Consider the following 53,655-nt stretch of genomic DNA (forward strand, 5'->3'; position numbering starts at 1 on the left):
TGTGATCGCGCAGGCGCCGTAGCGGGTGGGAAATAGAGAGATGGCGGGGTCGCGCGAGCCATCCTGCCAGCGTGTATTGGTTCGGCGGCGTTGAGACGGGGATTGGAGGGGGGATCAGCCGGTTTTTGGGCTTCGTTGGGTGACAATCGATGCGAACTCGTGACTCGAGTGGGGTTGGATGACCAACTCTGACGCCGACCAGACCGATGCCTACAGAAGACTCCCCGTCCGGTTTTTTTAGCGGGCCTTGAACGAGGTGGCGCGGGATCGGGAGTGGGAGCGTGACTACGCGGCGGCGCGGGCGGCTCTACTCGCGGGTGAGCCGGCGGTGTTTCCAGCGGGGACTTATTGGATGCGGCGCTTCGCGGGTGTTGATGTGATCGCGCAGGCGCCGTAGCGGGTGGGAAATAGAGAGATGGCGGGGTCGCGCGAGCCATCCTGCCAGCGTGTATTGGTTCGGCGGCGTTGAGACGGGGATTGGAGGGGGGATCAGCCGGTTTTTCGGCTTCGTTGGGTGACAATCGATGCGAACTCGTGACTCGAGTGGGGTTGGAGGACCAACTCTGACGCCGACCAGACCGATGCCTACAGAAGACTCCCCGTCCGGTTTTTTGGTGACAATCGATGCGAACTCGTGACTCGAGTGGGGTTGGAGGACCAACTCTGACGCCGACCAGACCGATGCCTACAGAAGACTCCCCGTCCGGTTTTTTACACTGACGCCATCGATGCGAACTCGTGACTCGAGTGGGGTTGGATGACCAACTCTGACGCCGACCAGACCGATGCCTACAGAAGACTCCCCGTCCGGTTTTTTTTCCCCGCGACACGATCAGCGGTTCCGCAGCAACAACGACTGCAACAGCCCCCCCCCGCCCTCGAAGCCCACGAGCGAATCGTCAACCGCATCAGTCGCAGCCGCCCGCGCCGAGGTCATATACGCCCCCACAAACATCCGCAGCCCCGGCGACTCCCTCGCCATTGCCGCATGCCACGTGCACTGCTCGAAGATCACCGTAGACCCCGCCGGAAAGTGCAACTTCGCGTGCCCCTCCCAGTCAGGATTCATCTGATCATAGGGCGGCTCACTCGGATCCCCAATCGCCCGCGGATACGCCCGCAGCTCCCCCCCTCGCGCGTCAATATCGTGCAGATACAGCACCACGATCACCCGCTGCGACTCGCAAAAGCGCGGCCAGCTGCTACGCGCCCGATAGTCCTCGACGTCGATCCCACCAATATGGTTATGCCAAGAAAAAAACGGCCGCTGCGCGTCACAGATGACCGCCCCCGTCAGCTCCAGGTGCATGTCCCGACCGAGCACGCGGCGCACGACCTCCACCACCCGAGGCGAGAGCAGCTCGTCAGCGAACTCGGGAAACAGCGCGAGCAGCCGCGTGACCACGAAGCCGGTCGGCGCAAGCTGCACGTCGGGCCCGAGCTGCTCCCCCTTGGCCGAGAACGGCGGCGGCGCCCCGTAGCGTTGATACAGGCCCTCGAGCCCAGCCCGGAACTTTGCCACGGTCTCGCGCGAATGGCTGCGCTCGACGACCGTGAACCCGCGCTCGCGCAGGGCTCGCGCGTGGGCCTCGAGTTCGTCGTCGTGCTCCGTCACGGCAGACAGTTTAGCAGCCCGTGAACAAACAGCCCGCGGGTCGAGCCGCACGGTCCCCGGGGAGCCCGCAGGTCAAAGACGGCCCGAGGAGCTCCCCGCCCCCGCAGCTCCCAGACAGACAGACTAACTCAGCGCGTCGCGGAGCTCGTCGAGCTCGGTCTCACCGAGCACCGTAGCGATCCCCCGCAGGGTCTCGAGCAGCGCAGGCGGGGCCTCACGGCCGCGATACGACAACCCAACCCTCCCCGCCTCGATGAAGTGCCGCGACCCATCGAGCGGCGCGACGCGGATCTCCTGGGGCGCGAACGCGGGATGCTCGATCTCGACCCGCAACACCCCCTGCTCGAACGAGGCCATGTTGGCCCGCGCGCGCTCGAGCTCCGCGTCGGGTGGCGCCAGCCCCAACAGCGTGGCGAGCTTGGCCGGGACCGGGCGCTTGGGCATCGGGATCTCGACAGGCCGCGCCCGCAACCGGTGATCGTCGCCCCGGCGCTCAGCCGCGAGTTGCACGAGCTGCCCCTGCAGCGCGCCGAGCTCGAGGAAGGTCTCCGAGCGCTCGGTCGCGTCGACGAGCGGCGGCGTGCGGGTGTGGACCTCGTCGTAGTCGTCAAAGGTCTCGCGCGCGGGCGTCGGCCAGCGCGCGACGGCGGCGTCGCCGAGCACGGTCCCGGGCAGCGGGTGGTAGGTCGACCACATGAACGAGTCCGGCCGGAGGCGGTGGAGCAGATCGGTGGTCGAGCGGGTGTGCGTGCGGGTCTCGCCGGGCAGCATCGTCATCAGCGACGCGCTGGTCTCGAGCCCGAGCTCGCGGCAGTCGTCAAACACCTGCTGGAGCTTGGCGTCGGGCGTGCGGCGGTTGAGCACGTCGCGGCGAAAGTCCTCGTTGCCGGCCTCGATCCCGCAGTGGAACAGCACGCAGCCGGCCTCGGCGAGGAGCGCGAGCCGCTCGCGGCTGGCCGCGCTCGGGTGCATCTCGACCTTGAAGGGCAGGCCGACGCGGGCCGGGTAGTGCTCGGCGAGCTCGCGCAGCCACTCGATCTGGAGCGGAAAGTGCTCGTCCCAGAATTCAAAGCCCTCGGGCGTGTAGCGATCGCGCAAGCTCGCGAGCTCCGCGCACAGATCCGCGACCGGGCGGGTGTTGCGTTTGCCGCGATCGGCGAAGTTTTGCAGCTTGCCCCAGCGCGGCGCCGAGCAGTAGGCGCAGGTGAAGGGGCAGCCCCGCCCGGCCCGGGTCGGCAGGTAGCCGTCGGCGAGCGGGCCGAAGGTGTTGATGCCCGCGTCGATGATCTGCGTGACCTCGCCGAAGACCTCGTAGTCCCACCACGGCAAGCTCGCGATGTCGGGCACGGGATCGGCGGGCGGCACGGGGTCGGTCCAACCTTCGGACTGACGCACCCACAGGCCTGGCCGCGTCGCCAGGTCCCGCGCGCCTCCGTCGAGCTCGGCGAGCAGCGATCGCAGCGGTCGCTCGCCCTCGCCGATGCAGATCGCGTCCACGGTCGCGCAGGTCGCGACGTCTTGGGGCGCGAGGCTCGCGTGGTAGCCCCCCACGACGATGTAGGGATCGCAGCCCAGCCGAGCCAAGAGCGCGCTGGCGCCAGGCCAGTCCCGAGTCATCGACGAGACCCCGACGACGTCCGGCTGCAGGTCGTCGATGTGCCGGGCGACGTGGTCGATCCGATACTTGCGAAACACCTCGAGCGCGAGCGGCTCGTGGCCAGCCTCGCGCACGATGGCCGAGAGCGCCGCGACCGACGAGCTGAACGCCCGCTGCGGATCCGTGAAGAACAAGAACAGGATCTTCACGCTGGGCCCCCGTAGGCGCCACGCAGCGCCGGGTTGGCCGCGAGCGCGGCGACCGTGCCGGGGTCGCTGCGTCGCATCGGCGGCAGCCCTGCTCGACGCACGAAGAAGCCAAAGAAGAAGCGCTGGCCGCTGCGGGCCATGGGCGTGACCGCGTGCCAGGTGCCCTGGTCAAACACGATGACCGACCCGGCGCCGGCCCGGACCTCGGTCGCGCCGGGCCACGGCTCGCGGCCCGGGGGAAAAGGCGGCGCGGTCGAATCGTCGACCCGCCGCGGCCACACGAGCATCACGCCCTGCTCGGCGTCGAGCGGGGTCACGTAGAGGGTGCAGCCGAGACGCTCGGCCCGCTCGAAGCGCGGGTAGGCGCGACCGCGGACGTCCTCGGCGTCGATGCCCCCGACGTGGTGATGCCAGAAGAAGAACCCGCGGGTCTCGTCGGACACGACCCCAGCCGAGAACTCGAGCTCGAAGCCGGGCCCGAGCAGGTCCGTGAACAGGGCCAGCAGCTCCGGACGCAGCAGGACCTTGGCGAGCTCGGGCACGCGCTCGAGGATGCCCGCGACCGTCATGCCGACGGGGCTCACGTGGACCCCGGGCCCGAGGATCACGTCCTCTTGCGAGACCAGGTCGGGCTCGCCGAGGCGCCGCCACTGCTGCTCGAGCGCGGCCCCGTAGCCCGCGGCCTCGTCCGCGGGGATCAGGCCCTCGAGCAGCGTGAAGCCGCGCTCGCGCAGCTCGGCGGCGTGCTCGCTCACGCGTCCCCCGGGCGAGGCAGCAGCGACTGCAAGAGTGGATCGGGCGAGTCGATCTCGAACAGCGACTCGTCGACGCGCTCGGTCTTGGCCACGCACGAGGCCGCGAACCACAGGCCAAAGAAGAAGCGCAGCTCGTGATCGATCGTCCGCGGGAGCGCGGCGTGCCAGGTGGTCTGGTCGATCATGACCACGGTCCCCGGCGGCCCGACGACCTCGAACTGCCCGTCCCAGCGCAGCTTGTCGACGGGCTCGGGCGGACCCGCGGCCCCGCTCACGCGCTCGGGGTGGATCAGCAGCTGCCCGGTCTCGGGCCCCATCTCGTCGAGGTACACGATCATTGCGACGCGCTCGGGCTTCTCGATCGCCGGGCGGAGGCCGAGCCGACGGTAGCGCTCATCGTCGATCCCGCCGACGTGGTTGTGCCACTTGAAGAAGGGCCGGGTGTAGTTGGTGACGACCGCGCCCGCGAACTCGAGGTGCATGTCGGGGCCGAGGGCGCCGCGGATGATCTCGATGACGTCGGGCTCGAGGATGTCGCGGTGGAGCTCGGGGTCGAAGCTCAGGAGCTTGTGGATGACCACGCCCGTGCCCGAGACCTCGAGGTCGTCGTTGAGCCAGCGCGGCTCGTTCGACCACAGCGGCGGGTCGTCGAGGCGATGGTAGATGCGCTCGAGCGCCGCGCGGATGCGGCCGACCTTGGCCGGCCCGTAGTGACCCGGGAGCACGGCGAAGCTGCGCTCGACGAGCTGACGCGAGAGCGCCTCGAGCTGGCTCGGCTGCAGGCTCGGCTGGACCTCCTCGCTCATCGCTTGGCTCCCCTTTTCATGCGAACTCACAGGGCCGGCACGAGCTTCTTCGCGTCCGCATGGACCACGTCGATGACCTGCTGGAGGCCGCCCGAGCTGGCCCGATCGACCGGGCCGCGGTGCGAGTAGGCGAGGCCCTCGCGCGCGGCGAAGTAGCGGGCGCCCTGCTCGAGGCGCACGACCTCGAGCACGACCGCGCCGTCGGGCCCGTGGAGATCGAAGAACAGCCCGTCGGGCTCGCCGCGCACGGCCTCGAGGCCCCAGCCCGCGGCGAGCTCGGCGACCGCGTCGCGGAGGCGGCCGAGGGCGTGAGCTTCGAGGAGCGGGCGCGCGACCAGCTCCTGAACCCGGCCCCCCTCGCCCGACTCGTGCGCGTCGTCCGGGCTCTCGTCCGCGCTCTCGTCCGCGCTCTCGTCCGCGCTCGTGATCGCGAAGCCGACCCAGTCGTCGTTGAGGATCGGGCGCTCGGACTGCTCGGCGAGGCCGTAGAGCCAGTCCCACTCGCGCTCGAGATCCTCGGCGGTCCAGCCCTCGCACGAGAGGATCTCAAAGGTGACCGGGTCGTACTCGATCGAGAGCTCGGCGGCGCGCTCGAGCAGCGCGTCGGGCAGGATCAGGCACTTGAAGGCCTTGACCGTGTCGCCGAGCTCGAGCGAGCGCTCGACGGTGCGCCGAAACGAGCTCGGGTTGTCGCCCGGGAGCCCGAACATCAGCTCGATGTCGAAGCCGAGGCGCCCGCGGATCTTTTTGAGCACGCGCTCGAAGCGGGCGACGTCGAAGGGCCGCCCGAGGCGATCGAGCACGTCCGCGTCGAAGCTCTGGATCCCGATGCTGGCCTGGACCTGCTTGATCTGATCGAAGAACTCGAGGTGGTACTCCTCCAAGAAGGTTGGGTAGAGGTGGCCGTGGACGACCGAGTCTTTCAAGACGCCGACCTTGGCCTCGGCCGCGACCAGGGCCCGAAACGCGCGCGGGCTAAGGTTGAAGGCGGCGTCGAGGAAGAACACGTTGGGCACGTCGGCCTGGCGCAGGCCCTCGAGGTGGGCCTCGAGGTACGCGGCGTCGTGGACACGATCGGACTTCTGCTCGCCCCACTGGCAAAAGGCGCAGTGGATCGGGCAGCCGCGAAAGGTCTCGACGTAGCCGGTCTTGTGCAGGGGCGCGACGCCGAGCTGATAGGGCGAGGGGTACTCGTTGATCGCCGGCCGCTCGGCGGCCTCGGTGCTGCGCCACAGACCGCGGGTCGGGAGCATGAGCCCGGGGATCCGGGTCCGCCAGTCGGGCTCGAGGTGATGGCGCACGAGCTGGCGCAGCACCTCTTCGCCCTCGCCCGGGATCACGGCGTCGAGGCGATCGCGCAGCGGATGATACTGGGGCAGATCCAGGACCGAGCGCCGGGCCGAGGGCCCGCCCGCGACGATCACGAGCTCGGGCCGGTGCTTGCGCAGGCGCTCGGTCAGCCCGGCGAAGATGCTCAGCGACCACACGTAGGTCGAGAGCCCGACCATCGTCGGTTGAAACTCGCGGACCCTCTCGAAGAAGTCCTCGGGGTCGCCGCTGGGCAGGTCGAGCAGCAGGATCTCGGTGCCGGCGAGGTCCGGGGCGCTGTCGAGCGACGCGCGCAACTTCTCGATCCCATAGGAGAAGGAGAAGAAAGTCCCGTTCGGATCGCGCCACTGCGCATCCACCGCGACGAGTGCGATTCGCCGTTGCACGCCCGACGCGACTCTAGCACCTGTCGAGGAACTCCAACCATGGGCTGACTCGGGCCAACCGAGGGTGGGTCGTAGCCCGCCCACGCAGAGCCCGGGGCCGCGGCCAGCGCCAGCGCTGAGACTCAAGGACGACCGGGCGCGCGCTCGTCGAGCCAGCTGATCATCCGCGGGAACACGTCGAGGGCCGCGGCCCGACCGATGAAGATGTCTTGGTGACCGTAGCCGGGGATCTCGATCAGGGTCACGTCGATGTCCGGGTGTCGATCCGCGAGGTAGCCGTGGCACAGCGCCAGCGACCCCGTCCACACCCGGTTGAGCACGCCGTTGACGAAGAGCAGCGGGGTGTCCCAGTCGTCGAGGGTATCGAGGGCGCTCCGGGGCAGGCGATCGTAGCGGGCGTCGGCGACGTCGCAGCGAACAACCGCGCGCTCGCTCGCCATCTTGCGCAGGTGCGGATAGAAGCTCAGCGGCGCCGGGCCAAACAGCTCCCGCAGCCGGGCGTGGGTGGCGGGGTGCAAGTTGCGATGCTCGTACAGGGCCGAGCCCCCCGCGTCGGCCCCGACCCCCAGCGTCGACCCCCACGCGAACGAGATCATCTGGCAGGTCGGGTCCTTGCAGCTCGAGCCGGCCGCCGCCAACGCAAACAGGGCGCCGCGCCGAGACAAGAGCCCGACCTGGGCCAGGTCCATGGGGATGTAGCCCTCGGGCAAGATCCGATCGAGGACCGCGGGCAGCAAGGACAGCTTCAGCCGCGACTGCTCCGACAAGTTGGGGGTCAAGAAGGTCGAGTTGGCGACGACGCCCGCGAGCGGGCCGGCGAGCTTGGCCGCGATCGTCATGCTCAAGGCCAGCGCGCCGACGCAGTGGGCGATCACGGCGACCGGCCGCCCGCCGTTGTGACGGCGCACGGCCGCGAGCGCGGCGGGCAGATCGTAGAGCGCGACGTCGTCGACGTTGAAGCCGCGCGCGTCGGTGTTGTAGGGCAGGCGAAAGCTGCCGCGCCAGTCGACGGACCACACGTCGCCCCAGCCCGCGTCGAGCAGCGACTCGACCAGGTTGTCGTGCTCGGGCATCACGAACATGTCGGTCGAGGTCGTGAGGCCGTGGACGAGCAAAACGCTGCGATCGCTGGGGCCCCGACGAAAGCGGGTCAGCCCGAGCGCGACGCCGTCGTCGGCGACGAGCGGGACCTCGCGCAGCTCGGCGTCGACGTCGGCGATCAGGGGTCGCAGCAAGGTCATTTGCACCCCACGGGTCTGCGACGATAGCCCAAGACCCGTGCGGGACCGAGGCCCACCCGCGACGACCGCGCGCACATCGCGCCTCGTGCCTCACGCCTCGCGGCTCACGCTCACGCTCACGCTCACGCTCACGGTGCTGGCCACCTCGCCTCCGAGGGTCAATCGAGGGACAGGAGCGGCCGCACACCGAGGCGCTCGCGCAGCTCATCGAGGGGCTCGTCCCAGTGGCGCTCCCAATAGACACACAGCAGCGGACGCGCGGCCCGACCCCGACGAAGGGCCGCGGGCACGTTGCGCGTGAGCGCGCTGAAGCGGCCCTCGCCGACGAGGTGCTTGACCGCACCAACGACCAAGATCAAGGCCGAGAAGGGCCGGCGCAGCTGCGGCCACTGAAACGCGTGGAGCAGGACCTCTTCGTGGGCCTGCGTGCCGACGCCGAGGACCACGTGCCAGAGGTCATGGGTCTGCATCGTCCGCTCGAGCACGTAGTTGGCCTCGGGGCTCCGGCCGTGGGTCATCGCCTTGGTCAACAGATCCGGGTCGATGCCCTCGCGCTCGATGTACTCGGCGAACATCCGACCGAGGGACGCTTCGGGCAGCTCGCGGAGCGCGGCGAAGTCGACCGTGGATGTGCTGATCCGCGGGCGCTCTGCCAGCATCGCCCGGCCTTCCTCGCTGCGCCGCAGCAGCGCGAGCGCTCGCTCGACGCTGCGGATCGACGAGATCTCTTCGACGATCATGAGCTCGGCGGTCTCGTCAGAGTCGAGCATCGAGCGCCACATGGCGCGAGCCAGACGAACCGCGAGCTCCACCGTCGAGAGTTTAAGGTGACGGCGCTCGTGGTGGAGCGCCGGTCACCATCCGCAGCCCTCCTGGCCCGAACCGGTGTTTGCAAGCTCGGGCCCCGCGCGGCGCCACCTGCGCGCGATCCTCCCCTCGAGCTCGGGCCGCGGCGGGACCGCTCCGTGAACAGACGCCCCCTCTTTGTCCGCGCGCACAGATCTGGGATCCTGGGCCGTGGCCGTTCGCGTGCATGAGCCCGGTCAACTCGTAACAGCCTCGGCGAGTCGCGTGCACGTGACCCGCTACATCAATCCGGTCACCCTCGAGCTCGCCCAACAGGCCGAGGCCGACTACCTCGACTTTTGTCGAGAGGCCGGCGGCCAGGTCCCCGTGATGATGATCGTCGAGCGGGTGACGCCAATGCCCGCGGTCGAGGTTCGCCGCTTCTGGCGGGAGGCCGCCGGCAAGGAGCCGGGCTACGAAGCGGTCGCGCTGCTGATGACCGGCGTGGTCGGGCTGATGGCCGCGGCCGCGACCCACCTCGGAGAGCAGCTGGTCGAAGTCCTTGGGGTCCGCTTTCGCAGCTTCAAACACGGGGCCACCGCAGCCCACTGGCTGTGCGGTGCGGCGAATTGCGGGGTCGACCCCGATGAGCTGGCCGACCTCATCGGCGAGGTCAAGACCCTCTGAGCTCGACGGGCGAAGGAGCTCGGCCGAGCTCGCCCGCTACTTGCCCGACGCGAGCGAGATCCCCAGGCGCAGCGCGAGATCGTAGAAGGTTCGTCCCAAGGTCCCACCGAGCCACGCGAGGTAGACGAGCCGCGCGCGGCGACGCTCGCCCTCGGGCACGTCCTCGCGGAATTCGACGCCGTAGACTTGATCCTCGACCCAGGTCTTGCCCTCGACCGTCGCGCTGCCCGACATCAAGGTGCCCGAGGCGTCACCGAGCTCGAGCTCGAAGGTCCGACTCTGGCGCCACAGATCGAGGCGCGGGCGGGCGACCTTCTGGCCCTCGAGCCACAGCTCGCGGCCGTCCTCATCGAGGAGCGCGACGCGGATCCGCATGAGCAGGGCTTCGCTCGACTCGCGGCGGCCGAGCCCGGCGTGGGGCCGAGCCCACCAGTGCCCCTCGCGGACGTGCAAGGGCGCGGGGTGCAAGGCGGGGCAGCGCACGGTCCCGGCCAGGTCGATGCGCTTGTCGTCGATCAGCTGGCGCAAGCTACTGACCGAGGCGACGAGATCGAGCTCGAGCGGGGTCCGGCCGCCGTCCGCGAGCGTGGCGCCGCCGACGAGGTGCTCGCGAAACCACATGTAACGCAGCGGCCGCCCGAAGTCGTCGCGGGGCTCGTCGATGAGCCCGTCGGCGCGCAGGCGTCGGTCCCAGCGCAGCAGCTGCTTGGGGCCGAGCGTCGGGCAGCGCAGCTCGAGCTTGGCGGCCAGCTGCGTGGCGCGGCGGCACTCGGTCCGCGGCGAGGTGTTGACGAGCCGACAAAACTCGCGCCCGCGCTCGCTGTCGAGGATCGGGCGCAGGGCCGCGAGCGGGTGCTCGCGATCCTCACCGAGATCGGCGCGCACGGCCTCGAGCCAGGCGTCGAAGCCGAGCACGCGCATCGCCGCGCCGCTGAGCTCGTACCACTGGCGCATGCGGCTGACCGGGACCGGATCGGGGTTGACGAGGTGGACGACGCGGCCGCGAGCCTCGCCCGTGCGCGACAGCGCCGTGATCATCGCGACGATCCAGTCGACGGGCGCGACGTCGAGGTCGCGAACCTCCGGGAGGCAGCGCAGGCGGTCGCTCGCGCGCAGCAGGAGCACGAACAGGTCATCGGGGTTGTGGCTGCCGGTCGTCGAGTGCGGGCCGATCGTCCCGGGTCGGTAGACGCTGACCGGGAGGCCACGCGCGCCAGCCTCGAGCACCAGGCGCTCGGCGACCCACTTGCTCTGCTGGTAACCGATCGGCAGCGCGGCCCCCGGCCCGGGCAGCGCGTCCTCGTCGAGGGCGTCGAGCTCGACGCAGCCGGGCCCGATGAGCACGCCGATGGTCGAGACGTGGTGCAGCGGGGTCGGCCGCTGGGCGCAGGCGAGCTTGATCAGCGTGCGCGTGCCCTCGACGTTGGGCCCGCGCTGGAGCTCGTAGGGCTGGGCGAAATTGACGGCCGCGCCGCAGTGGTAGATCGCGTCGAGCTCCTCGGCCTCGCGCCGCCAGCTGTCCGCGCTGAGCCCGAGCTGGGGCGCGCACAGATCCCCCGGGAGGATCTCGACCCGTCGGCGCAGGGCCCTCGACCAGGTCAGCTCGACGCGCTCGATCGCGGCCCGCAGCCGCTCCCAGCCGTGCTCGACGTCGCGGGCCCGGATCAGGCACACGACCGTGGCGTCGGTCCGGCGCAGCAGCTCGAACAACAGGTGCGCGCCGACGAAGCCGGTCACGCCCGTGAGCAGGACCCGGCGGGGCTCGAGCAAGGCCGACGAGCTCGACGCCGCGGGCGAGGCCAGCGGCGAGCTCGCGGGGAAGATCGCTGGATCGAGCTGCGCGTCGCTCGCGATCCGCTCGGCGAGGGGCAGCTCCCGCGCCGGGCTCGAGCTCGCGCGCGTGCCCGCGGCGACGCCAGCGAGCGCGCGGGCCGTCGGCGCGACGACGAGGTCGTCGAGGGTCAGCCCGAGCCCGAGCTCGCGGCGAAGATCCGCGAGCAGCTCGACCGCCGTCAACGAGCTCGCCCCGGCCATCAGGAACTCGGCGTCGGGATCGAACTCGGGCAGGTGCAGCAGCGCGGCCATCCGCGCGGCGATCTTGTCGGCCAGCGCGGCCTTGCCCGCGCCGCCCTCGACCGGGGCCTCGGCGCCCGGCCGCAGCCACCGGACACCGAAGGCGCGCAGGACCGCCTCGCCGCTGTCGAGCTCGCGCGCGATCCAGGCCAGCCGCTGGGCCTCGAGCCGACGATCGATGTCGAGGCGCCGCGTGTTCGAGTCGACCCGCGGCGTGTCGACGCGCTCGAGCAGCTCGGGCAGGCCGAGCGCGCGGAGGCCCGCGATCGCCACGCGGAGCTCGAGCGCGCCGCCCGAGCCCTCGACGAGCTCGCCCGAGCTCGCGTCCCCGATCCGCCGGACGAAGCGACGCGCAGGAGTGTTGCGCGGCGACGGCTCGGCCAACAAGCGCACGGCCTCGGCGCCGAGCTCCTCGGCCTCCTCGGCCAGCCAGCGCAGGAGCTCGAGCTCGACCCCGCGACCGAGCACCCGACAGCTCAGCAGCAGGGTCTCGACGACCAGCTCGAGGCCTCGGAGCCGGGCGACGACGAGGCCGACGATGCCGTAGTCGCCGAAGCGATCGTGGACCTCGAACACGCTCGCGCGGACGTCCTGCTCGGCGAGCTCGTCGGCGAGCTCGTCGGCCGAGCGCGGCCGCTTGCGCAGGTTGAACTGGTTGGTCCGGGCGCTGAGCTGGGCGGCGCGCTCGAGGTGGCGCTCGGGCGAGCGCGGGACCACGACGAGCTCGAGGCTGCGGACGAAGTCGAGGTGGGCCTGGCCCGGGCGACGCGACGAGCGACGCGCGAGCTCCTCGGCGACCCGGCGGGGCCGCTCGCGATCGGCCTCGGTCCGCGCGTCGACGTCGAGGGCCCACAGGCGCTGGATGAAGCCCGCGTCCGCCCTGCCCCCGCTGGGCTTGGGCACGACGAAGGCGAGGACCTCCGGGCACGCGTCGCGCATCGCCGCGACCTCGACCTCGTTGTCGTCGAGGAAGCAGAAGCTGTCGACGCCGAGCGACAGGCGCTCGCCCAGGTTGATCACCCGCACGGCCTTGCTGTCCCAGCCGCCCTCGATCGCCACGAATTCCTCGGCGTCGGGCAGGTCCGCGCGCTCGAGCGCCGCGCGGACGAGATCGGGATCATTGTTGCTGACGATCGCGAGCAGCACGCCCGCCGCCCGACAGCGACGCAGGCGCGCGTGCAAGGGCGCGAAGGGGGCCGGGTCGACGCCCGCCGGTCCGTCCTCGCCGACGACGCCCGCCCACAGGGTGTTGTCGGCGTCGACGGCCACGAGCTTGAGCGGCTGGCGATCGTAGCGCCACAGCTCACGGACGATCGCGGTCGCGAAGGCCGCCGACGCCGGGGCGGTGAAGGGCACGTGCGCGAGGGCGTCGGCCTGCGGATCGAACACGCTGTCGACCTCCAGGTTGGCGAACATCGCCTCGGGCCCGAGCAGGCGCACGTTCGGGATCGCCGCCAGCCCCTCACCGAGCTCGCGCTCGAGCGCGAGCAGCTCGTCGGAGCCGTCTGAAGGCAGCAACCCGATGATCGTCAGCCCGGCGCTCGCGGCCTCGCGCACGGCGTCGAGCAGGTCGGCGCACCAGTCGCGATAGTCGTCGAGCGAGGGCGACGCCAGCCGCGCTCGGAACACGTCGACAAGACGCACGAGCAGCACGCGCGCGGCCACGTCCTCGGACCGCAGCGCGCTGGCCGGGTCGAGCAGCGGCCCGATGACCTGGGCGTAGGGCTCGGGCTCGACCACGAACGGGCACTCGAACAGCCGGCCCCAGCCGATGATGATCGGGATCATCGACTCGGCCGTGAAGGTTGCCGCGAGCGCGATCCGGCGGCGGGCCGGCGCCGGCGGGCAGCTGCTCGGCCACTCGTGGTGCGACAGCGGCGTGTCGATGTCGCGGGCGAGGGTCGAGAGCAGCTCGATGTAGGCGTCGACGAGCTGGCGCGCGGCTGCGCGATCGAGGACCTCGACGCGATGGTGAAGCTCGAGCGCGCCGCCTTGCGGCCCGCGGATCAGGGCCAGCGACAGATCCACGCCCATCGAGACCGGGCCCAGCGGCAGGCGCTGGAGGGTCGGCCCGCGACCGCGGCCGGCCTCGCCCGCCGGGAGCACGTTGAACAGGACCTGCAGCAGCGGCACGCCCGGGCACCGGCCGAGCGCCCGCTCGAGCGAGGCCGACAGCGAGGCGGGCAGCCCCGGCGCGTCCATGACCCGCCGGAGCTGGCCCTGGACTCGACGGGCGAGGACCCGCGGGGTGTCGCTGGCCTGGACCTCGCAAGCGACCGGCGCGGGGACCCCAAAGTAGCCGACGGCGTCGGGGGTGCCGAGCGCGATCCGCTGATCGACCGGGACCCCGACGACGAAGCGCTGGACCCCGCAGATGCGGTGCAAGAGCAGCTGCAAGACCGCGAAGCCGAGCGCCGCCGGGAGCAGCCCGAGCGAGCGCGCGAGCGCGTCGATGCCCGCGTGGGTCGCCGCGTCGAGTTCGACGAACAGCGACGCGGCCTCGTGACCCGGGTCCGGCGAGCGCCCGGTGAGGGCCGTGAACGACAGCGGCTCGATGCCCGTGAACGACTCCGCGGCGTGGGTCTCGGGCCTGGTCTCGCCCCGGTCCCCCTGGGTTGCGAGGCGCACGAGCGCCGAGTCATCCGGCGAGCCCGGGGGCATCGCGGCGCCGCCGAGTTCGGCCTCGAGTTCGACGATCAGGGTCCGAAACGACGCGTGGTCCGAGACCAGGTGATGGGCGACCACGCACAGCACCGGATCGACGCCCGGGGGCTCGAGCAGCTCGAAGCGCCACAGCGGCGCGGTCTCGAGGGCGAAGGGTCGACGCACGAGCTGGGCGTGGGCGGCCTCGATCTCGTCGGCGTCGACCAGCCACCGCCGCCCGAGCTCGACCTCGACGCGCGGGTGGATGCGCTGGGTCATGACCCCGCCCGCGTCGAGCTCGAACGAGGTCCGCAGCGCGGCGTGGCGGGCGACGAAGTTCTGAACCGCGGCCGCGAGGCGCTCGGGCCCGCGGGCCCCGCCCGCGCGCAGCGAGAACGCGGCCGCGAGGTGGAGCGCGTCGACCGGGAGCTCGGCGCCGCTCGCAACCCGCAGCAGGCGCTGCATGTCGGGCGTGAGCGGGAGCTCGCGCGCGCGCAGCCGGGTCGTGTCGTAGCCGTCTTCGCGCAGCCACGCCACGAGCCCGGCGACCGAGGGCGCGTCGAACACCGCGCCGAGCGAGAGCTCGCGGCCGAGGACCGCCTCGAGCTTGGCCGTCATCGACGCGATCGCGACCGAGTCGGCGCCGAGCCGGAAGAAGTCGTCATCACGGCTGAGCTCGGGCTGCTCGAGGATCTCGGCGCAGATCTCGAGGACTCGGGCCTCGACGACGTCGCGCGGCGGCTCGACCTCGACCCGGACGGCGCCGCGATCGCTGTGGGCGAGGCGCTCGAGCCGACCGGCTCGCCAGGCGTCCCGGGTCGCGCTGCGCCGAAGCTTGCCCGACGAGGTCTTGGGCAGGGAGCGCGCGCTGACCAGCGCGACCTCGAGGGGCTTGACGCCGAAGCCGTCGGCGAGGACCTCGCGGACCGTGGCGACGAGGCCGTCGAGGCGCTCTTGCGGCGTCGAGTCCCGGACCTCGGCGATGACCACGATCTCCTCGACGTCCGCGTGGTCCGTGGCGAACGCGACCACGCAGCCGGAGCGCACGAGCACAGACGCCTCGCTGATCGCCCGCTCGAGATCGTGGGGGTGAAGGTTGCGGCCGCGAACGATGAGCAGGTCCTTGCGACGCCCGCACACGAACAGCTCGCCGCCGCACATGAACCCGAGGTCGCCGGTCCGCAGCCACCGACCCTCGTCGTCGCCGTCGAGCTCGAGCTCGAGGTTGAAGGTCTCCCGCGACAGCTCCGGGCGGCCCCAGTAGCCCCCCGCGACGTGAGCTCCGCGAACACAGATCTCGCCGACCTCGCCGTCGGCGACCACCCTCAGCCGCGCGGGATCGACGATCGCCAGCTGGCACCCGACCAGCGGCTGCCCGGAGCTGACGAGCACGACGCCCGCGCTGTCGGCGTGGGTCGGAGCCTGCTCGACCTCGGCCTCGGCCCCGGGCTCGGGCCGCGGCTTGGACGGCGAGCGCGCGGGCTCGAAGCGGCCGGCCTCGAGCGCGGCCGCGTCGGCGACCACGATGGTGGGCAGCGAGCTGACCCCGGCCCCGGTCACGCCGAGCGTCGCCTCGGCCAGCCCGTAGCAGGGGTACAGCGCGCGCTCGTTGAAGCCCGCGGGCGCGAAGGTCTCGGCGAAGCGGCGCAGCGTGGCCGCGCGGATCGGCTCGGCGCCGTTGAAGGCCACGGTCCACGACGAGAGGTCGAGGCGCTCGAGCGCCTCGGGCTCGAGCCGATCGACGCACAGGTCGTAGGCGAAATTGGGCCCGCCGCTGGTGCTCGCGCTGAAGCTCGAGATGGCCTCGAGCCAGATCATCGGTCGCTTGATGAACGCGACCGGAGACAGCAACAACACGCTGCCCCCGACCCACAGCGGGTTGAGCACGTTCCCGATCAGGCCCATGTCGTGATACAGCGGCAGCCACCCGACCACCCGCGCGTCTGGGCCCTGGCCGAAGCCGGCCTCGAGCATGGCCTCGTTGTGAAGCAAGTTGGCGTGGCTGAGCATCACGCCCTTGGGCTCGCCCGTGCTGCCCGAGGTGTACTGCAAGAACGCGAGCTGCTCGGGGCCGAGGGCGGGCGGCTGCCAGCCCGACGCGTCGCCACCGTCCGCGGTCGACAGCCACTCGAGCTTGGCGAGGCCCTCGGACAGCTCGGCGACGGCGCCGGTCATCGCGAGCAAGTCGGGGCTCGTCAGCGCAAACCGAGCGCCCGCGTCGGTCGCGATCGCCTCGAGCAGGGGCAGCGTCTTGTACAGCCGCGAAGGATTGGGCGGGTAGACCGGGACCGCGACCGCGCCGACGAGCAAGCAGCCAAACAACCCGACGATGAACTCGAGGCCAGGCGCGAACACGAGCACGACCCGCTCACCGCGAGCCCCCGCGGCGTCGAGCATCGCAGCGACCTCGCGCGCGCGCGCAAACAGCTGGGCGAAGCTCAGCTCCGCTCGCGGGCCGTCAACGTCGCCGCTGAGCAAAAAAGAGTAGCCCCCGCTCGGGTGCGTGGTGGCCCGTCGCTCCAGCAACTCAGCCAGGCTCTTGGGCGTGCGGCCCAGGGCCGGCTCTCGCGCGCTCGACCACACGGAATCAGCACTCTATCAGTATGGGTGTCAATCTCGGTAGCGAACCCGCAAAAATGTGTGCATTTCCCGGTCAACCGAGCTGAATCCGCTCAGTGTCCGCGGGGACCGCGGGACGACGGCCCCGGAACCGGCAGCAGCCACTGCGGGGTCTCGAGGCCAGCCACGAACGCCCGCCATTGCTCGCGCCGGGAGCGACTCCCGAGCAGCCGGGTCGGCGCCATCGCGCGTGGAATCAGCTGGGTGCAGACCAGCTCGAAGGTCGCGGCGTTGAGCGCATCGAGCACGTAGATGGTCTCGCGCCACAGCTCCTTCGTGCAGCGCGGCGCCCAGTGCCCGAAGTAATTGCGCGCGAGCGCGCGCTCACGCTCGGCGTGGCGCCGGAGCTCGGGCAGGCCAAACAGCCCGGCGGCGTAGTCCGAGTAGCAGCATTGCTGAACCTCGTTGAGGCCCACCGCCAGCTGCCAGCGCGCGCGCGAGTCATCGAGGGTCCCCCACTCGATGAACTCGGCGAACACCCCAGGGAACTCGAAGCTCGGGGTCTCGCCCTCGGGCACGTGCTCGTGGCGACGCTCGAGGTAGGGGAACTCGACGCGCAGGGCCGCCTGAACCTCGGCCGACAGTCCCTCACGAAAGCGCTCCCCGGCCCGGAGCACCGCGCGCAGGGACTCGAGGAAGAGCGACGCGTTGACGACGCGCGGACCCATCCCGGCCCGCGCGTAGGCCCAGGCCATCATCGGCGGCAGCGTGGCGCGGCTCGGCTCGGCGACCCGCGCCCACTCGCGGATCAGGCCCTCGATGTCGCCCGCCGCGTAGGCCGTGAACGAGGCGTCGATCTCTTCGGCAGTCGCGACCCGAAAATAGGGCATCGCGCGGAGCTCGACGAGCAGCCGCGCGTCGAGATCCGGCACCGCCTCGAAGACCTGATCCTCGTCGACCATGACCCCGCCCTCCCCCGCGGCTCAGGACCCTCGCTCGACGGCGCCCTCGACCTCAGGCTCTGCCTGGGCCGCGGCCGACCGGCGCGGACCCGCCATCAGCTTCAAGAAGTCCGGCCACAGGCGCAGGCGCTGCGTGAGGCGCTCCATGTAGCCCCAGGCCCGCGTGATGATGAAGAAGTAGGGTCGCGCCTTGGGCAGGTGCCACAGCGGCCAGGTGAAGGTGTAGACCAGCCGCCCGGGCAGCAGCGCCTTGGCCAGGAGGCGGCCGTCCTCGCGGGCGCCGTCCGGCGCCGCGGTGGTCATGAAGCGCACGAGCTTGCGCCGCCGGGCCTCGCTGCTCCACTGGAGCCGATAGTGGCGCTCGAGGTTGGCGCGGGTCCAGTGCTTGGCCGCTTGCAGGTGGTACAGCTCGGCGATCTCGGCGAGATCGTAGAGCGCGGTCTGCATCAGGACGTGGGGTTGGTGCCACGCGTGCTCGTACTTGAACTTGTTGAGCAGCCGGACCGAGTCCTGCATCAGCTCGTGCTCGCGGTTGAGCTGCGCGATGGTCTTGGCGCAGGGCTGCGCGTCGGCGCACGCGGCCTCGATCAGCGGGGTCACGGCGACCAGCTGACGACAGGCCATCTCGATCCCGACCGAGTAGAGCGCGTCGACGAACGCCGAGGCGTCGCCGATCAGCGCGTAGCCCCGGGTCGAGACCCAGTGCTCGGTCGCGTGGGGCAAGTTGGCCAGGTAGGAGAAGGGCTCGACCGGCTCGGCCCCCGCGAGCGCCGCGACGAGGGCCGGGAACTTCTCCGCCATCGCCCAAAAGCCGCGGTCGTCAGCCTTGACGTCGGGCTGGTGCTGGCTCTTGTCAAACGAGACGCCGACCGAGGTCGTGTCGTCGTCGATGTGGATCCACCAAAACCAGTACCCGGGGCCGCTGAAGTGGATCGTGTGGCGGCGGCGATCGATCCCGCGGAAGGTCGACCAAAACGCGTCGTCGCGGCGGACCTTGGTGAAGCGCGTCCAGATCGCGGCGGTCTCGAGCCCTTCGACCGGGCGGGTGATGCCGAGCTGCCTGGCGAGCATGCGTCGGCGGCCGCTGGCGTCGAGCACCCACTTGCAAGTCAGCGAGGCCTCGGCCCCGTCCTCAGGGTCTGGTTCGCCGTGAACGACCCGGTGCAGGCCGTCACCGAGCTCGACGCGGCGGACTGGCGCGCCGTACATGAGCTCGGCCCCCGCGGCCTCGGCCCGACGCGCGAGCTCGGCGTCGAGCGGCGGACGGTTGACGTGGTAGGTCGGGATCAGACGCGGGAACGCGCCCGAGATCCGCTCGAGCGGGGTCAGCGAGAGCAGCAGCTCGTGGCACCCGTCGAGGACCTGCGGAGCCGGGCGCCCGCGAGGCTGGGTGACGAAGTCGAAGCCGAACTTGCGAAAGCCGTGCTCGGCCAGCCAGTCGGTCAGCCCGATCTCGTGGTGGAGAAACACGCTGGTGCCCTCGGTCAGGGCCTCACCGACGACGGCCTTGAGCCCCTGCCCGCGCGCGCGCGACTCGAGCACCGCGACCCGGAGCCCGCGCTTGCGCAGCATGATCGCCGCCATGCTGCCGACGAGGCCTCCGCCGATCACGGCGACGTCGTAGTCCGGCACGGGCGCTCCGCTCATGCCGTTTTGCATAGTCGACTCCCGTCAGGATGAAAAGCGTTGGCTGATCTCGTCCACGGATCGGGAGCCGCGCCACATGCGCGACTCTCCGTTCCCGAGTCGCGTAGGAAGGATGAGCTCGGCCCCGACGGCTCGATCTCCACATCGCCCTGCTCGGTCGACGGCTGGACAGGGCCCGTGGCGGCGCTCGTTCGGGGCGCGGTGAGCTGGTAGAGTCCGCTCCTATCCCGAGCTTGCGATGCATCGATTTTCGAGCCTGACCGCCCTCGCCTGTGCCTGCCTACTCCTGACCGCGTGCGCGGATGATGGTACCGCCGAGCCGGACTCCGAGAGCTCGGGAAGCGGTGACAGCGACGATTCGGGCGACACCGGGGCCACGGGCGACGCGGGCGACGGCGACGGCGACGGCGACCCGGGCGATGGCGACGGCGACGGTGATCCGGTCGAGCCTCCGGCCCTGCCGCTATGCGGGACCGAGCCGCCGCCCGGGGCCACGCTCGCGCCCGAGCTCCCGAGCTACGGCGGGCCCGGGAGCTGCCCGACCCTCGAGACCGGGGGCGACACCCTCAACGTCATGCAGACCGAGCACGGCGAGCGCGAGTTCTTCCTGGTCACGCCGAGCGACGCGCAGGACGGCGAGGTGTTCCCGATCGTGTTCATGTATCACTGGCTCGGCGGTGACGCGGTCGACTTCTACGACCGCGCCGAGGCCCAGTACGCGGCCGACTACTACCGCTTCATCGCGATCATCCCCGACGGCCGCGACGGCGACGACGGGGTCCCGTTCCGCTGGCCCTTCTCGATCGCCGACGACGACGCGCGGATGGACGAGGAATTCGCGTTCCACGACGACATGCTCGCGTGCGTGGCCGAGCAATTCAGCGTCGACAAGGAGTGCGTCTCGGCCATGGGCGTCAGCGCCGGGGCGATGTTCTCGGCCATGCTCGCCAGCCGCCACGGCGAGCACCTCGCGAGCTTCATGTCGCTGTCGGGCGGGACCGGCGGCAGCCTCGTCAAGCCGTGGGTCCCGGCCACCAACCGCATGCCCGCGCTGATCTTGTGGGGTGGGCCCGAGGACCTCTGCCTCGGCGTGGACTTCGACGCAAACTCGATGGAGCTCGAGGCCGAGCTCGAGGCCGACAACCATTTCTTGGTCGAGTGCGTGCACAACTGCACCCACGGGACCCCGCCCTTCGAACCCAACGACCCCAAGCTCCCGACCTTCGCCCCGACCTGGGAGTTCTTCCTCGATCATCCCTTCTGGCTCGAGGACGGCGACTCGCCCTACATCGAGTACGTCGGGGCGACCGGCGCCCTCCCGCCCGCGTGGCCCGAGTGGTGCGCGGTCGGGGCTGGCAACGCCGAGATCCGCGAGGGCATGTGCGGCGGCTCCGAGTGCTGAGCGTGCGTGCGATGACCCCCCCCGGGGCGTCTTAGACTTTGCGTGGCCCCCTAAAGGGGGCTCTAACGCAAAACGCAGTCTCCTGTGTCCAGGGGGACGCGTGGGAAAATCTTGTGCTGCGTGACCGAAGTTCCTGGCGGTACAGCAGCCTGCTAGCAGCCCGGGGTGCTAGCAGCCCGGGCTGCTAGATGCAGCTGCCGTCGATCACCCCGGAGCAGTCGCCGCTGAGGCACTGGTTGTCGGACGAGCAGGGATCCCCGAGGCTGCCGTCGTAGCACTTGAACCAGTGGCAGTAGAGCCCGTCGTCGGGGCACGCGTCGAAGACACCGCAGCCGTCGCCCTCGCCCTCGAGCCCGCAGGCCGAGAGATCCAACATGCAGCCCGGCGTGCAGGACACGGTGCCTGGGCCCTCACCGAGTGAGAGGCAGTCGGCGTCGCCGAGGTCCAGACCGTCGCAGCTCTCGCCCTCGTCGATCACGCCGTTGCCGCACTGGTCGACCATGCACGCGGAGGTGTCAAAGCCGCAGCTCCCGGAGCACGCGAGTTCGCCGCCAACGAAGCCCTCGCTCAGGCAGTCGGCGCCCCCGAGCTCGGCGCCGTCACAATCCTCACCGTCCTCGATCACGCCGTTGCCGCAGACACCGTCGCCCGTGTCTCCGTCTCCGTCGCCCGTGTCTCCGTCCCCGTCGCCCGGGTCTCCGTCCCCGTCGCCCGGGTCACCGTCTCCGTCGCCCGTGTCTCCATCTCCGTCGCCCATGTCTCCGTCTCCGTCGCCCGTGTCACCGGCGTCCTCGCTGCCGGCCTCCCCGCCCTCGCCGCCCTCGGTCGCCGTGTCCTCGGTCGCCCAGGTCTCGCTGCCATCGTCGCCATCGCCGATCCCGAGTCCCTCGGTCGCTGCGGTGCAACCCAGCAAAGCCATCAGACCGACGAGCGAGAGCGAGCGCGCGTACTGCATGGGCCCCATCGAACCGCAAGCGCGGCCCCACGTCCACGTTGGCGAGCTCGCGCCATATCCGCGGAACCAAATTTGCTCTCAGGGGGTCGCGGACGCATCCTTGCCGCCCGAGCCGTCTCGGCTTCCGCGACCGACCCACCATGGATCTCGCGTACTTCTTTCAAAAAGGCGGCCCACTCATGTGGGCCATCCTCGCCGCGGCGGTCATCGGCCTGTTCGTGTTCTTCGAGCGGCTCTACTCGCTCCAGCGCTCGCGCGTGGTCCCGCGCGCCTTCGTCGATCGGATCCGAGCGATGGTCGCCAAGGGCCGGACCAGCGAGGCCCAGCTGCTGTGCGAGGAGAACGACTCGAGCATCGCCCGGATGATGGTCGCGAGCCTTCAGGCCTTCGCCGACGGCAAGTCCCGGGCCGAGATCAAAGAAGCGGTCGAAGAGGTCGGCGGGCGCGAGGTCGCCCACCTCGACAAGAACGTCGAGATCATCGGGACCGTGGCCTCGGTCTCGCCCCTGCTCGGCCTGCTCGGCACCGTCGTCGGGATGATCCAGGTGTTCCAGCGCTTCGTCGACGCCTACGCCCAGGGCCAGGCCACACCCGACGTGTTCGCCGAGGGCATCTGGACCGCGCTGATCACCACGGCCTACGGCCTCATGGTCGCGATCCCAATGCTGGTGCTCTACAAGTTCCTCCAGGGCCGCAACGATCGGCTGATCGTCGAGATGGAGGAAGACGCGCTCGGCATCGTCGGGCTCCTCGACGAGAACCTCGGCCGCCAGCGCGAGGCCGAGCGCCAGGCCAAGAACAACGACGACAAGCCCGACAACGGCGACAGGGCCAAGCGGTGAGCATCGCCAGCCGCGAGGCCGGCCACCTGCGCCACCGACGACGCCGCAACCAGGGCACCGTCGTCGATCTCACCCCGCTGATCGACATCGTGTTTCAGCTGCTGATCTTCTTCTTGCTGACCGCGACCTTCCAGGAGAGCTCGTCGCTCGACGTCGAGCTCGCCCGGGCCAAGAACCAAGAAAAAGCCCAGAAGGCCGAGGCCGTCGTCGTGTCGATCAGCGCCAACGGGACCTTCGAGGTCGATCAGATCCTCGTCGATCCCGGCGCGCTCGAGAGCTACCTGTGCGCCCAGACCAAAAACGGCAAGGGCACGCTCCACATCCGCGCCGACAAGGACAGCAAGCACGAAGACCTCGTGTTCGCGATGGACCTGGCCAAGACCTGCGGCTTCGAGAGCCTCGGCATCCTGCATCAGAATTAGACCCCGCAGGCGTCAGCCCCGCGACCGCTTCGCGGCCGGTCGCCCGTCACGGCGGACGACGACCCAGCCCCGGGCAGCGGCGGACACGATGCGCTGGAGACGGGGATCCATGAGCCGCCCGGCGGCAGCCCGAGCCTCGGGCCACGGATCTTCCGAACCGAACTGGACCGAGTCTTCGAGCAGCTCGCCCGTGGTCCCGAGATCGAGGAACTCGATCTCGTAGACCCGGGCTGAACGCCGCCGGACACGCCGTCGGAACGCAGCGACGAAGCTGTCGGGTTCGGGGATCGCTTCGGGCTCGGTGTCAGGGTGGCGTGACCTGCTCATGCTTCATCTCCCTCACTGCATCATCATGAAGTCGACCATCGCGCTCAGCGGACGAAGCTGGAGCGCGTTGGTCAGGTAGCTGTTGGCTCCGAGCGCGGACGCGCGATCTCGATCAGCCTCAAAATGGTGGGCACCGAGCGCCAAAACGGAGGTGTCCGCGTGAACCGGATCACAGCGGATCTGGCGAAGCAGCCACGAGCCGTCACCGACGGTCGAGACCTGCGCATGCTGATCCGTCCTGAGCGCCTGCGCTCCGGGCGAGACCCCCGCGACCGAAACCGGCGCACAGCGGGCCTGACAGGCGATTGGAGCTGGAACCGGGCTGAGCATCTCCACCGTAGATGGAGTGTCGAAGCCGCACTCTATTGGGTCATGTAAATTACGTAATGAAATAGGATAAAAAAACCATGAGCTCCAGCGCGGCGCGCGGGACACTGTGCCCCAGACGCCCTGCTAGGCGCCTTCCAGCCCTCTCCTCCTGCCTCCCGCTGCCACTCCTGCCTCCCGCTGCCATGCAGTGCCAAACCTTCCACGAGTCACTGACGACTCAGCCGATCGATCCCGACGGTGCCACGACCTGCACCGAGGCCACCGTGGGTGGTTGGACACGGCAGGTCACGATGGTACTGGGCCTGGGCTCCAGCGGCGCCGCGGGCGCGGTTTCCGCGGATGGCCATGACACGTCGCGGGGGGTGTGGGACACTAGCCGCCCAGGCGTCGACATGAGCTCACGCCCATTTCCGGTCGAAACAACGACGGGACCGGATGACCCGCCGGCCTCATCAGAAGTGATCGAGACACCGAGTGACAACGTACTCGCCGATGCCCTGCGGGCCGGCGACGGCATGGCGGTCGCGCGGCTGTTCGATCTGTATGGGCGTCACGTCGAGCGTGTCCTGATCCGCACGGTCGGGCGCGACGGCGAGATGGAAGACATGGTCCAGGACGTGTTCCTCGGCGCGTACCGAAGCGGCCACAACTACCAAGGCAACGACGCCCAGCTCAAGGCCTGGATCAGCCGCATCGCGGTGTTCACAGCCCGCGGCTACCTGCGCAAGCGCAAGCGTCGTTGGTGGCTGCGGTCCGCCGACCCCGGCCAGATGCCGGAGCAGAACTCCAAAGAGCCGAGCCCACACACCTCGGAGGTCCTGCGCCGCACTCACCTTGCGCTCGACCAGATGGACGCAGACCTCCGCATCCCGTTCGCCCTGCGGGAGCTCGAGTCGATGGAGCTGGCCGAGATCGCCCAGGCCTGCGAGTGCTCGGTGTCGACGGTCAAGCGTCGGCTCGCGCGCGCCCGCAAGGCCTTCGATCGGCTCGCGAAGAAAGATCCAATCCTGAGCGATTGGCTGGGGGACCAAAACTAATGGCCAACGCGAATCATAATTCGAGTTTGCGATTGCTGGACGCTGTCCGTGAAGAGCAAGTCCAGGCCCTGCGCCTCGACGACGCCAACGAGCACGCCCGCGCTCGCGCCCGGCTCCTCCAGGCCATCGATCAGATCGATCGGGGCGGCCGGGCCGACCGGGTCGGCGCCGAGGGGCGAGCGGCCCAGCCCGCCAAGCCCTCACGCGCCGGCTGGCGCTGGGGCCTCGGCGCCGTGGCTGCGGCCGCGTGCGCGCTCGCTGTCGTGTTCGCGTGGCCGAGCGAGCGTCCGCTCGAGTTCCAGGTCGACGGGGTCGAGCTCGCCGCCAATCAACAAACCCAGGTGATCCACGCGGGCGCGCGCAGCCGCGCGCTGGCCTTCTCCGACAGCACGACGATCGAGCTTTCGCCGGGCGGGCGCATGTACATCGACGAGCTGCGCAGCCACGGCGCGAGCGTGGTGCTCGAGACCGGCGAGATCGCCCTCGCGGTTCACCACGAAGACGACACCAGCTGGCAGGTCGCCGCGGGTCCGTGGACGGTCCACGTGACCGGCACCCGCTTCAGCGTCGCGTGGGAGCCGAGCGCCCAGAGCTTCCGCGTCGCGGTTGTCGAGGGCTCGGTCCGCGTCGAGGGTCCCGAAGGCGAGACCGCGGATCTCCGCGCTGGCGACACCCTGATCCGCGAGCGCGGCGAGGCCACGAGCGAGCCCGAGGACCTCGGGGCCGACGACACCAACCTCGGCCCGCGCCCGATCGACAGCGAGCCGGTCGCCGTCCGAACCGAGCCGCAGACCGGGACCGGCGACGGCGCGGCCGCGAGCGAGACCGAGACCAAGCCCAAGCAAGCGGCGCCAAAGCCCCCGCGCTGGGACGAGTACTTCGCCAACAGCGAGTACGCCAAAGCCTGGGACGCGCTCGCCGAGCTCCCCGGCGGCATCGAGGGCGAGGCCGAGCAGGCGAGCGCCGACACGCTGCTCGACCTCGCCGACGTCGCCCACTACACCCGGCACAGCCACGACGCGCGCAAGCTGCTCGAGCAGCTCCGCGAGCGCTTCCCCGGCAGCGACGAAGCCGGCGAGGCCGCGTTCGCGCTCGGGCGCCTCGCCGCCAACGGTGGGTCGCAGGCCAAGGCCGCGACCTGGTTCGAGCTCTACCTCGACGAGCGCCCCCAAGGTTCGCTCGCCGGCGACGCGCTCGCGCGGCTGATGGACAGCTACGACGCGCTCGGGCGCTCGGCCGACGCCAGCGCGACGGCCACGCGCTACCTCGACCGCTTCCCCAGCGGCCCCCACGCCGGCAAGGCCCAGAAGATCGTCGCGCGGTGAGACCAACGCGCCCGTCGAAGCCGCGCGCCCCTGCGATCGTCGTCGCGGGGGCGTTGGCGATCGCGCTGGTCGGCGTGGCCCCCGTGGCCTGGGCTGGACCGCCCGAACACCCCGACTCCGTCCCCGCGCGCGACGAGCTCGTGCTGACCCGGATCGTCCCGGCCGACGACAGCGTCGCCGCTCGCTTGCGCGCCGAGCTCGGGGTCATTGGGCTCGAGACCGAGGACCTCGACATCTCAGCCGAGGCGCCGACCCTCGGCCCCGAGCTGCTCGATCGCCTCGCGCCAGCCGGTGCCAGCGCGGCGATCGAGATCGCCTTCGGGTCCGGTCATGTCGACGTCTGGGTCGCCGACGGCAGCACGGGCAAGACCCTCACGCGCCGCTTCGATCTCGACCAGGCCGAGCCGCGCACCCTCGCGATCGCGGCGGTCGAGCTGCTTCGGGCCTCGCGCCTGGAGTTCGCGCCCCCGCCAGCCGCCCAACACTCGACGGACGACTCCAGCGAGCAGGCGACCGAGCGCGAGCGACCGCCCGGCGACGAGGGCCCGAACCCGCCCGATCGAGCGATGCGCGGCTCGCTGAGCCTCGCGCCCATGATCGGCGGCAGCCCCGGCGGGCTCGGGCTCTCGACTCACACCGAGATCGCGGGTCGCTGGGCACCGCGCGAGCGCTTCGCCCTGCGGATCGCGCTGTGGGTTCCGACCCTCGGCAACCGCGTGGCCAACGAGCAAGGCGGTGCGCGCGTGTTCGTTGGCATGGCCTTCGTCGAGCCGCAGCTGCGCCTGCCCGGCGGCGCGCCCTGGTTTCACCCGGAGCTCGGCCTCGGCCTCGGCGCGGCCGTGACCGGCATCGTCGGCGAGGCGAGCGAGGGCCTGCGCAGCAACACCACCGCGCTCGGCAGCTTCGCGGCGCACACCCACGTCGGGCTCGGCTTCGAGATCGTTCCGCGGCTTTGGGTCCGGGCCGATGGCTACGTCGGCATCTTGCAGCCGCAACCTCGCGTGATCTTCATCGATGAGGTGGTCGCGCGGCTGGGCATGCCCTTCGCGTCTGGATCTCTCGGCGTCGAGATTTGGATCTGAGCGCGGTTAACTGTCGAGGGCGTAGTCAGGCATACAACCAAAACGTGCTATCGGGCTAACCTGCTCCGTCTGTGCTTTATACCGCCGCAAAAACAGCGGATCAAAGTAGTTTTGCGACCTGTCACGCGGTGGTCTATCGATCTTATACTCGTAAAGTGAATTGCGGCACCAGGTCGCAATTAACCTGCTCGATGAACGCCCCCCTCGCACGTGGCTCGCTGCTGCTGACCTCGCTCTTGGGCCTCGGGGCGGGCTGCACCGTCGACGGCTACGCGATCCTCGAAGGCGACGTGAGTGAGGACACGGGTGAGAGCTCGACCACGGGCGCAGACACGGACCCGGGCGAAGACGAGAGCGACGAGGGCTCGAACCCGGGCGGGCTGCTCGACCTGCCCGAGGACGAGCTCCCGATGCAAGCGGGGGTCTGCATCGTCGCGCCCGATCAGGTCGACGGCGCGCTGCCGTGTGAGCTCGAGCCCCCGAGCGAAGTGATCGCGCCGGTCACCGCGTGGACCTGGACCGGGCCCGGTGGTGAAGACAGCGTGCTCGTGACCCCCCTCGTCGCCAACCTCGACGACGACAACGACGACGGCTTCGTCGACCTCTGCGACCACCCCGACATCGTCGTCGCCGCGGTCGATCTTCCCCCGGGCAAGACCGACGTCTGGCCCGCGGGTCACCTCCACGTGATCGACGGGGCGTCCGGCGCGACCTCGAGGGTCATCCCCACGCCGATCGACGCCGCCGTGAACCCTGCACTCGGTGACCTCGACGGTGACGGTGTCCCCGAGATCGTCGCGCTCCAGGCTCAGGGACCCAACAGCCCCCACAACATCTCCGAGCGCCGCCTGATGGCTTTTCGGGCCAACGGCGAGCTGCTGTGGGCCGGCCAGCACTGGTCCGCGTCGCGCGGCGGCGGGGCCCTCGCAATCGCCGATCTCGACAACGACGGCAGCCCCGAGATCCTCGCGCCCGAGTACGTCGCGTCCGCCAGCGGCGAGCTGTTGTGGGCCCCCAGCAACCCCGCGCGGGCCTACTCGATGCCGATCGCCGTCGACCTCGATCTCGACGGCGACCTCGAGGTCATGTTCGGCGGCACGGCCTACGAGCACGACGGGGTCAAATTGTTCGACACGCCGACGGTCCCCCAAGATCGCGGCAGCGTCGCGGTCGCCAATTTCGACGACGACGAGTTCCCCGAATTTTATGTCCAGTACGGCGGCGACCATGCGATCTTCGAGCACGACGGCGCCTTCAAGACCCTGTGCCCGACCGGGACCGCCGAGATCGCCGGCGCGGGCGGCTACCCCGTCGCCATCCACGACCTCGACGGCGACGACCAGGCCGAGCTGCTGTTCGGCTACGAAGACAGGTTCTACGTGCTCACGGTCGAGGCCGACAGCTGCTTCGTCAAGTGGTCAAAGAAGACCGACGCGCTCAACGGCCTGTCGAGCGGCACCTTGTTCGACCTGCTCGGCGACGGCCACGCGGAGGCCATCTACGCCGACCGCTCCCACATCAGGCTGTATTCGTCGACCGGTGAGCTGTTGTTCCAGGCCGACCACAGCGCGCGCGAGAGCATCGCCAACCCCATCATCGCCGACGTCGACGGCGACGGCGCCGCCGAGATCCTGGTCGTGTCGAGCGAGCCCGTCGCCGGCGACGATCCAATCGACGCGAACCCAACTTTGGTCCTGCTGGAGAACGCCGACGACCGCTTCGTACCGACCCGTCGGATCTGGAATCAGCACACCTATCACCAGAGCAACGTTACCGAGGACGGACGCATACCCGCGTTCGAGACGCCACACTGGAAGTCCGACAATGGCTTCCGCGCCAACCGCCGCGCCTACCCGAGCGATCAATGCATCCCCACGCCGCTCGAGTCGAGCGGACCGTGATCCTGGCAAGATCCATGACGACCCCGTCGGGAAGTGGCCAATTGTACCCCACTATCCCACTGTCCCACTATCCCACTGTCCCACTATCACTGTCCGTGAATTAATCGCGACCGAGGTCGAGCTCGAGCCGTCGCGTGCGGGCCCGTTGAGCGCTATCATTCAAAGCTGCTGATGTCTGGCCCTCGAACCGCGTCGTCGCTGATCGCCATCATCGGCTGCGCGTGGGTGAGCGGCATCGCGGGCTGCACCGTCGACGGCGTCGCGATCTTGCCGGGCCAGGCAGAGGGCGCCGAGAGCGAGACCGAGGGCAGCGGCGGCGAGGGCACGGGCATCAGCAACGACGACACCGCAGACAGCGGCGACTCGGCTGGCGACGGCGCAGCTCCCGATCTCCCCGAAGGTGGCACCGAGTCCCACGAAGCGTGCGGGCTCGTCGACGCCGGCATCGACGCCCCGCTCCCCTGTGACCTGCCCCCGGTCAGCCTCAGCTTGGATCCCGTCATCACCTGGACCTGGACCGGGCCCAACGGCGAAGACAGCGTCATCGCCACGCCCCTGGTCGCCAACCTCGACGACGACGACGGCAACGGCGTCACCGACCTGTGTGACAAGCCCGAGCTCGTGGTCCTCGCCGTCGACCTGCCCGCCAACAAAATTGACCCGCTCCCCGCCGGCCACCTCTACGTGCTCGACACCGCGACCGGCGAGACCGAATTCGTGATCGATCACCCCCTCGACGCCACCGCCACGCCCGCGCTCGCCGACCTCGACGGCGACGGCGTCGTCGAGCTGCTCGCGTTCGAGCGCAGCGAAGAGGTGCTCGGACAGCCCGGCGAGCGCCGCGTGGTCGCGTTCGAGGCCGACGGCTCGCTGCTGTGGACCAGCGAGACCTGGGTCTGGTCCGAGGGCGGCGGCGGCCTCGCGATCGCCGACCTCGACGCCGACGGCAGCCCCGAGCTCCTCGCCCCGGAGCACGTGCTCCACGCCGACGGCACCTTGTGGTGGGCGCCCCAAGACCCGCCGATGTCGGACTCGCTGCCCGCCGCCGCCGACCTCGACCTCGACGGCACGCTCGAGGTCTTGTTTGGCCGCAGCGTCTACGCGGCCGACGGCACCGAGCTGTTCGAGCTCGCGGTCCCGGGCAACAAGAACACGGGCGTCGTCGCGGTCGCCAATTTCGACGACGACGAGTACCCCGAGATCTACATCCAGAGCTTCACCCATCGGGTGTTCGAGCACGACGGTGAGCCCAAGGCCAACTGTGGTGTCGGCGGCGGCAACAAGGGCTTGCCCGTCGCGATCGCCGACACCAACGGCGACGGTCGAGCCGAGGTCCTCACCAAGCAAGGCCCCTGGTACCGAGCCAAGACCCTCGACGGCAACTCCTGTCAGACCCTGTGGTCGGTCAAGATCGCCGACGCGCCCGCGTCCGCGGGCACGGCCTTCGACTTCCTCGCCGACGGCGGCGCCGAGGCGATCTACGCCGACCGCGAGTGGGTGCGGATCTTTGACAGTCAAGGCTTCGCCCTCGCCGAGTTCGAGCGTGACGCACGACCCTCGATGGCCAACCCGATCGTCGCCGACGCCGACAACGACGGCGCCGCCGAGCTGATCATCGCCGCCAGCGAACCCGAGGACGGCGACGACGATCTCGGCGCCCGCGTGAGCATCATCTACGTCGAGAACGCCGACGATCGCTTCGCCCCGACCCGACGGATCTGGAACCAGCACGCCTACCACGCGACCAACATCCGCGAAGACGCCACGGTCCCGGCCGAGCAGTCGCCTCACTGGCAGCAAGCACAGAGCAACAGCTTCCGGACCAACACCGCGCCGAGCTTCTCCGGTTCGCTGTGCCAGCCGCCCGCTTTCGATTGAGCCCGCTCGCGTAACGAGGACCGCGAGCCGATGGTGCGAAGCCTCGTGCACATCCGCGCGCAACCACTGCCGGCCCCCGAGCGAAGAACGAGCGAAGGGCCGCGCAGCGACCGTGCGTGGCAGAGTGCACAAAGGCTGCAGGGGGCATATAACTTCGGTCCCCCCAACGGACGCTTTCGTGACTAACGCCTACATCTCGGGAACCGGGTTTTACGTGCCGCCGCGCGTCGTGACCAACGACGACCTCGTGCGCGAGTACAACATGGAGACGAGCGACGAGTGGATCCAGCAGCGCACGGGCATCCGCGAGCGTCGCTTCGCCGCCGACGGGGTCGGGTCCGCCGACCTCGGCGTCGAGGCCAGCAAGATGGCACTCGAGGCCGCTGGCGTCGACCCATGGGACCTCGACATGATCGTGTTTGCGACGCTCTCGCCGGAGCACTGCTTCCCCGGCTCGGGCGTCTACATGCAGGAGAAGCTCGGCCTGTGCGCCGGGCCCAAGCTCGCCTACGTGCCCTGCCTCGACATCCGCAACCAGTGCTCGGGCTTCCTCTACGGGACCAAGGTCGCGAGCGCGCTGATCCAGTCGGGTCAGTGTCGGCGCGTGCTGCTGGTCGGGGCCGAGACCCACTCCCACGCCCTCGACCTCTCGACCCGCGGTCGGACCGTAGCCTCGCTCTTTGGTGACGGCGCCGGGGCGGCCGTGTTCGAGGCCACCGATGAGGACAAGGGCGTGCGCGGGGTCTGGCTCGGCGCCGACGGCTCCAACGCCGACGTGCTCGCCCAGCACATCTGGGACATCCGCAAGTCCCCCTTCGTCGAGCTCGACGACGAGGGCTACGGCCACGTCCCCCCCCTGACTCTGTTCGCCCAGATGGACGGCAAGACCGTGTTCAAGCACGCCGTCACCAAGCTCGCGGGCGCGCTGATGCAGGCCCTCGGCGAGACCAAGACCGAGATCGAGGACATCGATCTCTTCGTGCTCCACCAGGCCAACAAGCGCATCAACGAGTACGTCGCCAACAAGCTGCTGAAGGTGCCCGAGCACAAGGTCGTGCACAACATCGAGCGCTACGGCAACACCACCGCCGCGACGATCCCGATCTTGCTGGCCGAGTCGGTCCGCGACGGAACCCTGAAGCCCGGCATGAAGATCGCCCTCGCGGCCTTCGGCTCGGGCTTCACCTGGGGCTCGGCGATCCTCGACTGGTGAGGGACTGGTGAGGGACTGGTGAGGCACCGGTGAGGCACCGGTGAGGCCTCAGGGGCGTACGCCGCGGATGCGGGGGCCGAAGCGGGGCGCGTGGACGCCCGCGGCCCACAACAGGTGGATCACGCGGAAGCGTTGGCCGCGGTAGGGCTCGAGCAGCTCGACCATGCGCGCGTCGTCGCCACGGGGCTCGCGGGCGAAAAACCACGAGATCATCGACGGCAGGACGTAGTCACCGAGCGGGACCGCGTCGTGGTGTTGGAGGCCGTGGCCCTGGACCATCGCCCGGGTCCACGGGCCGACGCCGGGGAAGGCCTCGAGCCGGGCGGCGAAGGTCTCGTGTGGGAGCGAGGCCCAGCCGCGGATCCGATCGGCGCGCGCGGCCAGACCGAGCGCGGTCTTGGCTCGCTTGCGGTCGAGCCCGAAGCCGGCCAGATCCGCGCTCGTCAGCGTGCCCCACTGCGCGGCCGACAGGGGCAGGCGCAGGTCGAGGGGCCCGGGCGCGGGCGAGCCGTGGGCGCGCAGCATCTCGACCTGACTGGTGACCGCGTCGCGCCAGGCCACGCGCTGGCGGATCACGCACCCGACGAGGAGATCGAACACGTCGAGGGTCCGACCACGACGCACGCCGGGCAGCCGACGCTGGACCCGACCAAGCTTGCCCTCGAAGGCTGGCGCTCGATCGTCGAGGCCGAGGTGGCGCGGGAGCTCGTCGAGCAGCCACCTCCGTCCGGGCCCCCAGGCCTCGGCCTCGACGGCGCCCGAGACGAGCGCGAGCCGAAAGCTCACCGCGCCGTCCGGGGTCCACTGCGCGCGCAACAATTCACCGGGGCTCGGCCGCCGCAGCGTTGGGTTGGCGCGGCCGAGGTCACCGAGCAGCAGCGTGTGGCCGAGATCGAGGGGCCGATCGAGGGCGAGACGGCGGACGCTGCTCGGGCCGGTCATCGCCTGCCGACGCGCCGGAGCTGCTCACGCCGAACGAGGCAGTCGCCGAGCACGATCGCGTCGGCGCCGAGACCGACGAAGCTGCGCATCGCCTCGACCGGGTTGCAGACGATCGCCTCGCCGCCGCGGTTGAAGCTCGTGTTGACGACCATCGGCACGCCCGTGCGCTGCTCGAAGGCCGCGATCATCGCGTGGTAGCGCGGGTGGTGCTCGGCGTGGACGACCTGCGGGCGGGTGCTGCCGTCGGCGTGGACGACAACGGGGATCTGATCGCGCTTGTCGGGCCGCACGTCGACGGCGAACAACATGAACCGGCTGTCCCAGTCCTGGACGAACCACTGGCCCTGGCGCCCGGCGAGGACCGAGGACCCGAAGGGCCGCCACGCCTCCCGCGACTTCATGAGGTTGAGCCGGGCCTTGAGCGCCTCGTCGCGCGGATCGGCGATGATGCTGCGCCCGCCGAGCGCCCGCGGCCCGAACTCCATCGGGCCCTGGAACCAACAGATGATCTTGCCAGCCGCGAGCAGCTCGGCCGTCTGCCCGCCGACGTCTCGCATCCGCGTAAAGGGCACGCGCATGCGCTCGAGCGCGCGGACGATCGCGTCGTCGGACCACGAGGGCCCGAGGTGGGTGTGGCCGAGGCCGAGGCGGGGGAGCTCACCGGTCAGCTCGCGGTGGCCGATGACCGCCGCACCGATCGCGGTCCCGGCGTCGTTGGCCCCGGGCGGGACGTACATGTCGGCCGGCGAAAAGCGATCGCGGAGGGTCCCGTTCATGCGGCAGTTGAGCGCGACCCCACCGCACAGCGCGAGCCTCTGGTCGCGCAGGTCGGCGCCCGCGTGGCGGGCGAGGTAGCCGCCGACCGTGGTCTCGAGCGCGAGCTGGATCGAGGCGGCGAGATCACGGTGCTCGTCGCGGATCGGCTCGTCGTAGGCCCGGGCGTAGCGCTCGAAGAGCTTCTCCGTCGCCCACTCCGAGAGCACCGGCTCGTGGTCGTGATTGAGTGACATGCACGCCGACAGATCGATCGTCGGCTCGCCGAGGGCCGCGAGCGCCATCGTCGAGCCCTGCCCGTGGCCGCCGAAGCCGAGCACGCGCGTGACCGTCTCGTAGACCCCGCCGAAGGAGCAGTCCGGCAGCCACGGGACCGCGTCGACGACCTCGAGCTCGTGCCCCTCGGCCCGCCAGATCGTCGCGGTCTCGTAGTCACCGCGGCCGTCGATCGAGAGGATCCAGGCGTCGTCGAAGTCCGAGAGCCCGTAGACGCAGGCCGCGTGCGACATGTGGTGGGGCACGTGCACGATGCCGTTCGCGCGCAGGACCGGCGGCGGGCGCCAGCCGCCACCGCCGACGAAGCTCTCGCGATAGCGAGCCGGGATCCCGTTGACCGCGACGAGGTCGACCTCGTCCATGGTCAGCCCCGCGGTGCGCAGGACCGCGTCGATCGCCCGCGGCGGCCACGACTCCTCGAGCCGGAGGCAGGCGTCCGAGGACAGCGAGGTCCCGGGCCGCTCGGGGTGCCTCCAGGTGTAGTGGCGATCTCGGGCGAGGCGCTCCTCCTCGACGGCGCTGACGAGCTCGCCGTCGACGAGCAGCGCGGCGGCGTGCTCCATCAGCGTGACCGTCGCGAGTCCGAGCACGACGCTGGGCTTGCGTCGGACGACCGCCGGGGCCCCGGCCGCCGCCGCCGTCCCGGGCCCCGAGCCGGCCGCGTCCGCGCGGGGGTCGAGGTCGGCGGGCGGCTCGACCAGCTTGCCGGTCAGCGCTCGCGGCCGCGCGCGCCGTCGGACCGAGCGCACGAGCTCGGCCTCACGCATCAGCAAGGGCCCGGGGATCCCGGCGTCGTCGTTCGTGAGGGGGCGCAGCGCACCGGTCTCGCAGCGCTCACAGCACAGCTGGCAGCGAATGCACGCGGCATCGTCGATGACCGGGCGCAGGGGCTCGCCGCGCAGCTCGATCGCGTTGGTCGGACAGATCCGCGCGCAGTCGCCAGCCCCGACGCAGCGCGCGTCATCGACCCACAGCGTGCGAAGATCCTCGAGCCCGGTCCGCCCCCGCGCGAGCGTCGGCCGCGAGTAGGGCTGGAGGTCGACGCCGTCCAGGAACGCGCTCGCTAGCTCGGGCGCGACCTCACCGGTCGCGAACAGGGCCTGCACGTGGCCGACCCGCGCCCGCTCGACCCCCGCGATCAACACGGGCTCGTGCTCGTCGTCGCCATCCAAGAGCGAGATCCAGCCCTCGGCCTCGACCGAGCTCTCGGCGCTCGGATCGCCGACGGCCACGACCCCCTCGACCTCGCCGGTCCAAAACATCTCCGAGGCGCGCGCGCGCTCGCTTCGAAGCTCGACCGCGACCTCGCCCGCGACCCCCTCGACCTCCTCGCCGGTGCGGGCGTCGACCAGGCGGATCCGCTCGACGCCCGCCGCCCCGCCGGTCATGGCCTCGCGCCAGGCCGCGCGCCGGGCCTCGGACCCCGGCTCGCCGGCCCAGACCACGACCACGCGCCCGGCGTGGCCCCCACGCTCATCGATCACGCGCCGGCCGGGCAACTCGACGCCCGGCTCCACGAAGGTGACGGCCTCCGCCGCGACGCCGAGCTCGATCGCCGCGAGGATCGTGGCCTCGGCCTCGGCTCGATCGCAACCAGGCACGAGCGAGATCTTCATGGAGAAGGTGCCGTCGGGGCTGAAGCGGACCTGATACGCGAACACCGGGAGCGTGGTGAGCAAGTCGTGGAGGTCACCCGTCTGCAGATCGGGGCGCTCACTCGACCCGAGCGGCGTCGCGGACACGCCGAGCTCGAGGCCCGGTTGACCTGCGCGGCTGGCCTGCTCTCGGCCCCACACTGGCGCCGCGGCCATGGCACCGTCGGGGCCCGCGCGCCAAGCCTCGACCAGACCCCACTGCCCAGGCGCGATCCGTTCACCATTGCGACCGAGGACGCCGAGCGACTCGGCGGGGCGGATCCGAATCAGGAGCTCACCGCGCTTGGGGGCGATCGCCAGCCACCCACCATCCTTTGCGCGCAGGCCCTCACCGACGAGAGCCCCGAAGCGCTCGTGGAGCCGCGAAGCTGCGGCCGGCAACACCGGAAGCTGATCGACGACCAGCGCGCGCGCGTCGAGCTTGACGCCGTGGCGCTCGACCAGCCGCGCGAGCGCCCACAGCTGACCGGCGTCGCCCGTGACCACGAGCTCGCGGGTGCTCAGCTCGATCAGCAGCCGCGTGTCCTCGAGCGTCTCGAGCTCACAGTCCAGCGCCAGCGGCTCGCCCCCGGGTCCGCACAGCGCCACGCTCGGCCCGGCGCCGAAGCTCAGCACGGTGACCTCAGCCTCGCGCTCCTGCAGCCCGAACGAGGCCAGCAGCTCTGTCCGAGCGAGGGCCACGCGCCACTGCGCGAGCTCGTTGGCGCCGTCGAGCGCGGGTGTGGGCGCAGCCCCCGCGGACGCCGGGTCTGCGAGCGCGAGCGCGTGAGCCTCGAGCTGCGCGCGACCGGGCAGCGCCGAGATCTTCGCCGACGTCGAGAACCTCTCCACCCAGCTCATGAGAGAAGTTCCTGCCTCGACCTGGGTGCCCACCGCATCTGGGTTGGGACCATAACACCGGGGTTTGACCAAGGTCCCCGACAACATCAGGATGTCACGGTGGCCCGCGTGATGCTGCGCTTGACGACCCAGTGCAACAGCGCCTGCACGCACTGCACCGTCGCCGACGTCGAGGCCCACGAAGCACGCGACGCCAGGCAAGCGCTCGGCGAGATCGTCGAAGCCCGCAAGCGCGGCTGTGATGAGCTCGTGATCATGCGCGGTGAGCCGACCCTGCGCCCGGAGCTGGCCAAGCTCGCCCAGGCCGCCCGTCGGATCGGCTACCGGCTCGTGCAGATCCAGACCAACGGTCGACTGCTGTGCTACCCCGACTACCTCGACCGCCTCGTGCGCGCCGGCGTCGACTTCTTCGAGGTCTCCCTGTTCGGCGCGCGCGCCTCGACCCACGACGCGATCTCGGCCGACGAGGGCGCCTTCGATCAGACCGTCGCCGGCCTCCGGCTCCTGGCCGCGCGGCCGCAGCTCGGCCACCTCGTCACGATCGCGGTCCTCGCCGCCAACCTCGACGAGCTCGTTGCGATGGTCGAGCTCGTCGCCGAGCTCGGGCTCGCGCGGGTTCAGCTCAATTTCACCCGCCCCGTGCGCGTGGACGGGCGCTGGCGGACCGAGGTCCTCGCGCGCCTCGACGACGCCGGCCCCGCGATTCGCGCCGCACTGCGCCGCGCCCGCGCCCTCGGCCTCGCCGCCTCGACCGAGGCCGTCCCGCTGTGTCAGCTCGATCCCGAAGACCGCGCCGCCGCCGAGACCGCCCGTGACTTCGTCGACGTGCAGGTCGTCGATCTCCACCGCCGCCACGCGAGCTTCGCCGATCACCACCGCCAGGTCCGCCCACACGCCCCGCAGTGCGCCGAGTGTGCCCTCGCCCAAGTCTGCCCAACGACCTGGGCCGCCTACCAGGAGCTGTTCGGCACCAACGAGCTCCGAGCGCTCAACAGCGCCGACGGATTCCTTTAGACCCCGGCTCCTTTAGACCCCCCCGACCATCTGCGACTCTGCCACGCACGGCGGGTTCCTTTAGACCCCCCCGACCATCTGCGACTCTGCCACGCACGGCCGCAAGCGGCCGGTCGCTCGGTCGCTGCGCTCCCTCCCTCGGTGGGCTGGTATGAGCTTCGCCGTGGTCTCCGTGGCCCCCTAAAGGGGGCTCCTTTAGCGCCCCCAAGCGTCTGCAACTTTGCCATGCATGGCCGCCGAGATGCCCCCCAGCGCTTCGGAGCGGGGTCACCCCCCGCAATGAGCAGAGCGCAAGAAAGGCTGGAGGTGGTCCGAGTTCGGGGTATCGCCGTACGAAAAGCACCTTCGACGCCCACCCGACCGACATGGCGATGTCGCACCAAGAGCCTTCCGCACCCCAGATGGAGAGGCGACGCCCCGAACTCGGACCTCCTCCAGCCTTGCGCGGACCCCAACGGCCAAGACTCAGCCTCATCAACGAACGATGGAGACGCGACGCCCCGAACTCGGACCTCCTCCAGCCATGCGCGGATCCCCAACGGCCAAGACTCAGCCTCATCAACGAACGATGGAGACGCGACGCCCCGAACTCGGACCTCCTCCAGCCATGCGCGGACCCCAACGGCCAAGTCTCAGCCTCATCAACGAACGATGGAGACGCGACGCCCCGAACTCGGACCTCCTCCAACCATGCGCGGATCCCCAACGGCCAAGACTCAGCCTCATCGACGAACCTCCTCCGCGCGTCGCCCGCCCCATGGACACAGAAAACTGCGTTGGACCCCCTCGAGGGGTCCACGCAGCCCACCGAGCGAGGGAGCGCAGCGACCGGCCCTGCGTGGCAAAGTCGCAGACGGTCGTGGGGGTCGAATGATCTTCTTGCTAGCATCGCCCGACCGCCGCGTCCTTCACCATGGAACCCACCGAGCGCTTCGAGATCCAGCTCAGCCACGTCTGCAACAACCGCTGCGTCTTTTGCGTGAGCGGGCAGATGACCGAGCTCCGCATGGCCAAGCCGACGCCGCTGCCGGAGGTCAAGGCCAAGTTCGACGAGGCCGCCGCTCGCGGGATCACCAAGGTCACGATCATGGGCGGCGAGCCGACGATCCACCCGACCTTCTTCCCGACCGTCGAGTACGCGCTCGAGCTCGGGTTCTCGACGATCGTGATCTTCACCAACGGCGTGCGCCTCGACAAGCAGGCGTTCATCGATCGGATCATGGCCCTGGGTAAGGACAAGCTCCAGTGGCGGATCAGCATCCAGGGCTGGGATCGCGAGACCCACGACTTCACAACCAAAAAGCCCGGCGCCTTCGACCGGATCATCGCCGGGCTCGAGACCCTGACCGAGCTCGGCCAGTTCATCTCCTGCAACATGTGCGTGGTCGAGCAAAATTACCGCTCGCTCGCCAAGCTGCCGGACATGGTCACCAAGTACCCGATCCGCCAGGTCCACCTCGACATGGTCCGGCCGCGGGACTCGGGCGTGCGAACCGAGGACTACCTCGACGGGATCATGCCCGACTACGCCGACCTCGGCCGGGTCATGCGCCAGATGTTCGAGGGCCTGGCCGCGAAGGCGCCGGGCTTCGACATCAACATCGGCAACCTGCCCTTTTGCCAGCTGCCCGACTGGGCCCACCGCATCCACCACGGCGGCAACAAGACCTACACGGTCTCGGCCGAGGGCCCCGGCAAGCTCTCGGTCGTGGCCTGGGACAAGTACGAGGACAAGCGCAGCGACAAGCTCAAGCTCGACTCGTGCGGCTCGTGCGTGTTCGAGCGCCGCTGCGACGGCTTCTTTGGCCTCTACGCCAAGCGCCGCGGGACCGAGCAATTCACGCCCGTGAGCCGCGAGAAGCTGCGCCGCAGCGACCCCGAGCAGCGCACCTTCATCCATCAGATCGACGCCGCGCTCGTGGCCATGGTCCGCGAGCGCTTCGGCGGCTGGCACCTGCACAGCGCCGACGACAGCGAGTTCGATCGCTGGGCGCGGCAGACCTGGGCTCACGAGGACGGCGGGCGGGCCAAGCTGCTGTTCTTGCCCCGCGACGCCGAAGGTGGCGGGGACGCCGAGCACCGCGACTTCGTGGTCCGCGTGGACTCGTGGACCAAGGCCGACGAGGGCCAGATCCTCGCGCTGCTCGGCGGCGTCGTCGAGCGCATGGCCGGGGTCTTGGGCGGCGAGCTCCGAGCCAGGCCGAGCCGCGAGCGCTTCGCCCGGCGCCGCGGGCTGCCCGAAGACGAGCAGGGCATCGCGCCGATGATCCGGGCCGGGCTCCACCGCATCGCCGCGCACCGGACCGAGCACGGCTCGATCCTCGGCTGGCAGATCGACAGCAGCGTCGGGCGTGGCGAAGGCGCGAGCGTGGTCTTCGCCGGTCCCCGGGGCGCGCGCGCCAAGCTCCACCTGTCGCGCTCAGCCGAGGGCAAGGTCTCGGGCAAGTGGGAGTTTGGTCGCGGCAACGAGCAGGCCAAGCGGCAGCTCGCGCTCGCCGTCACCCAGCTGCTGCGTCCGAGCTCGCAGCGCCCGGCCGCCGCGACCCGCTCGCCAGCCCGGTAGGAGCGACCCGTGGTCGCATCGGCCGATGACGGAGCCCCCCGCCCCCGGATCCGCGATCGCATCGCGGTCGCGGGCTTCCTGATCCTGTTTTTGATCCCGATGTTCGCCCGCTCGACGGTCGCCCAGCGGCCGCTGCCCGGGGCCCCGGAGCTGCTGACCAAGCTCCACAACATCGCGTGCCTGTTCACCCACAAGCCGAGCGCCTGGGGCAGCTACTACGTCCAGGTTCGCTACCCCGAGCGACCGAGCTGGGAGACCCTCGACCAGGCCGAGCTGTTTCCGCTTCAGCCCTTCGGCCGACGCACGCGCATGCATCGGCTGCTGGTCGCCTGGCGCGGCAAGCCGAGCCCCAAGACCGAGGACATGGCCCGCTGGATCGTCGAGCGCCACGCGTCCTTGCACCCCGAGCTGCCCCTGCCCGAGGCCGTCCGCTTGACCCGCGCGTGGATGATCCCGAGCCGCGATGATCCGCCCGAGCAGGGCTGGCGCCACCCGACCTGGCTCGAGGTCCCGCCCAAGCGCCGCCGGGTGATCGCGGTCTACCTCGTCGAAGATCTGCTCGAGCACCGAGCGCAGGAGGCCGAGTGACCCGCGCCCGCGAGCTGCTGACCCGCGCCCGCGCCAGCTGGACGGGCTTTTGGCACGCGCCGATCGACGCCGCCCCGCTCGCCGCCTTTCGCCAGGCCTTCGCGTGGACGATGCTGATCTACTTTTTGGCCTGGGCCCGCAACGCCGACGAGTGGCTGACCGACGCGGGCTACCACCCCTCGCTGGCCGTCGATCCCGTCAACGGGCCGCAGCTGCCCCTGATCCCGAGCGCGGCCCTGCCCTTCGTCGGCGCGCTGTTCTTCGGCTGCCTCCTGGCCTACATCTTTGGCTACGGCCGTCGGGTCGTCGTGTGGGTCCTGGTCGCCGCGGCCAGCTACACGGTGATGGTCGATCCGATCTCGGCCTTCACGATCAACCGCCTGTTCGTGATCGGCCTGTTCGTGCTCGCGATCGCGCCCGAGCCGACACCGGGCAAGGACGGCGAGCCCCCGACCCAGCGCGCCTGGCCCACGCGCATGCTCCAGCTCCTCGTCGTGACCCAGTACTTCGCGTCGGGCCTGTGCAAGGCGATCCACGGCGACTGGTGGGGCGGCGAGGACGTGCTGTGGATGCAGATCCAGGGCATCTACATGACCGACGCCGCCGCGTGGATGGTCCGGACCCTGCCCGACTGGGCCTGGACCGTGCAGCAAGAGCTCGCGCTGTGGTTCGAGCTGCTCGCGCCCGTGCTCTTCCTCGTCAAGCGGCTGCGGCCGCTGGCCTTCGTGCTCGGCCTCGGGCTCCACTTCGTCGTCGCCGTGACCATGGATCAGCTGATCTATTTCAGCCTGCAGATGGCCTGCTTTTACCTCCTGTTCGTGCCGCCCGAGTGGGCGCGCAAGTTGACGCCTGGTGTGGCATAGTCGGCTGGCCCGCCTCGCCCATGTCCCCGAACGAGCACCACGATCCCCACGCGCAGATCCATCATGGCGCGGGTCCGCACCAGCAGGGTCAGTACCAGCAAGGCGGCAACCAGCTCAGCAGCGGGCAGCCGGTCTTTTGCCCGGAGTGCGGGGCCCCGGTCAACCTGCGCGGGACCGCGGTCTCGGCCGTGTGCGAGTACTGCGACAGCACCGTCGTCCGGTCCGGCGTCGACCTAAAATTGATCGGCAAGGTCAGCGCGCTGATCGACAACGGCAGCCCGATCCTGCTCCACTCCAAGGGCAAGTTCGACAACCTGCCCTTCGTCGTCGACGGCCGGCTTCAGGTCCAGTACGAGCGCGGGACCTGGAACGAGTGGTTCCTCAACTTCGCCGACGGCACCATCGGCTGGCTCGCCGACGCCCAAAACCAGTACTCGATCCTCAAGCCGATCGATCCCAACCAGGTCGCCGGGCGCGTGCCCAGCTTCCACGACTTTCACCCCGGTCAGCCCTTCCGCATCGCCGGGCGCACGGTCGTCGTCGTCGATCGCCGCGGCGCGGGCTACAAGGGCGCCGAGGGCCTGCTGCCTTTTCAGGCCGTCCCGGGCATGCAGTTCTTCGGCGTCGATCTGCGCGGCTACGCCGAGGAATTCGTGACCCTCGACTGGGGCAACGATCCCAACCATGATCAGCCGGTCCCCTTCGTCGGCCGCGCGGTGAGCCTCGCGGAGATCGGCCTGTTCCCCCTCCGCCGCTTCGAGGGCTGGCCGCCAGCCCAGCCGCCGCGGGCCTGAGCCCGCCACCCCGGAGTATCCGTGAACCAGCAGGCGCCACCGACCAAGCTGTTCCGCGAGGAGGCCAAGACCGGCGCGATCCAGTGCCCGGCCTGCGGCGCGCCGATCACCTTGCACGGGTTCGGGGGCGTCGAGCAGATCGCGTGCTCCTACTGCGGGACGATCTGCAAGCCCGAGGAGGGCGGCAACCTCGACATCGTCCAGCAGGCCCAGCGCCAGCGGCGAGAGTCGGTCCTGCCCCTGCACAAGCGCGGTCAGCTCGATGGTCACACCTGGGAGATCATCGGCATCATGTGGCGCGAGGTCGTGTCCGAGGGCGTCGCCTACCCGTGGCAGGAGCTGCTCCTGTTCAACCCCTACGAGGGCTACCGCTGGCTGATCTATCAGCTCAACGACGGCGTCTGGAGCCTCGGCGGGCCGCTGCCGGGCGCGCCCGAGGTCCAGCCCGGGATGCAGCCCGTGGCCAAGTGGCGCGGCGAGGACTACAAGCACTTCACCACGGGCAACGCCCGCGTGACCTACGTCGAGGGCGAGTTCCCGTGGCAGGTGCTCGTCGGTGACGTCGCCCAGGCCAACGACTACGTGTGCCCGCCCAACATGATCTCGGTCGAGGTCCAGCACGGCGAGCACGGCAGCGACGTCAACTTCACGCAGATGCGGCCGATCGAGCCCGCCGAGGTCTGGGCCGCGTTCCAGATGCCCGGCTCGCCGCCGCCCCAGCACGGCATCCACCCGGCGGCGGTCAACCCCTACACGACCCATTTTTACTGGATCGCCGCGATCTTGCTCTTCGTCACCTGGATCGTCGCGCTGATCGCCTACGCGAGCGCGCGCGACGACGAGCTGATCTACAGCGGCTCGCTCGAGCCCGGCGAGGTCATCACCGAGGAGATCGAGTTCGGCGAGCGCGGCGAGCAGTCCCCGCTCGAGTTCGAGCTCATGGCCTACGGCATGAGCAACTCCTGGGCCTTCGCCAACGTCATGCTCGTCGACCTCGAGTCCGAGCAGGCGACCGGCGTCGGCCTCGAGGTCGACGCGTGGAGCGGCGTCGAGGGCGGGGAGTCGTGGTCCGAGGGCACCAACCCGCGCTCGCAGATCGTCGGCGGCGTCGAGGGCGGGAAGTACCTGCTCCAGGTCGAGGTCCAGACCGACACCGCGGGCGACGTCGCCGACACCCTCAAGCTCACGATCAAGCGCGACGTGCCCTTGACGCGCTACATGTTCCTGCCCCTGTTTTTCATCACGCTGTTCCCCTTGCTCAACCTCGGCCGCAAGCTGGGCTTCGAGACCAAGCGCTGGGCCAACAGCGACCACGCGTCATCGTCCTGGGAAGAGTAGGAGTCCGATCTCATGCTACTGAAAGCCAGCTACATCCTGCTGTCGACCGCGAGCCTCGGGCTGCTCTTGTTCGAGGCTCCGCGCGGCGCCCTGCTCACCCGATCGCCCGATCGAGGCAAGGTCGAGCGCCAGGACAAAGCCACGCCCACGGGCAACGTCACCATCCGGCGGCCCTATTTCGTGTTCCTCGGCGGCTACCACGGAGGTAAGTGATCATGTTTCTGCTCGCCAAAGAAATCGTCGACCTGGCCGCGATCGCGTCTGCGGCCATCTACTCGGTCCTCGGGCTGCTGATCTTCGGGCTGTTTTGGCTGCTGATCGTGTGGCTGACGCCCTTCTCGATCCGCAAGGAGATCGAGGACGACCAGAACACCTCCCTCGGCATCATCCTCGGCGCGGTGATCATCGGGATCTCGCTGATCATCAGCGCCGCCGTCGCAGGCTGAATGACCGACGCCCCGGAGCCGGAGCCCCCGGCCGCTCGAGCCCCCCCGGTCCCGCTGCTGCTGTTCTCGGTCCTCGTGGTCGCGACCTGCGGCCTCGTCTACGAGCTGATCACCGCGACCATGGCCAGCTACTTGCTGGGCGACTCGGTCACGCAATTCTCGCTCGTGATCGGCGTGTACCTCAGCGCGATGGGCCTCGGCTCGTGGCTGAGCCGCTTCGTCGAGCGGCGCCTCGCCAACCGCTTCGTTCACGTTCAGCTGCTGATTGCGATCGTCGGCGGGTTCTCGGCGCCCGCGCTGTTCCTGGGCTTCGCGGTCCTCGACACGATTCGGCCGCTGCTGTTTGCGATCTTGATCATGATCGGGACGATGGTCGGGCTCGAGATCCCGCTGCTGATGCGGCTGATGCCCGGCAAGCAGGAGCTCAAGGATCTGGTCGCGCGGGTCCTGGCCTTCGACTACATCGGGGCGCTGCTGGCGAGCATCGCCTTTCCGCTCGCGCTGCTGCCGTGGTTGGGGCTCGTGCGTACGAGCTTGCTGTTTGGAACCTTCAACGGCCTGGTCGCGCTGTGGTCGGCGCGGGCGTTTCGGCATCAGCTGGTCCGGCCGCGGCTGGTCACCGCCCAGGCCCTGATCGTGGTCGCGATCACGGGGTCGTGCCTGGTGGTCGGGGGCCAGATCGAGACCTTCGGCGAGCGGCAGCTCTACGAGTCACCGGTGATCTTCTCGCAGAAGACCCGCTACCAGCGGCTGACGATCACCCGCTGGAGCGACGACATTCGGCTCTACATCGACGGGAACCTGCAGTTCTCGAGCGCGGATGAGCATCGCTATCACGAGAGCCTGGTCCACCCCGCGTTCGCGGCCCGCGAGCAGCTTGCGAGCGCGCCCGCGCGGCGGGTGCTCGTGCTCGGCGGGGGCGATGGCCTCGCGATCCGCGAGCTCCTGCGCTACCCCGCGATCGCGCAGATCGATCTGGTCGATCTCGACCCAGAGATGACGCGGCTGTTCCGCGAGACGCCCGCGCTCACCGAGCTCAACGGCGGCTCGCTCGCCGACGCCCGCGTGAAGGTCCACAACGCCGACGCGATGCGCTGGCTCGAGGACCAGCGCGAGGCCGCCCGCGACGAGCCCTGGGACATCATCGTCATCGACCTCCCGGATCCGAACAACCTCTCGCTCGGGAAGCTCTACTCGCGGGCCTTCTATCGCCTGGTTCGAGCCGTGCTCGCGCCCGACGGGGTCGCGGTGATCCAGTCGACCTCGCCCTACCTGTCGCCGCAGGCCTTTTGGTGCGTCGTCGAGACCGTGGACGCGGCCGACCTCCACGCCCTGCCCTATCACGCGCACGTACCGAGCTTCGGGGATTGGGGGTTCACGCTCGCGGCCCGCAGCCCGATCGCGCGGCCCGAGGGCCTGGCCTTCGAGCTGCCCGAGCCCGAGGCGCTGCGCTTCTTGACGCCCGAGCTGGTGCCCACGCTGTTCGCGTTCCCGCTCGATCAGCGGCGCCGCGAGGTCGAGATCAACCGCCTCGATACCCAGATGCTGGTTCACTACTACGACCAGGATCTGCACAGCTTCGGGCCGCTGACGCGCCGCGCGGGCAGCTGATCGCCAGCGCCCCGACCGCCGAGCCCGCGCGGACACCGGGCCGCCTTGCGTGATCGGTGATCCCGAATCGAGCTACAGTGTTCGCAGACGGCAGACGGCAGACGGCAGACCGATGACCCCCGTACAGACACGCAACCTCATCGACGGCGAGTGGAAGACTGCCCCTTCGGGCGCGACGCTCAACGTGACGAACCCGGCCACGGACGAGCTCATCGCCGAGGTCCCCGACGCGGGCGCGGAGCAGGCCCGGGCCGCGATCGCGGCGGCTCGGGCGGCGCTGCCCGCCTGGCGAGCGCTGCCCGCTGGCGAGCGAGCAGAGCCCCTCGCCCGGCTCGCCTCGCTCATGCAAGACAAGCACGAGGAGCTCGCCACGCTCTTGACCCGTGAGCAGGGCAAGCCCCTCGCCGAGGCCCGCGGCGAGATCAGCTACGCGGCCTCGTTCATCACCTGGGCCGCCGAAGAAGCCAAGCGCGTCTACGGCGAGACCGTGCCGTCCTCGCGCCCCGACCAGCGCATCCTCGTGCTGCGCCAGCCGGTCGGGGTCGTCGCCGCGATCACGCCGTGGAATTTTCCGTCGGCGATGATCACCCGAAAGCTCGGCCCGGCCCTGGCGGCCGGGTGCACGATGATCGTGAAGCCAGCGGAGCAGACCCCCCTGTCGGCCTTCGCGATCGGCGAGCTCGCCCTCGAGGCAGGGATCCCCGCCGGGGTCCTCAACGTCATCAGCGGTGACGCCGCGACGATCGCTCAGACGATCTTCGCCGATCCCACGGTCCGCAAGGTCTCGTTCACCGGCTCCACGGAGGTCGGACAAAAGCTCATGGTCCAGGCCGCCCAAAACGTCGTCAGGCTCTCGCTCGAGCTCGGCGGCCACGCGCCCTTCATCGTGTTCGACGACGCCGACCTCGACGCCGCCGTGACCGGGGCGATCAAGAGCAAGTTCCGCAACGCCGGTCAGACCTGCGTGTGCCCCAATCGCTTCTTCGTCCAGGCCGGCGTCTACGACGAGTTCGTCGCCAAGCTCGCCGCTGCGCTCGAGCCCATGCGGGTCGGCGCCGGGCTCGACGAGGGCGTCGCTATCGGCCCGCTGATCGACGACGCCGCCGTCGCCAAGGTCCGCGACCACATCGACGACGCCCGCAGCCACGGCGCGACGTTGCGCCTCGGCGGCGAGATCTTCAGCCCCGGCCCGGGCCTGACGCAGCGCTTTTGTCGCCCGACGATCGTCGAGGGCGTCGACGCGTCGATGAAGCTCAGCCACGAAGAGACCTTCGGTCCGGTCGCGCCGATCCGGCGCTTCACCCACGAGGCCGAGGCCATCGAGCTCGCCAACGACTCGCCCTACGGCCTCGCCTCGTACTTCTACACCCGCGACGCCGCGCGACTGTGGCGCGTGGCCGAGGCGCTCGAGTACGGCATCGTCGGTGCCAACGACGGGGCCCCCTCGACGGCCCAGGCACCCTTCGGCGGGGTCAAGATGTCGGGCTTTGGCCGCGAGGGTGGCCGCTACGCGATGCACGAGTACCTCGACGTCAAGTACGTCTCGATCGGTCTCTCGAAGCCGATTTGATATCGTCGCGCGACGAGCCGGATGGATCTCAGCCGACGCAAGCTGCTCATCGCGGGCACCCTCGGTGGAGCCTCGCTCGGCTGCCGCGACTCCCGCGAGGCCGCGAGCGTCGAGCCCCTCTTCGTCGGCCAGAGCCCCGAGCGCGGCCACCTGCTGCGCTCGGCCGCGCTCCTCGATCACCCGATCGATGAACGCCGCAAGCACGGCGTGGTCATCGTCGGCGGCGGCGCGGCCGGCCTGTCTGCGGCCTGGCGCCTCCACAAGGCCGGCATGCACGACTTCGTGATCCTCGAGCTCGAGCCCGCGCTCGGCGGCACCGCCCGCAGCGGCGCCCTGCCCCGCTCGGCCCACCCGATGGGCGCCCACTACCTCCCGACCCCGCCGCCCGAGTGCAGCGAGCTGCGTTCGCTGCTCGCGGACCTCGGCCTGATCGTCGGCTACGAGCACGACGGGACCCCCGAATACCGGACCACCGCGATCTGTGCGGCGCCCGAGGAGCGCCACTTCTTCCACGGCACCTGGCACCCGGGCCTGTACCCCGCCGACGGCGAGACCGCCGACGAGGCCGACCAGTGGGCGCGCTTTTGGGATCGACTGCGGGCGCTCGACCGGGCCCGTGACGGCAGCGGCGAGCTCTTGTTCCGCCTGCCCGTCCGCCGCAGCGCGGGGCGGCTCCGCGGCCTCGATCGCATGTCGATGGCCGCGTGGCTCGACGAGCAGGGCCTCACCAGCTGGCGCCTGCGCTGGTACGTCGACTACGCCTGCCGCGACGACTACGGCTGCACCCTCGATCAGACCTCGGCCTTCGCCGGCCTCCACCACTTCTTGGCCCGGGGGCTCGAGGACACCCGCGACGGCGCGCTGCTGACCTGGCCCGGCGGCAACGGGGAGCTGCTCGGGGCGCTCCACGATCACCTCGGGGCCCACCTCGACATGGGCGAGCGCGTGCTCGCGGATCACCTCGTCTACGCGATCGACCCCGAGCGCGGCCGCGTCCGCGTCCGTGATCTGAGCGCGGGTCGGAGCGTCGAGATCGAGGCCGAGGCCGTGCTCTGGGCCGCGCCCCGCTTCGTCCTGCGCCATGTCCTGCCCCGCGGCCGCGACCCGCTCGCGCCCGAGGCCCTCAGCTACGCGCCGTGGCTGGTCGCCAACCTCGAGCTCACCCGGTCGCCCGGCGGCGTCGGGGCCTCGCTCGCGTGGGACAACGTCCCGGTCATCGAGGATCCCGCCGCCCGCAACCTCGGCTACGTCCTCGCAACCCACCAAGAGGGCCGCGATCAGGCGATCGAGGCCGGCGCCGTGATCACCTACTACCAGCCGCTGGCCGCCGCCGACCCCCAGGGCCTCGCCGAAGCTCGCGCCCTGCTCCTGGCCAGCGACGCGCGCGAGCTGTCCGAGCAGGTCCTGCGCGCGCTCGAGCACATGCACCCGGCGATCCGTCGGCAGCTCAGGGCCCTGCACCTGCATCGCTGGGGTCACGCGATGATCCGACCGATCCCAGGCCTGCTGTTTGGCGGCGCCCTCGACACCGCCCGCGCACCGATCGGCCGCGTGCGCGCGTGCGCGACCGATGTCGGCGGGCTGCCTTTGTTCGAGGAGGCCTTCTATGGAGCGCTCGAGGCCGCCGACTGGGCCCTCGCGCGCGTGGGGCGGGGCTGAGATCAAGCTCGACATGGCTCCGACACGACATCGCTGGCTGGTCTCGCCCAGCTTCGACCTGGGGTGGTTCGCGATCCCGGGCGCGCTCGCGCTGCTCGCCGCCCTTTGCGTCGGCCTGTCGCTCGATCCGAGCGAGGACGACAGCCTCGCGCTGTGGATCGTCGGCGTGGTCCTCGTCGATGTCGCCCACGTGTGGGCCTCGCTCTACCGGACCTACCTCGACCCCGAGGCCCGCCGACTCCACGCCCAGCTGCTGCGCGCGACCCCGGTGCTCGTGCTGCTCCTCGGGTTCATGGTCCACGCCGTCTCGCCGGCCCTGTTTTGGACGGCGCTCGCCTACGTGGCCGTGTTTCACTTCATCAAGCAGCAAGAGGGCTTCGTCGCCTTGTACCTGCGCGCGGGTGGTGAGACCGGCGCGGCCGCGGCCCGTGACCGCGCGCTGGCCAAGGCCGCGGTCTGGTCCTCGACCGCCGGCCCCGTGATCTGGTGGCACACCCAGCTCCCGCGTCGCTTTCACTGGTTCGTGGCCGAGGACTTCGTCGCCGGGCTGCCAACGATCGTCGGCACGATCGCCGTGTGGGTTCAGGTCCCGATCTTGCTCGCGTTCGCGCTGCGTCGGATCCAGCTGGCCTCAGGGCGGACAACCAGTCGCGGTCGTCGCGGTCACCCGATGGTCCCGCTCCTGGTCGCGATCACGGCCCTGAGCTGGAACCTCGGCATCGTGTGGTTCAACGACGGCCGCGTGTTCACGATCAGCAACGTGTTCATTCACGGCCTGCCCTACCTCGCGCTGGTCTGGGTCGCTGGCGGTCGCGAGGCGGTCGAGCACAGGGTGTCGCCGCGCCGGGCCGCGCCAGCTTTGGTCTTCGGGGTCTTCTACGGCCTCCTGGTCATCCTCGCCGTATTCGAGGAGGCCCTGTGGGATCGCCTGGTCTGGCACGACCACCCGACCCTCTTTGGCCACGGCCACAGCGAGCTCGGCGAGTTTGGCCTCGCGCTCGTCGTCGCGCTGCTGACCGTGCCGCAGGCGACCCATTACGTGCTCGACCGCTTCATCTGGCGCGTCGGTCCAAACAACCCGAAGCTCGCCGCGCAGCTGGGCATGGCCGCACCCACGACACCGCCCCAGCGCTGATGCATCCTGCAACGGCCCGCCAAGTCGCCGATCCGCCCGGGCATACCCGGCCTCGGACGCGACGCTTCTCGTGACCGCGCGCGAGTGTTTCAATGGCCTCGGAGCTCCTCGCCATGGCCAACAATCCTTGTCGCCTCACCGCCGCCGTGCTCGCGGCCTGCACCTGCCTGCCCCTCATCGCCAGCGCCTGCGTCCGCGACGAGCCCGCGACCTACCTCCCGCGCGCGGGCACCTGGACCTACGCAGAGCAGTCTGTCGTCCGCAACAGCTGCGACGACTCGCTGCTGCCCGATCCCCTGATGACCGTAGCGATCGACGACCCCGTCGACGACCAGTTTCAGATCGAGGTCGGGACCAAGGACGTGATCTGTGAGATCGACGGGACCGAGTTCTATTGTGGTGACTACCTGGCCTTCAGCGGCGGCGTGGATGGCTTTGACGCGACGGTCCAGATCGTCGTGACCTGGGATGGCGAGTTCTCGTCCTCGACCGAGGCCGACGGCAACGAGCTCACCTCGATCACCTGCACGGGCGAAGACTGCAACCTGCTCAAGGATCTGCCCTGCTCGCGGGACGCCACCTTCACGGCCGAGTTCTTCAACTGACCACGGCCCCCACCCCGCGCGAAAGTCGTGATAGGAGTGAGGGGTGAACGCCCTCGTCCGCCTCCGACTGCACGTCTTCGCGTTCGTCGTCGCGCTGCTCACCGGCATCGCCTGCGACGTCAGCTTGCCGTCCACGGTCCCGACCTCGGTCGACGGCGCGGTCAAGGGCGCCGCGTGTCCGGAGTGGGGCAGCGGCAAGGTGATCGGCGCGAGCTTCACGGGCGACCCCGCGCTCAACGCCCAGATCGCCGCGTTCGTCCAGGCGAGCATGGACATCCAGCGCGCCGCCGACCAGGCCTACGCCAAGGTCACCAACGCCTGCGTCAAGATGGGCAAGGATCTCGGCGTGCCCGACGAGCAGCTCCGCGGGACCTCGGCCGACACGGCCAGCGCCCCGTGCAACGCCGTCGCCGCCAAGATCGACTCGATCCTCAAGGCCAACGCCGCCGTCCAGGTCACCTACCAGCCGCCGCGTTGCCAGATGGACGCCAACTTCAAGGCCAACTGCGAGGCCGAGTGCGGGCTCGAGGTCGACCCCGGCAAGGTCGTCGCCAACTGCGAGCCGGCCAAGCTCTCGGGCTACTGCCAGGGCACCTGCACCGGCCAGTGCGAGGGCACCTGCACCGGTGAGTGCCAGGGCGAGTGCTCGGCCAAGGACGCCCAGGGCCGCTGCGTCGGCGAGTGCAAGGGCACCTGCAAGGGCTCGTGTGACTCCACCTGCCACGCCAAGTGCGAGGGCACCTGGAAGGCCCCGCGCTGCGAGGTCGAGGTCGAGCAATCCAAGGTCAAGGCCGACTGCTCGGCCAACTGCGAGGCCTCGGCCAAGGTCCGCGCGAGCTGCCAGCCGCCCAAGCTCAACGTCAATTCTTCGGCCAACACCGAGGCCATGACCAAGCTCGTCGCGACCTTGAAGGCCAACCTGCCCGCGCTGCTCCAGGCCCAGCTGCGCCTGTCCAAGCAGCTCGCGGGCGACATCAAGGTCGTGATCGACACCGGCAACTCGCTCCAGGGCCAGCTCAGCGCCGCGGGCGGCAAGGCCATCGCCTGCGTGTCCGCGGCCGCCACCGCCCTCGCCCAGGCCAGCGTCAAGATCAACGTCAGCGTCAAGGCCAGCGCCAGCGTCAGCGGCAAGGCCGGCGCCAGCGCGTCTGGCGGAGCCTGAGCCCACGCTCCCCTATACTGGGGGCATGCAGCTGTGCCCGAGCCCGGCGTGTCCGTTCCGCGTCCGCCACGGCTTCGCCGCCGAGTTCGAGGATCACGTCGAGCGCTGCCGCAGCTGCGACGGCCCGCTCGAGCAGGCCGCCGCCGCCGTCGACAACGCGCTGGCCTGGCCTGGCCTCGCGCGCCTCTGCGTGACCGCCGTGCTCGTCGCCGCGCTCGCGGGCTTCGCCACGCTCCTCGTCCCCGGCTTTCAGGCCCCCGACGAGCTCCGCCTCACGCTCGGCTCGGACCTCGTCGACACCCTCGGCGGCGCGCTCAGCTTCGGTGAGCTCAGCCTCCGGCCCGCGCTGTCGTGGCTCGTCCTCGGCGCGATCCTGGTCGAGTTCATCGCCCTCGCCTTCCCCGCCGGCCGCGCGCTGCGGGACGACCCCGCGGGCCGGCGCAAGCTCCAGGTCTTCGCCCTGCTGCTCGCGCTCGGCGGCCTCGTGTTCAAGGGCTGGATGTCCCACCGCGCGCTGGTCGAGTTCTCGCCCGCGCTCTTCGCGATCGACGTCGGGGTGCCCAGCGCCTCCTTGGTCATCCTGACCCACGCCGCCGGCCTGCCGCTGTTGCTCACGCTCGCCTTCGTCAACGAGCGCTGGGGCCTCGGCCACGGCATCTCGATCGCCCTCGGCGCCCTGCTCGTCCTCGAGCTCGCGACCGCGCTCCCCGCCAACGCCGATCTGCCCCGCCAGCTGATCGTCACCTTCGCCCTCCTCGGCGCCGCGCTCGTGCTGCTCGGCCGCCCCGCGCGGGCCACCGCCCACGGCCGCAGGCCGCTCGGCCAAGACCCGACCCACGCACCCGAGCTCGGCCTCGGCCTCGTGATCCCAACGAGCGGCCTGGTCGCGATCCACGCCCTGTACCTCGGGCCCCTGACGATCAGCGCCGTCGGCCAGCAGCTCCTCGCGCCCACCCTCGACCCCGAGGGGATCGCCGCGCTGACCCGCTGGCTCCACCTCGCCCTGGTCCTCGGCCTCACCGCGCTCTTCGCCTGGGTGTTCACGCGCCCGCAGCTCCTCACCCAGCGCTGGCGCCGAGCCTTCCCCCGCGCCGACCCAGCCATCCTCGCGCGCGAGGCCCAGGCCATCTTCCGCCGCGGCCTCCTGCGCAGCGGGCTCCTCACCCTCGCGATCGTCCTCCTCGGCCGCGAGCAACTCCCCGCCCTCGAGGTCACGATCCTCGCCGCGATCCTCCTCGACCTCGCCCACGAGCTCCGCCTCCGCCTCCGCGAGCCCGAGCTCGTCCCCCTCGCCACCCAGCTCGACGTCCCCGGCGCCAACGCCCTCGCCGCCGCCTTGGCCCTCGAGCACAAGCCCGCCGTCGTCCAGGCCCTCCACCACCGCGCCCTCTACCACCTGTTTGGCTGGTGGCTCCCGACCCGAGTCCTCGTCCGCCCTCGCGACCTCGAGTCCGCCCGGACCCTCCGTGACCAGATCATCGCCCGGCCTGAGTCGAGCGCTGCGCGTTCGACTCAGGCCTTCTAGTCTTCGAGGGGGCCTTTCAAAACGGCCCCTCGCTCCGGCGGCCAAGCCCCCTCCGCTCACCCCAAACGCTCGCCTCTCGGCCCTCGCTCCGGCGGCCAAGCCCCCTCCGCTCACCCCAAACGCTCGCCTCTCAGCGAGTGCTCGCCCGGAGTCACAGCGGCGAACCAATAAAAGAAGCCCCGGACACTTTCGTGTCCGGGGCATAGATCTGGCGACGACCTACTCTCCCACAGAGTGACCCCTGCAGTACCATCGGCGCAGGAGGGCTTGACTTCCGAGTTCGGGA

Annotated in this window: 39 protein-coding genes, 1 rRNA gene and 1 pseudogene; 25 read left to right on the plus strand and 16 right to left on the minus strand. The window is 70.4% G+C overall.

The window, feature by feature from the left end; translation table 11 throughout:
• Positions 1 to 832: 832 nt before the first annotated feature.
• The 7 genes and pseudogenes from ENSA5_RS16950 to ENSA5_RS16980 all read right to left on the minus strand — a co-directional run.
• Complete coding sequence (locus ENSA5_RS16950; protein ID WP_106392711.1) at positions 833 to 1,615, minus strand: phytanoyl-CoA dioxygenase family protein; 783 nt, start codon at positions 1,613 to 1,615, stop codon at positions 833 to 835.
• 123 nt (positions 1,616 to 1,738) lie between these two features.
• The gene (locus ENSA5_RS16955) at positions 1,739 to 3,421 is read right to left on the minus strand and encodes a B12-binding domain-containing radical SAM protein (RefSeq protein WP_106392712.1); all 1,683 of its coding nucleotides are present in this window, start codon (positions 3,419 to 3,421) and stop codon (positions 1,739 to 1,741) included.
• Positions 3,418 to 4,176 carry a phytanoyl-CoA dioxygenase family protein gene (locus tag ENSA5_RS16960; protein ID WP_106392713.1) on the minus strand — a complete coding sequence of 253 codons (759 nt, stop codon included), beginning with the start codon at positions 4,174 to 4,176 and terminating at the stop codon, positions 3,418 to 3,420. Before ENSA5_RS16960 ends, ENSA5_RS16955 begins: the two co-directional genes overlap by 4 nt.
• Positions 4,173 to 4,982 carry a phytanoyl-CoA dioxygenase family protein gene (locus ENSA5_RS16965; RefSeq protein ID WP_106392714.1) on the minus strand — a complete coding sequence of 270 codons (810 nt, stop codon included), beginning with the start codon at positions 4,980 to 4,982 and terminating at the stop codon, positions 4,173 to 4,175. The genes ENSA5_RS16960 and ENSA5_RS16965 overlap by 4 nt, the downstream gene beginning before the upstream one ends.
• A gap of 26 nt (positions 4,983 to 5,008) precedes the next feature.
• Complete coding sequence (locus ENSA5_RS16970) at positions 5,009 to 6,697, minus strand: B12-binding domain-containing radical SAM protein (RefSeq protein WP_181197840.1); 1,689 nt, start codon at positions 6,695 to 6,697, stop codon at positions 5,009 to 5,011.
• 122 nt (positions 6,698 to 6,819) lie between these two features.
• Positions 6,820 to 7,938: an alpha/beta hydrolase gene (locus ENSA5_RS16975; RefSeq protein WP_106392716.1), complete on the minus strand. Its 1,119-nt coding sequence runs from the start codon at positions 7,936 to 7,938 to the stop codon at positions 6,820 to 6,822.
• A 158-nt stretch (positions 7,939 to 8,096) separates the two neighbouring features.
• A pseudogene (locus ENSA5_RS16980) lies at positions 8,097 to 8,759 on the minus strand (Coq4 family protein); the annotation flags it as partial.
• Between the two features lie 250 nt (positions 8,760 to 9,009).
• On the opposite strand from ENSA5_RS16980, the gene ENSA5_RS16985 reads away from it, so the two are divergent.
• Positions 9,010 to 9,411: a hypothetical protein gene (locus tag ENSA5_RS16985; RefSeq protein ID WP_106392718.1), complete on the plus strand. Its 402-nt coding sequence runs from the start codon at positions 9,010 to 9,012 to the stop codon at positions 9,409 to 9,411.
• Between the two features lie 36 nt (positions 9,412 to 9,447).
• Here the strand turns inward: ENSA5_RS16985 and ENSA5_RS16990 are convergent, their stop codons facing one another.
• The 3 genes from ENSA5_RS16990 to ENSA5_RS17000 form a co-directional block, all read right to left on the minus strand.
• On the minus strand, positions 9,448 to 16,653 hold the full coding sequence (locus ENSA5_RS16990; RefSeq protein ID WP_181197841.1) for a thioester reductase domain-containing protein: 7,206 nt from the start codon (positions 16,651 to 16,653) through the stop codon (positions 9,448 to 9,450).
• A gap of 146 nt (positions 16,654 to 16,799) precedes the next feature.
• Positions 16,800 to 17,648: a hypothetical protein gene (locus ENSA5_RS16995; RefSeq protein WP_106392720.1), complete on the minus strand. Its 849-nt coding sequence runs from the start codon at positions 17,646 to 17,648 to the stop codon at positions 16,800 to 16,802.
• A 21-nt stretch (positions 17,649 to 17,669) separates the two neighbouring features.
• Positions 17,670 to 19,295: an NAD(P)/FAD-dependent oxidoreductase gene (locus ENSA5_RS17000; protein ID WP_181197842.1), complete on the minus strand. Its 1,626-nt coding sequence runs from the start codon at positions 19,293 to 19,295 to the stop codon at positions 17,670 to 17,672.
• 238 nt (positions 19,296 to 19,533) lie between these two features.
• Between ENSA5_RS17000 and ENSA5_RS17010 the strand changes: the two genes are divergently transcribed.
• A complete protein-coding gene (locus ENSA5_RS17010) occupies positions 19,534 to 20,697 on the plus strand; it encodes an alpha/beta hydrolase family protein (RefSeq protein WP_181197843.1) in 1,164 nt (387 codons plus the stop codon).
• A gap of 184 nt (positions 20,698 to 20,881) precedes the next feature.
• Here ENSA5_RS17010 and ENSA5_RS17015 read toward each other — a convergent pair whose 3' ends face one another.
• On the minus strand, positions 20,882 to 21,652 hold the full coding sequence (locus ENSA5_RS17015; protein ID WP_181197844.1) for a hypothetical protein: 771 nt from the start codon (positions 21,650 to 21,652) through the stop codon (positions 20,882 to 20,884).
• A 140-nt stretch (positions 21,653 to 21,792) separates the two neighbouring features.
• On the opposite strand from ENSA5_RS17015, the gene ENSA5_RS17020 reads away from it, so the two are divergent.
• Together ENSA5_RS17020 and ENSA5_RS17025 are read left to right on the plus strand one after the other, a co-directional pair.
• Entirely contained in the window at positions 21,793 to 22,494 is a 702-nt protein-coding gene (locus tag ENSA5_RS17020) for a MotA/TolQ/ExbB proton channel family protein (RefSeq protein ID WP_106392725.1), read from the plus strand.
• A complete protein-coding gene (locus ENSA5_RS17025; RefSeq protein WP_181197845.1) occupies positions 22,491 to 22,916 on the plus strand; it encodes an ExbD/TolR family protein in 426 nt (141 codons plus the stop codon). Before ENSA5_RS17020 ends, ENSA5_RS17025 begins: the two co-directional genes overlap by 4 nt.
• Before the next feature lie 12 nt (positions 22,917 to 22,928).
• Here ENSA5_RS17025 and ENSA5_RS17030 read toward each other — a convergent pair whose 3' ends face one another.
• Complete coding sequence (locus tag ENSA5_RS17030) at positions 22,929 to 23,243, minus strand: hypothetical protein (protein ID WP_106392726.1); 315 nt, start codon at positions 23,241 to 23,243, stop codon at positions 22,929 to 22,931.
• 12 nt (positions 23,244 to 23,255) lie between these two features.
• On the minus strand, positions 23,256 to 23,579 hold the full coding sequence (locus tag ENSA5_RS17035; protein ID WP_106392727.1) for a response regulator: 324 nt from the start codon (positions 23,577 to 23,579) through the stop codon (positions 23,256 to 23,258).
• Between the two features lie 452 nt (positions 23,580 to 24,031).
• Between ENSA5_RS17035 and ENSA5_RS37780 the strand changes: the two genes are divergently transcribed.
• The 6 genes from ENSA5_RS37780 (at position 24,032) to ENSA5_RS17065 (ending at position 32,009) form a co-directional block, all read left to right on the plus strand.
• Positions 24,032 to 24,610, plus strand: coding sequence for an RNA polymerase sigma factor (locus ENSA5_RS37780; RefSeq protein ID WP_181197846.1), 579 nt, complete (start codon positions 24,032 to 24,034; stop codon positions 24,608 to 24,610).
• A gap of 26 nt (positions 24,611 to 24,636) precedes the next feature.
• The gene (locus ENSA5_RS17045) at positions 24,637 to 25,935 is read left to right on the plus strand and encodes a FecR domain-containing protein (protein WP_181197847.1); all 1,299 of its coding nucleotides are present in this window, start codon (positions 24,637 to 24,639) and stop codon (positions 25,933 to 25,935) included.
• Entirely contained in the window at positions 25,932 to 27,017 is a 1,086-nt protein-coding gene (locus tag ENSA5_RS17050) for a hypothetical protein (RefSeq protein ID WP_146155794.1), read from the plus strand. The genes ENSA5_RS17045 and ENSA5_RS17050 overlap by 4 nt, the downstream gene beginning before the upstream one ends.
• Before the next feature lie 191 nt (positions 27,018 to 27,208).
• Complete coding sequence (locus tag ENSA5_RS17055; RefSeq protein ID WP_106392731.1) at positions 27,209 to 28,918, plus strand: FG-GAP repeat domain-containing protein; 1,710 nt, start codon at positions 27,209 to 27,211, stop codon at positions 28,916 to 28,918.
• A gap of 171 nt (positions 28,919 to 29,089) precedes the next feature.
• Positions 29,090 to 30,796 carry an FG-GAP repeat domain-containing protein gene (locus tag ENSA5_RS17060; protein WP_106392732.1) on the plus strand — a complete coding sequence of 569 codons (1,707 nt, stop codon included), beginning with the start codon at positions 29,090 to 29,092 and terminating at the stop codon, positions 30,794 to 30,796.
• A gap of 178 nt (positions 30,797 to 30,974) precedes the next feature.
• On the plus strand, positions 30,975 to 32,009 hold the full coding sequence (locus ENSA5_RS17065) for a 3-oxoacyl-ACP synthase III family protein (RefSeq protein WP_106392733.1): 1,035 nt from the start codon (positions 30,975 to 30,977) through the stop codon (positions 32,007 to 32,009).
• 48 nt (positions 32,010 to 32,057) lie between these two features.
• Here the strand turns inward: ENSA5_RS17065 and ENSA5_RS17070 are convergent, their stop codons facing one another.
• Together ENSA5_RS17070 and ENSA5_RS17075 are read right to left on the minus strand one after the other, a co-directional pair.
• Complete coding sequence (locus ENSA5_RS17070) at positions 32,058 to 32,951, minus strand: DNA-3-methyladenine glycosylase family protein (RefSeq protein ID WP_106392734.1); 894 nt, start codon at positions 32,949 to 32,951, stop codon at positions 32,058 to 32,060.
• A complete protein-coding gene (locus ENSA5_RS17075; RefSeq protein ID WP_181197848.1) occupies positions 32,948 to 36,487 on the minus strand; it encodes a carbamoyltransferase C-terminal domain-containing protein in 3,540 nt (1,179 codons plus the stop codon). Before ENSA5_RS17075 ends, ENSA5_RS17070 begins: the two co-directional genes overlap by 4 nt.
• A gap of 108 nt (positions 36,488 to 36,595) precedes the next feature.
• Between ENSA5_RS17075 and ENSA5_RS17080 the strand changes: the two genes are divergently transcribed.
• The 15 genes from ENSA5_RS17080 (at position 36,596) to ENSA5_RS17150 (ending at position 53,369) form a co-directional block, all read left to right on the plus strand.
• Positions 36,596 to 37,510, plus strand: coding sequence for a radical SAM protein (locus ENSA5_RS17080; RefSeq protein WP_106392736.1), 915 nt, complete (start codon positions 36,596 to 36,598; stop codon positions 37,508 to 37,510).
• A gap of 913 nt (positions 37,511 to 38,423) precedes the next feature.
• Positions 38,424 to 40,073, plus strand: a complete 1,650-nt coding sequence (locus ENSA5_RS17085; protein ID WP_106392737.1) for a radical SAM protein — start codon at positions 38,424 to 38,426, stop codon at positions 40,071 to 40,073.
• A 9-nt stretch (positions 40,074 to 40,082) separates the two neighbouring features.
• The gene (locus tag ENSA5_RS17090; protein ID WP_106392738.1) at positions 40,083 to 40,661 is read left to right on the plus strand and encodes a hypothetical protein; all 579 of its coding nucleotides are present in this window, start codon (positions 40,083 to 40,085) and stop codon (positions 40,659 to 40,661) included.
• Entirely contained in the window at positions 40,658 to 41,524 is an 867-nt protein-coding gene (locus ENSA5_RS17095) for an HTTM domain-containing protein (protein WP_106392739.1), read from the plus strand. Before ENSA5_RS17090 ends, ENSA5_RS17095 begins: the two co-directional genes overlap by 4 nt.
• 20 nt (positions 41,525 to 41,544) lie before the next feature.
• Entirely contained in the window at positions 41,545 to 42,318 is a 774-nt protein-coding gene (locus tag ENSA5_RS17100) for a DUF4178 domain-containing protein (protein ID WP_106392740.1), read from the plus strand.
• Between the two features lie 21 nt (positions 42,319 to 42,339).
• Complete coding sequence (locus ENSA5_RS17105) at positions 42,340 to 43,656, plus strand: DUF4178 domain-containing protein (RefSeq protein ID WP_106392741.1); 1,317 nt, start codon at positions 42,340 to 42,342, stop codon at positions 43,654 to 43,656.
• Between the two features lie 12 nt (positions 43,657 to 43,668).
• A complete protein-coding gene (locus ENSA5_RS17110) occupies positions 43,669 to 43,869 on the plus strand; it encodes a hypothetical protein (protein ID WP_106392742.1) in 201 nt (66 codons plus the stop codon).
• A 2-nt stretch (positions 43,870 to 43,871) separates the two neighbouring features.
• Positions 43,872 to 44,102: a DUF350 domain-containing protein gene (locus tag ENSA5_RS17115; protein ID WP_106392751.1), complete on the plus strand. Its 231-nt coding sequence runs from the start codon at positions 43,872 to 43,874 to the stop codon at positions 44,100 to 44,102.
• A complete protein-coding gene (locus ENSA5_RS17120; protein ID WP_106392743.1) occupies positions 44,103 to 45,713 on the plus strand; it encodes a polyamine aminopropyltransferase in 1,611 nt (536 codons plus the stop codon).
• A 112-nt stretch (positions 45,714 to 45,825) separates the two neighbouring features.
• Positions 45,826 to 47,283, plus strand: a complete 1,458-nt coding sequence (locus ENSA5_RS17125; protein WP_106392744.1) for an NAD-dependent succinate-semialdehyde dehydrogenase — start codon at positions 45,826 to 45,828, stop codon at positions 47,281 to 47,283.
• Positions 47,284 to 47,304: 21 nt separating this feature from the next.
• On the plus strand, positions 47,305 to 48,942 hold the full coding sequence (locus ENSA5_RS17130) for an FAD-dependent oxidoreductase (RefSeq protein WP_106392745.1): 1,638 nt from the start codon (positions 47,305 to 47,307) through the stop codon (positions 48,940 to 48,942).
• A gap of 13 nt (positions 48,943 to 48,955) precedes the next feature.
• Positions 48,956 to 50,077, plus strand: a complete 1,122-nt coding sequence (locus ENSA5_RS17135; protein WP_146155795.1) for a hypothetical protein — start codon at positions 48,956 to 48,958, stop codon at positions 50,075 to 50,077.
• A gap of 92 nt (positions 50,078 to 50,169) precedes the next feature.
• The gene (locus ENSA5_RS17140; protein ID WP_106392747.1) at positions 50,170 to 50,682 is read left to right on the plus strand and encodes a hypothetical protein; all 513 of its coding nucleotides are present in this window, start codon (positions 50,170 to 50,172) and stop codon (positions 50,680 to 50,682) included.
• A 43-nt stretch (positions 50,683 to 50,725) separates the two neighbouring features.
• The gene (locus ENSA5_RS17145) at positions 50,726 to 51,844 is read left to right on the plus strand and encodes a hypothetical protein (RefSeq protein ID WP_106392748.1); all 1,119 of its coding nucleotides are present in this window, start codon (positions 50,726 to 50,728) and stop codon (positions 51,842 to 51,844) included.
• Positions 51,845 to 51,869: 25 nt separating this feature from the next.
• Entirely contained in the window at positions 51,870 to 53,369 is a 1,500-nt protein-coding gene (locus tag ENSA5_RS17150; protein WP_106392749.1) for a hypothetical protein, read from the plus strand.
• Between the two features lie 206 nt (positions 53,370 to 53,575).
• Here ENSA5_RS17150 and rrf read toward each other — a convergent pair.
• A 5S ribosomal RNA gene (gene rrf / locus ENSA5_RS17155) occupies positions 53,576 to 53,655 on the minus strand; the annotation flags it as partial.

Source organism: Enhygromyxa salina, from assembly GCF_002994615.1.
GTDB lineage: Bacteria > Myxococcota_A > Polyangia > Nannocystales > Nannocystaceae > Plesiocystis > Plesiocystis salina_A.

Bases quoted from the DNA above. Each gene is read 5' to 3' on its own strand.
- ENSA5_RS16965 (WP_106392714.1), bottom strand. From the start codon at position 4,982: ATGAGCGAGGAGGTCCAGCCGAGCCTGCAGCCGAGCCAGCTCGAGGCG.
- ENSA5_RS16975 (WP_106392716.1), bottom strand. From the start codon at position 7,938: ATGACCTTGCTGCGACCCCTGATCGCCGACGTCGACGCCGAGCTGCGC.
- ENSA5_RS16995 (WP_106392720.1), bottom strand. From the start codon at position 17,648: ATGGTCGACGAGGATCAGGTCTTCGAGGCGGTGCCGGATCTCGACGCG.
- ENSA5_RS17000 (WP_181197842.1), bottom strand. From the start codon at position 19,295: ATGAGCGGAGCGCCCGTGCCGGACTACGACGTCGCCGTGATCGGCGGA.
- ENSA5_RS17010 (WP_181197843.1), top strand. From the start codon at position 19,534: ATGCATCGATTTTCGAGCCTGACCGCCCTCGCCTGTGCCTGCCTACTC.
- ENSA5_RS17015 (WP_181197844.1), bottom strand. From the start codon at position 21,652: ATGCAGTACGCGCGCTCGCTCTCGCTCGTCGGTCTGATGGCTTTGCTG.
- ENSA5_RS17020 (WP_106392725.1), top strand. From the start codon at position 21,793: ATGGATCTCGCGTACTTCTTTCAAAAAGGCGGCCCACTCATGTGGGCC.
- ENSA5_RS17030 (WP_106392726.1), bottom strand. From the start codon at position 23,243: ATGAGCAGGTCACGCCACCCTGACACCGAGCCCGAAGCGATCCCCGAA.
- ENSA5_RS17055 (WP_106392731.1), top strand. From the start codon at position 27,209: ATGAACGCCCCCCTCGCACGTGGCTCGCTGCTGCTGACCTCGCTCTTG.
- ENSA5_RS17060 (WP_106392732.1), top strand. From the start codon at position 29,090: ATGTCTGGCCCTCGAACCGCGTCGTCGCTGATCGCCATCATCGGCTGC.
- ENSA5_RS17070 (WP_106392734.1), bottom strand. From the start codon at position 32,951: ATGACCGGCCCGAGCAGCGTCCGCCGTCTCGCCCTCGATCGGCCCCTC.
- ENSA5_RS17085 (WP_106392737.1), top strand. From the start codon at position 38,424: ATGGAACCCACCGAGCGCTTCGAGATCCAGCTCAGCCACGTCTGCAAC.
- ENSA5_RS17100 (WP_106392740.1), top strand. From the start codon at position 41,545: ATGTCCCCGAACGAGCACCACGATCCCCACGCGCAGATCCATCATGGC.
- ENSA5_RS17110 (WP_106392742.1), top strand. From the start codon at position 43,669: ATGCTACTGAAAGCCAGCTACATCCTGCTGTCGACCGCGAGCCTCGGG.
- ENSA5_RS17115 (WP_106392751.1), top strand. From the start codon at position 43,872: ATGTTTCTGCTCGCCAAAGAAATCGTCGACCTGGCCGCGATCGCGTCT.
- ENSA5_RS17120 (WP_106392743.1), top strand. From the start codon at position 44,103: ATGACCGACGCCCCGGAGCCGGAGCCCCCGGCCGCTCGAGCCCCCCCG.
- ENSA5_RS17125 (WP_106392744.1), top strand. From the start codon at position 45,826: ATGACCCCCGTACAGACACGCAACCTCATCGACGGCGAGTGGAAGACT.
- ENSA5_RS17130 (WP_106392745.1), top strand. From the start codon at position 47,305: ATGGATCTCAGCCGACGCAAGCTGCTCATCGCGGGCACCCTCGGTGGA.
- ENSA5_RS17135 (WP_146155795.1), top strand. From the start codon at position 48,956: ATGGCTCCGACACGACATCGCTGGCTGGTCTCGCCCAGCTTCGACCTG.
- ENSA5_RS17140 (WP_106392747.1), top strand. From the start codon at position 50,170: ATGGCCTCGGAGCTCCTCGCCATGGCCAACAATCCTTGTCGCCTCACC.
- ENSA5_RS17150 (WP_106392749.1), top strand. From the start codon at position 51,870: ATGCAGCTGTGCCCGAGCCCGGCGTGTCCGTTCCGCGTCCGCCACGGC.